The sequence below is a fragment of the Janibacter limosus genome (genome assembly GCF_004295485.1).
Taxonomy (GTDB): domain Bacteria; phylum Actinomycetota; class Actinomycetes; order Actinomycetales; family Dermatophilaceae; genus Janibacter; species Janibacter limosus_A.
In genome coordinates this window covers 2218136-2275806 of sequence record NZ_CP036164.1, presented here as the reverse complement: position 1 = coordinate 2275806, position 57671 = coordinate 2218136, and the positions used below count along the sequence as shown (strand labels likewise).

General features: G+C 68.7%; 46 protein-coding genes and 1 tRNA gene (2 of these 47 running past the window's edge). 26 read left to right on the top strand and 21 right to left on the bottom strand.

Annotated elements, in window-relative coordinates:
* Positions 1 to 2375: the 5' portion of a glycosyltransferase gene (locus EXU32_RS10820; RefSeq protein WP_130629914.1), read on the bottom strand. 2131 nt of this gene lie to the left of the window's left edge; the window shows 2375 of its 4506 coding nt (coding positions 1-2375); it begins with the start codon at positions 2373 to 2375; the stop codon falls past the left edge of the window.
* Positions 2376 to 2501: 126 nt separating this feature from the next.
* Between EXU32_RS10820 and EXU32_RS10815 the strand changes: the two genes are divergently transcribed.
* Positions 2502 to 4256: a glycosyltransferase 61 family protein gene (locus tag EXU32_RS10815; RefSeq protein WP_130629913.1), complete on the top strand. Its 1755-nt coding sequence runs from the start codon at positions 2502 to 2504 to the stop codon at positions 4254 to 4256.
* A 102-nt stretch (positions 4257 to 4358) separates the two neighbouring features.
* On the opposite strand, the gene EXU32_RS17690 is transcribed toward EXU32_RS10815, so the two are convergent.
* From EXU32_RS17690 to EXU32_RS10785, 7 genes are all read right to left on the bottom strand, one after another.
* Positions 4359 to 4817, bottom strand: coding sequence for a DUF6395 domain-containing protein (locus EXU32_RS17690; protein ID WP_431603066.1), 459 nt, complete (start codon positions 4815 to 4817; stop codon positions 4359 to 4361).
* A gap of 786 nt (positions 4818 to 5603) precedes the next feature.
* On the bottom strand, positions 5604 to 6836 hold the full coding sequence (locus EXU32_RS10810) for a hypothetical protein (RefSeq protein WP_130629912.1): 1233 nt from the start codon (positions 6834 to 6836) through the stop codon (positions 5604 to 5606).
* A 3-nt stretch (positions 6837 to 6839) separates the two neighbouring features.
* Positions 6840 to 7436, bottom strand: coding sequence for a hypothetical protein (locus tag EXU32_RS10805; protein WP_130629911.1), 597 nt, complete (start codon positions 7434 to 7436; stop codon positions 6840 to 6842).
* An 8-nt stretch (positions 7437 to 7444) separates the two neighbouring features.
* Positions 7445 to 9499 (bottom strand): glycosyltransferase family 2 protein, encoded by a 2055-nt coding sequence (locus EXU32_RS10800; protein ID WP_130629910.1) that lies wholly within the window; start codon positions 9497 to 9499, stop codon positions 7445 to 7447.
* Positions 9492 to 9905, bottom strand: coding sequence for a hypothetical protein (locus EXU32_RS10795; RefSeq protein ID WP_130629909.1), 414 nt, complete (start codon positions 9903 to 9905; stop codon positions 9492 to 9494). Before EXU32_RS10795 ends, EXU32_RS10800 begins: the two co-directional genes overlap by 8 nt.
* 125 nt (positions 9906 to 10030) lie before the next feature.
* Positions 10031 to 11869, bottom strand: a complete 1839-nt coding sequence (locus EXU32_RS10790) for a hypothetical protein (protein WP_130629908.1) — start codon at positions 11867 to 11869, stop codon at positions 10031 to 10033.
* Complete coding sequence (locus EXU32_RS10785; protein WP_130629907.1) at positions 11866 to 13719, bottom strand: glycosyltransferase family protein; 1854 nt, start codon at positions 13717 to 13719, stop codon at positions 11866 to 11868. The genes EXU32_RS10790 and EXU32_RS10785 overlap by 4 nt, the downstream gene beginning before the upstream one ends.
* A gap of 102 nt (positions 13720 to 13821) precedes the next feature.
* Between EXU32_RS10785 and EXU32_RS17170 the strand changes: the two genes are divergently transcribed.
* Positions 13822 to 14988 (top strand): SGNH/GDSL hydrolase family protein, encoded by a 1167-nt coding sequence (locus EXU32_RS17170; protein ID WP_165399648.1) that lies wholly within the window; start codon positions 13822 to 13824, stop codon positions 14986 to 14988.
* On the opposite strand, the gene EXU32_RS10775 is transcribed toward EXU32_RS17170, so the two are convergent.
* From EXU32_RS10775 to EXU32_RS17165, 3 genes are all read right to left on the bottom strand, one after another.
* Positions 14951 to 15919: a glycosyl transferase gene (locus EXU32_RS10775; protein ID WP_130629906.1), complete on the bottom strand. Its 969-nt coding sequence runs from the start codon at positions 15917 to 15919 to the stop codon at positions 14951 to 14953. The genes EXU32_RS17170 and EXU32_RS10775 overlap by 38 nt on opposite strands.
* Positions 15916 to 17757 carry a nucleoside-diphosphate sugar epimerase/dehydratase gene (locus EXU32_RS10770; protein WP_242612760.1) on the bottom strand — a complete coding sequence of 614 codons (1842 nt, stop codon included), beginning with the start codon at positions 17755 to 17757 and terminating at the stop codon, positions 15916 to 15918. Before EXU32_RS10770 ends, EXU32_RS10775 begins: the two co-directional genes overlap by 4 nt.
* A 109-nt stretch (positions 17758 to 17866) precedes the next feature.
* Entirely contained in the window at positions 17867 to 20809 is a 2943-nt protein-coding gene (locus EXU32_RS17165) for a hypothetical protein (RefSeq protein ID WP_165399647.1), read from the bottom strand.
* Between the two features lie 115 nt (positions 20810 to 20924).
* Between EXU32_RS17165 and EXU32_RS10760 the strand changes: the two genes are divergently transcribed.
* Positions 20925 to 21512, top strand: a complete 588-nt coding sequence (locus EXU32_RS10760) for a low molecular weight phosphatase family protein (protein WP_165399646.1) — start codon at positions 20925 to 20927, stop codon at positions 21510 to 21512.
* 79 nt (positions 21513 to 21591) lie between these two features.
* On the opposite strand, the gene rfbA is transcribed toward EXU32_RS10760, so the two are convergent.
* Complete coding sequence (gene rfbA, locus EXU32_RS10755) at positions 21592 to 22461, bottom strand: glucose-1-phosphate thymidylyltransferase RfbA (RefSeq protein ID WP_130629904.1); 870 nt, start codon at positions 22459 to 22461, stop codon at positions 21592 to 21594.
* 35 nt (positions 22462 to 22496) lie between these two features.
* On the opposite strand from rfbA, the gene EXU32_RS10750 reads away from it, so the two are divergent.
* The gene (locus EXU32_RS10750) at positions 22497 to 24020 is read left to right on the top strand and encodes a sugar nucleotide-binding protein (RefSeq protein WP_130629903.1); all 1524 of its coding nucleotides are present in this window, start codon (positions 22497 to 22499) and stop codon (positions 24018 to 24020) included.
* Between the two features lies 1 nt (position 24021).
* Positions 24022 to 25023 carry a dTDP-glucose 4,6-dehydratase gene (rfbB, locus tag EXU32_RS10745; RefSeq protein WP_130629902.1) on the top strand — a complete coding sequence of 334 codons (1002 nt, stop codon included), beginning with the start codon at positions 24022 to 24024 and terminating at the stop codon, positions 25021 to 25023.
* 60 nt (positions 25024 to 25083) lie between these two features.
* Here rfbB and EXU32_RS10740 read toward each other — a convergent pair whose 3' ends face one another.
* Entirely contained in the window at positions 25084 to 26307 is a 1224-nt protein-coding gene (locus EXU32_RS10740; protein ID WP_130629901.1) for an ATP-binding protein, read from the bottom strand.
* A 1008-nt stretch (positions 26308 to 27315) separates the two neighbouring features.
* On the opposite strand from EXU32_RS10740, the gene EXU32_RS10735 reads away from it, so the two are divergent.
* Positions 27316 to 27501: a hypothetical protein gene (locus EXU32_RS10735; RefSeq protein ID WP_130629900.1), complete on the top strand. Its 186-nt coding sequence runs from the start codon at positions 27316 to 27318 to the stop codon at positions 27499 to 27501.
* 170 nt (positions 27502 to 27671) lie between these two features.
* Here the strand turns inward: EXU32_RS10735 and EXU32_RS10730 are convergent, their stop codons facing one another.
* The 5 genes from EXU32_RS10730 to EXU32_RS10710 form a co-directional block, all read right to left on the bottom strand.
* Positions 27672 to 28331: a GDSL-type esterase/lipase family protein gene (locus EXU32_RS10730; protein WP_242612759.1), complete on the bottom strand. Its 660-nt coding sequence runs from the start codon at positions 28329 to 28331 to the stop codon at positions 27672 to 27674.
* Between the two features lie 46 nt (positions 28332 to 28377).
* Positions 28378 to 28563, bottom strand: coding sequence for a DUF6104 family protein (locus EXU32_RS10725; protein ID WP_130629899.1), 186 nt, complete (start codon positions 28561 to 28563; stop codon positions 28378 to 28380).
* On the bottom strand, positions 28563 to 32363 hold the full coding sequence (locus EXU32_RS10720) for a multifunctional oxoglutarate decarboxylase/oxoglutarate dehydrogenase thiamine pyrophosphate-binding subunit/dihydrolipoyllysine-residue succinyltransferase subunit (protein ID WP_242612758.1): 3801 nt from the start codon (positions 32361 to 32363) through the stop codon (positions 28563 to 28565). The genes EXU32_RS10725 and EXU32_RS10720 overlap by 1 nt, the downstream gene beginning before the upstream one ends.
* A 205-nt stretch (positions 32364 to 32568) precedes the next feature.
* Positions 32569 to 33390 carry a hypothetical protein gene (locus tag EXU32_RS10715; RefSeq protein ID WP_130629897.1) on the bottom strand — a complete coding sequence of 274 codons (822 nt, stop codon included), beginning with the start codon at positions 33388 to 33390 and terminating at the stop codon, positions 32569 to 32571.
* Positions 33391 to 33392: 2 nt separating this feature from the next.
* The gene (locus tag EXU32_RS10710; protein WP_130629896.1) at positions 33393 to 34367 is read right to left on the bottom strand and encodes an ABC transporter ATP-binding protein; all 975 of its coding nucleotides are present in this window, start codon (positions 34365 to 34367) and stop codon (positions 33393 to 33395) included.
* Positions 34368 to 34843: 476 nt separating this feature from the next.
* Between EXU32_RS10710 and EXU32_RS10705 the strand changes: the two genes are divergently transcribed.
* From EXU32_RS10705 to EXU32_RS10695, 3 genes are all read left to right on the top strand, one after another.
* Entirely contained in the window at positions 34844 to 35128 is a 285-nt protein-coding gene (locus EXU32_RS10705; protein WP_130629895.1) for a GIY-YIG nuclease family protein, read from the top strand.
* A gap of 216 nt (positions 35129 to 35344) precedes the next feature.
* A complete protein-coding gene (locus EXU32_RS10700; RefSeq protein ID WP_242612757.1) occupies positions 35345 to 36724 on the top strand; it encodes a hemolysin family protein in 1380 nt (459 codons plus the stop codon).
* Positions 36721 to 37752, top strand: a complete 1032-nt coding sequence (locus EXU32_RS10695) for a hemolysin family protein (RefSeq protein ID WP_130629894.1) — start codon at positions 36721 to 36723, stop codon at positions 37750 to 37752. Before EXU32_RS10700 ends, EXU32_RS10695 begins: the two co-directional genes overlap by 4 nt.
* A 51-nt stretch (positions 37753 to 37803) precedes the next feature.
* On the opposite strand, the gene EXU32_RS10690 is transcribed toward EXU32_RS10695, so the two are convergent.
* Positions 37804 to 38259 (bottom strand): hypothetical protein, encoded by a 456-nt coding sequence (locus EXU32_RS10690; protein ID WP_130629893.1) that lies wholly within the window; start codon positions 38257 to 38259, stop codon positions 37804 to 37806.
* 250 nt (positions 38260 to 38509) lie between these two features.
* Here EXU32_RS10690 and EXU32_RS17685 point away from each other — a divergent pair, with 250 nt between their 5' ends.
* The 6 genes from EXU32_RS17685 to EXU32_RS10660 all read left to right on the top strand — a co-directional run bounded on the left by EXU32_RS17685 (position 38510) and on the right by EXU32_RS10660 (position 42964).
* Entirely contained in the window at positions 38510 to 38617 is a 108-nt protein-coding gene (locus tag EXU32_RS17685) for a hypothetical protein (RefSeq protein ID WP_207233777.1), read from the top strand.
* Positions 38618 to 38930: 313 nt separating this feature from the next.
* On the top strand, positions 38931 to 40067 hold the full coding sequence (locus EXU32_RS10680; protein WP_130629891.1) for a helix-turn-helix domain-containing protein: 1137 nt from the start codon (positions 38931 to 38933) through the stop codon (positions 40065 to 40067).
* An 82-nt stretch (positions 40068 to 40149) separates the two neighbouring features.
* Positions 40150 to 41703, top strand: a complete 1554-nt coding sequence (locus EXU32_RS10675) for a sodium-dependent transporter (RefSeq protein ID WP_130629890.1) — start codon at positions 40150 to 40152, stop codon at positions 41701 to 41703.
* Positions 41700 to 41843, top strand: coding sequence for a methionine/alanine import family NSS transporter small subunit (locus EXU32_RS10670; RefSeq protein ID WP_130629889.1), 144 nt, complete (start codon positions 41700 to 41702; stop codon positions 41841 to 41843). Before EXU32_RS10675 ends, EXU32_RS10670 begins: the two co-directional genes overlap by 4 nt.
* A gap of 184 nt (positions 41844 to 42027) precedes the next feature.
* The gene (locus tag EXU32_RS10665; RefSeq protein ID WP_130629888.1) at positions 42028 to 42498 is read left to right on the top strand and encodes a DUF2231 domain-containing protein; all 471 of its coding nucleotides are present in this window, start codon (positions 42028 to 42030) and stop codon (positions 42496 to 42498) included.
* A gap of 238 nt (positions 42499 to 42736) precedes the next feature.
* Positions 42737 to 42964, top strand: coding sequence for a hypothetical protein (locus EXU32_RS10660; protein WP_130629887.1), 228 nt, complete (start codon positions 42737 to 42739; stop codon positions 42962 to 42964).
* Between the two features lie 105 nt (positions 42965 to 43069).
* Here the strand turns inward: EXU32_RS10660 and EXU32_RS10655 are convergent.
* Positions 43070 to 43142: transfer RNA gene (locus EXU32_RS10655), tRNA-Arg, on the bottom strand.
* A 94-nt stretch (positions 43143 to 43236) separates the two neighbouring features.
* On the opposite strand from EXU32_RS10655, the gene argS reads away from it, so the two are divergent.
* The 6 genes from argS (at position 43237) to rho (ending at position 52176) form a co-directional block, all read left to right on the top strand.
* The gene (gene argS, locus EXU32_RS10650) at positions 43237 to 44880 is read left to right on the top strand and encodes an arginine--tRNA ligase (RefSeq protein ID WP_130629886.1); all 1644 of its coding nucleotides are present in this window, start codon (positions 43237 to 43239) and stop codon (positions 44878 to 44880) included.
* Positions 44881 to 44900: 20 nt separating this feature from the next.
* Positions 44901 to 46364, top strand: a complete 1464-nt coding sequence (gene lysA, locus EXU32_RS10645; protein ID WP_130631157.1) for a diaminopimelate decarboxylase — start codon at positions 44901 to 44903, stop codon at positions 46362 to 46364.
* Positions 46361 to 47689, top strand: coding sequence for a homoserine dehydrogenase (locus EXU32_RS10640; protein ID WP_130629885.1), 1329 nt, complete (start codon positions 46361 to 46363; stop codon positions 47687 to 47689). Before lysA ends, EXU32_RS10640 begins: the two co-directional genes overlap by 4 nt.
* Before the next feature lies 1 nt (position 47690).
* Positions 47691 to 48791, top strand: coding sequence for a threonine synthase (gene thrC, locus EXU32_RS10635; protein ID WP_130629884.1), 1101 nt, complete (start codon positions 47691 to 47693; stop codon positions 48789 to 48791).
* 2 nt (positions 48792 to 48793) lie between these two features.
* Positions 48794 to 49732 (top strand): homoserine kinase, encoded by a 939-nt coding sequence (gene thrB / locus EXU32_RS10630; protein WP_130629883.1) that lies wholly within the window; start codon positions 48794 to 48796, stop codon positions 49730 to 49732.
* 353 nt (positions 49733 to 50085) lie between these two features.
* A complete protein-coding gene (gene rho, locus EXU32_RS10625) occupies positions 50086 to 52176 on the top strand; it encodes a transcription termination factor Rho (protein WP_130629882.1) in 2091 nt (696 codons plus the stop codon).
* 248 nt (positions 52177 to 52424) lie between these two features.
* Here rho and EXU32_RS10620 read toward each other — a convergent pair whose 3' ends face one another.
* Positions 52425 to 52994: a GNAT family N-acetyltransferase gene (locus tag EXU32_RS10620; protein ID WP_130629881.1), complete on the bottom strand. Its 570-nt coding sequence runs from the start codon at positions 52992 to 52994 to the stop codon at positions 52425 to 52427.
* Between the two features lie 195 nt (positions 52995 to 53189).
* Between EXU32_RS10620 and rpmE the strand changes: the two genes are divergently transcribed.
* The 5 genes from rpmE to glyA all read left to right on the top strand — a co-directional run.
* Positions 53190 to 53405, top strand: coding sequence for a 50S ribosomal protein L31 (gene rpmE / locus EXU32_RS10615; protein ID WP_130629880.1), 216 nt, complete (start codon positions 53190 to 53192; stop codon positions 53403 to 53405).
* A gap of 123 nt (positions 53406 to 53528) precedes the next feature.
* Entirely contained in the window at positions 53529 to 54614 is a 1086-nt protein-coding gene (prfA, locus tag EXU32_RS10610; protein WP_130629879.1) for a peptide chain release factor 1, read from the top strand.
* The gene (gene prmC / locus EXU32_RS10605; protein WP_130629878.1) at positions 54611 to 55486 is read left to right on the top strand and encodes a peptide chain release factor N(5)-glutamine methyltransferase; all 876 of its coding nucleotides are present in this window, start codon (positions 54611 to 54613) and stop codon (positions 55484 to 55486) included. Before prfA ends, prmC begins: the two co-directional genes overlap by 4 nt.
* 301 nt (positions 55487 to 55787) lie before the next feature.
* Positions 55788 to 56606 (top strand): L-threonylcarbamoyladenylate synthase, encoded by an 819-nt coding sequence (locus EXU32_RS10600; RefSeq protein WP_130629877.1) that lies wholly within the window; start codon positions 55788 to 55790, stop codon positions 56604 to 56606.
* Positions 56603 to 57671 carry the 5' portion of a serine hydroxymethyltransferase gene (gene glyA / locus EXU32_RS10595; protein ID WP_130629876.1) on the top strand. It continues 209 nt past the right edge of the window, so only the first 1069 of its 1278 coding nucleotides appear in the window; its start codon is at positions 56603 to 56605; the stop codon falls past the right edge of the window. Before EXU32_RS10600 ends, glyA begins: the two co-directional genes overlap by 4 nt.

Here is a 57671-nt window from a genome sequence, read left to right as displayed (position 1 = left end):
GCGAGGTAGCGCGGCACGCAGTTGGCATCGGTGGTGAAGACGTGGTCGCACAGCGAGGCGGTCGCGATGAATCGCTCGATGTGGACCGGGTCCTCCTTGTTCCAGAAGACCGAGGGGATGCCGAGCTCGCGGGCCCGCGCGAGCAGCGCGACGATGTCGGCGTGCTCGTCGTCGTCATACCGACCGACTCCACGCAGCCACTGGCCGTCGTTGCCCTTCCACGCAGACTCGACGAAGACGAGGTCGAGCCCGTCGAGCTGGTCGCGCCACCCCTGGCGGTCCAGTGGCACGAGGTCGAAGGTGGGGCGCAGCGTCTCGGTGGTGAACTCGTCGGCGATGATCCCGACCCGCAGGGACCGCAGGTCACGGTCGGTGGTGGCGTCGTGGGCAGCGACTACCGCGGTCGCGCGGGCGTGAGCGTCGCGGAAGGCCTCGGCGACGTGCAGCCAGGTGCGCTCGTCGAGGGTCCACAGCCGGCTGCGGCGGCCGAGGTCGGCGCGGGCGTCCTCGTCGGCCAGGAGCGGCCGGAGGGCGTCGGCCAGGGCGCGGGCGTCGTCCGCCGGCACGATGACGGCGCGCTCGCCCTCGGTCCCCGCGAGGGTGCGGTGCGGCGAGACGTCGGAGAGGACGACGGCCTTGGCGCAGGAGAAGGCCTCGAGGGGCTTGAGCGGCGAGACCATCTCGGTGACGGGCAGCGAGCGGCGGGGGCACGGCATGACGTCGAAGAGGCTGATCATCCGCTGCATCTCGCTCGCCGGGACGCGCCCGACGAAGCGCACGGTGTCACCGAGGTCGAGCTCGTCGGCCTGCTTCTTCAGCGCGGGCTCCGCGGCGCCGGAGCCGGCGAGGACGAGCTGGGTGTCGACCCCTTCGTCACGCAGGAGGGCGACGGCGTCGACGAGCAGGTCGAGACCCTCGTAGCCGACCATCGAGCCGGCGAAGCCGATGACGGGCACGTCGGTGCGCACGCGGTGCTGCCGGGCGTATGCCTCGTCCTTGGGCAGCGGGACGAAGACGCCGGGGTCGACGGCATTGGGCGCCAGGGTGATCTTGTCGGCGGGGACGCCCCGACGGATCAGCTCCTGCCGGGTCTCCTCGGTGATGGCGAGGACGGCGTCGGCCTCGGTCGCTACGAGCGTCTCGAAGTCGGCCTGCTGCTGGTAGCGCTCGGTCTGCTCCCAGTCCTGCTTGCCGGAGGCCTCGGTGACCTCCCACAGCCCCCGCACCTCGTAGACGAAGGGAACACCCACGCGCCGCGCGGCGATGAGCGCAGCGAGACCGGTGACGTGGTTGGAGGCGGACTGGATGAGCGAAGGGCGGCGCAGCCGGGCCTCCCGCACGAAGGCGTCGGCGCAGGCGAGGATGTAGTGGTCGATCGGCGTGGAGCCGAGGCGCGGTCCGGGCAGGTGGGTGTAGTCGACACCGTCGAGCGTGCTCACCTGACGGTGGGCCTTGGGCGCCTTCTTGTCGACCTGGCTGTCCCAGGGATAGCCGACGCGGGCGACGACCGAGACGTCGACGCCCGCGTCGCCGAGGCCGGCTGCGACACCGCGGGTGCGGGTCGAGTAGCCGTTGGTGTTGTAGGCGGGCGTCGAGTGGACGCAGTAGAGCAGGCGGCTGGGCTCCGGCACGTAGGCGGCCCCGCTCGAGCGCGGGGGGACGGGGATGCCCTCGAGACTCACCCGGTGAGCGGCCACGGCGCGGTCGACGAAGATGCGCTGCTTGGCATCGAGGCTCGCGACGAGCTCGGGGTGCTCGGAGGCGATGCGGTGTGCCTCGGTGATGGACCCGAGGCCGAACCATGCGCGGTTGAGCGCGTGGACCAGGTTGCCGGTGGAGGGGCGTTCCGCGAGCTCGGCGAGCAGCTCGTCGTACGACTTCTTCGAGGCTGGGGCGGGCGTGGCGGGCTGCGCGGGGGACTGCTCGGGTGAAGGTGTGGCCGCGGCGGGCCGGGTCGGCGCCAGGGACGAAGGGGTGGTCTCTGCCGTCGCCGCGGGAGCCGGCTTGGTGCCGGGCTTGAAGACCCGACCGGGGGAGGTGAGCGCCTTGCCGACCTTCATGGAGCGGGAGGTGCGGACCCTCTGGAGGTCTTCCTTGAGCCGCTTGTTCTCGGCCCGATAGGCGTTTAGGGCAGCGTTGGCGCTTGCCAATTCGCTCTTGAGGGCCTCCGCCCGTGCGACGGCGCCCGAACGCTTGGTCTCGACAGCCTCCACCTTGGATTGCGTCGCCTCGAGCTTGGACCTGAGGCCTTTGCCCTTCGCAGCGCGGCGCCGTAGGTCCTGAAGCTCGGCCAGAACCGCCTCTGGGTTGGCTGCGATCTCCTCGAGCAACTGACGGGACAGGGCCGCGTCGTCGGACTTCTCGTCGTCATGCACCGTGCACTGTCTCCTTGATCGCAGCGGTCGAGGCACACGGTAGTATGGAAACCTCCGACCGGCAGACGCGGCGGCCCTTCTCCAGTAGGTTGTCGGCGAGCCTTGCTAACAGAACTCGGAGTACTGATGCGCTACACCACCTCAGCGCCACCCGTCCAAGCCCCAGGGGACCTCGACGCGATTGGGTTGAGGGCAGGGACGGACAAGTCGTCCAAGTATCACGGGTATCTCACTGTCTATGAGCAGCACGTGGCGCACCTCCGGAACGAGGACATGACTGTCCTCGAGGTTGGCGTCCACAAGGGCGCATCAACGCGCATGTGGGAGGAGTACTTTCCGAACGCACAGATTGTCGGGGTAGACATCAGCCCAGCATGCAAGGAGCTCGAAGGTGGCCGGATCCGTGTCGAACTAGGTGACCAAGGGGACCTTGATTTCATTGGTTCGCTCGCTGACAGATATTCCCCCCGTATAATAATTGAGGATGGTTCACACAGGTGGGGTCACCAGATCACCAGTTTCGAAATCTTGTACCCCGTTGTTGAACCAGGGGGGGTGTATGTGGTCGAGGATATCCACACAAGTTTCGGGTCCTACATTGACACTTACTCGGGAGGGCATCCTGAATCGGCCTTTGACTATGTGGCTCAAATTGCGAGGGGCTTCGTCGCTGGTGTAGTGGCAGACCCCCCGCGCTCAGAGTTCGAGGCCTACTGCCGTGAGACGTTCGAGTCCGTGACTCTTATTGGCCATGCTGTGATCATCCGAAAGAAGCCGACCGCAGGTCAGACGTGGCGGCGTGCTTCGCTGGACAGGATCGTCCGGGGTGCGTCCTCGGTGCGAACCACGCCGTACGACCGGATAGGAGGCGAACTGTACGGGGCAAATGGCAACGTTGTAGCCTCATTTGACCGAATCATTCACCAGTCTCCAGTTGACCTCGGCACCGTGTCGAGCGGCGTGCTCGAAAACGCCACTACGCTGGGGGCAGCCGTCTTGACCTCCTCGGGTGAAATTCTCGAGGAGTCCATCAACTGCATTGCTAATGTGCCAAAATATCAGGGGATGGATCGGCAAGCAGGAGCCACGAGATGGGTGGCCCGACGCAAGTTCGATCCCTCAGAAGGGCCCAAGCGTGCTGGTCGAACACCGGTCTTTCTCAAGAGCGCCTGGGACAGCAATTACGGACATTGGCTCGTCGACGCATTCGCCAAATTGAGCCTCCTCCCAGTCTTGAATCTGCGCGATAAGCCCCTTTTGATCGTTTCGGAGCAGCGTGGACCCATGAAGGCCGTCGTTTCCGATTGTCTCGAGCTTGCGGGCTTTGGGAGCGACGACGTTGCGTGGGTAGGTGAGGGCCCTTGGGAGTTCGATTCCTTGGGTGTTCTGGGTAGCCTGTCATGGCATCCAACATCGAAGGCGCCCGAAGCAATCCAGTACCTAGAGCATGTAACGCGAACGGTGGAACCAGCGGGCTCTGAACGGATCTACGTCAGCAGGAATGCATATGGTCGTCGGCGCCTGCTGGACGAAGATCGAATCGTGTCTAGTCTGAGCGCCCGAGGGTTTGAATTCGTGAACCCTGAAAAGATGACCTTTCTGGAGCAGGTAGCCACCTTTAAAGCGGCTCGAGTGGTGGTTGGCAACATGGGCGCAGCGCTCTCGAACCTGGCCTTCAGTAAGTCAGGGGTCCAAGTCGCAGCACTGGCTACAGAAGCCATGCCCCATGACTTTTTCTACGACATTGTGTGCCACAAGCGCGGGTCGTACTTAGGGGTTCAAGGAGAATCGGGCGACGCTCAGCGGGACATGTCCTCCGACTTCTCAATTGGGGACGTCGGCAAGGCGCGGCTCCTGGAATGGGTGGACGAGCGGATCTAGCGCACGTGCCTGGCGCCAAGCCAGCGACCGTGGGCACGGCCCACCATGCCCAGTATCGTGCCTCGGGACGCAAACGATCGAGGCTGGTGAAGCCTGTCTGGTTTATGTGCGGTCCCAAGCTTGCATGTGGTCCACGTCAAGTTCCTGCATCCATCCGAGTCGCTCCGCAATTCGCTGCCGGGACAATTCGCGCCATTGCGGAGGGATCGCACTGTCGACAGCCGGTGAGTACGCTCGTCCCATCCACTCGGTCCGTTCCAGGCTGGCTCTGGGGAGTTTCGTGGCCAGACGTGACAGCCCACCTGGCCAGTCTTCCCGAGGGAGTCGCGCGATCACCCACTCGTACTGAGCTTGCATGTAGAAAGGGGGGTCCGCAGCAAACGGACCCCAGCCTGGAGCATCGTCAGGAATGGAGCGGGCCCCCGTGGCGTCACCGGTGATCACAGCCCGAATCAAATCCTTCCGAATGCACTTGCTGCAACGGTGGCAAGCGTCTTCGACGCTGCCAGCAACGCATGACCGAGCGAAGTTCTTAAGATCGGACTTGAGGGTCAGCTCCATGGTTCCAATCTCAGAGATGCCAACCAGTGGCCTCATGACAGGCATGCCGACGAGTCGGGGCAGTGGATCGATTCCCGATTCAGTCGGAGGCGGACCCGTCCATCGACGACCCATGTCCATGTATCTGGTTTCGAGCGTGCCGCCCAAAACAAGAGCGCCCGCGTCCAAGTGCTCACTGAGCAACAGCGGGCCCACGGCAAATCCAAACCAATGTGGGAGCGATGGGTATGGGTCGACGATGTGCTCGAAGTCGGTCCGGGTTATATAAACGTCGCGACCGCGGTCACCGGCAGCAGTTACCAGCGATTCAATCGCGTCCGCTCTGTAGGTGCCAGGGTCCGGAACGGCAGGGTGGCTCACCCTCCGGTGGTGAACGTGCGGGAACTCTGGAAACAGTGCAGAGGCTGCTGTCGAGTCGAATCCGGCGCTGTACGAAAGGACCGGAACGCTGCCTTGGCTGCGTGGTTTGAGGTACTTGTGCACTGGACCAACTTCGATCCTGAACAGTCGGAACACCTCGTCCTGGAATTCTTGCGAGACGCCTCGAGTCACCTGAAGCGAGGAGCCGATCCACGGCCGTACGATGGTGAGGACGGCTAGAGCCTCCGCGTCCGGGTGCGGAGCTTTGACGGGGGCTACCGGAAGTTCGACGTGAATCTGTTGAGCTTTGAAGCCGATGTCAGTGCCGCTTTGCCCAGGGCCCCGATGGCGGTCGTCGGCTTCGAGGCCGAACCTCAGAGTCCAACACTGGACGTCGAAGTGGGAGTGGGTGAGCATTCTTGGAGTCTAGCGGGAACTTGAGATTGCTTGGCCACTTGTGACGGGGCGAGGGACCTCCGAGGACCGCGACCGGATGGCGCGCCCCAAGCAACGTGCGATGGATCCCACGTCTCCGACTCTCGCCTCATACTCGTACGCGCGCTTCTCCAGTTCGCTGCCTGGAGCCACAACCACCATTACTTCTGCGCCCGTTCCGAGATAGTCGCTGATTTTGGACGGCAGGAACGGATTTGCGACGGGGAAATCTCCGCCCTGGGTGTCGAACACGAGCAGATAGTCGTACTTGGCGGCCACAGACATGAATCGCGTGTAGGGCAGTGCTCGTTTAGCGTGGACAATGTCGCCCAGCTTCATGCGTTTGATGACGCCTTCGCTCTGGGTGACATTCGGGGTGAATAGGTCAACACTCAAGCGGTCTTGGTCGCTGGGCGGCAGGATGCGAATAGCTTCCAACAGCGCGCCTAGGCCGCGATTGGGATAGAGGCTTCCGAAATATCCGAAGTGGACGCGTCCATTGTCCTCTGGCCCCGGCCCGTCGGCCAGATTCGCCCACGAAGACGGTGGGGTCGGGTGCGCACTTACAACGCTCTTCTGGAAGACCACGTCTGCCATTCGTCCATCTGGCAGGTCCCCCAGCATCAACTCCCGTTGTTGGTCGTTCGTAAAGATGATCTCGTCCGCGAGCGCGAACGGGAGGAACTGCACAAGCTGGAGAGTCTCGGGCCGATCGCCCAAGAGGCGTTGGTATCGTGCGGGCAGTGCGCGAACGAGACTTCTTGTCATCTTGTTGTGCGGCAACGTCGGACTGTGCCGGGTCTTGCCGTCTACGTGCCATAACAGCGGGTCCGAGAATTCCGCTTGCCACGTCGTCTTGGGTGACCTAACCCGAATCGCTCCGGCCAGCAAGTGCGAATGTGGCCACATGGTTCGCGAGTACATTCTGTCGTACCTGCTCAAGGGGCCCTTGGCGATCAGTCTGGCGAGGCCCTGATCGATGAAGGACTCCAAGGAGGACCAAGTCAAGAACTGGACGGGTCCGCGCAGGATGTGGCGCTCCTGAACGAACGGCGCAACCAACTGCCAAAGCGTTTCATCGCGCGGTCGGACTTTGGACAAGTCCTGCATCACGACGTGAACGTCCTCACCCGCATCAACAATCCGCTTAGCTGCCGTGACCGCAGAAGCGTCTGAGAACGGTGGGAAATTGTAGGTGATAACCAATCGTGGCTCAGCGGTCATCGTTCACGCTCCCGCGAGGCCAAGTCCGACGGAATCCAGAAGAAGCGATACCTCGGGCGGCAGAGCATGCGCGCGATCGGTGACGAGGATGCGTCCCTGCAGATCGGCAGCCAAGAGAGCGCCCAGGCCGAGAAGTTGGATTTGATGTGCGTTTTCCAATGCAGGTGGCCGAAGGAGGTAGAGGGAGCTGGGGATTGCCGTGCGATCTGGCGCCGATGCGAAGGACTCCTGACGAGCCAGTGAAGTGAGGCTGAGCAGATGCTCCTTCATTCGCGAAGGTGATTCCGTCTCAGGCGTCGTGATGCGGATGCGGCGAGCGCCTGGGAGGATTGGCCAATCTCCCCCACGAACTGGACTCGGCAAGGTGGTTCGTGCGCCGAAAAACTGAGTAATCCGGTTGGCGACGAGTGGTGATATTGCCTCGGGGAAAACTATCGTCCCGGCAATCCAGGGGTGGAACAGCATCGCAAGTGCGACCGCTGTCCGGTCCGGCGTCATCGACTTCACTGGGGCGCCCACGTCGAAGCGTTGAATTGGCGGCACGCCGTCGAATTCCTCGCCCGTGCAGTGAAACACTGTTCGCACGCGGTCGACAGCCATTGTGAACTTCATCGAGCATCTACCTTAGTCAACTGGGAAAGCGAAATGACTGCTGGGCGGCATCGAAGTTCGACGCTTGCACCAGCTGGGGCTATGGCACGTACTCGGTTCAAGGCTGAAATTCCGTCACTCTTGTTCTCCAGGGCGGCCATGACAAGGCGGTGATGTGAGAATTCGTCGATCACGTCGCGTCGAAGAACGCAGGTCAGGCCCGACATGCGTTCCAACCCGTGGAACACTCCTGCGATCCCTGAGTCGTTCGCGAAACTGACGACTATCCAAGTGGCCGCAGTGGGGTCGCTCGTGTAGATCCTGCTGCATTCGTCCATGACGACATCGATTTCTGTTGAATCGTCGACGGTTGCCATCGAGGTGCGGCTACGAGCAGTAGCTTCTCCCAGAACGGTCGATTCGCGGGTTGACCGCATCAGCGATACGTCGGCGAATGACAGGCCCGAATGCCTGACGATCGAGAACAACTCGGTGCCTTCACCGTCTGTCACTAGCGTAGATCTCATCAGCCCGCTTGAGAGTTTCGAGGTTGCCTCGACGGCCAAATCGTGCGCAGAGGGCGTGACGAGGATAAAGTCGTACTGCTCATCGTAGGTTTCGGCCGCAAGTTTGGTGGCAGGCTCGAGGTGGCCCGCGATTTGGAAATTGTCGAGCCAAGATTTGTCGCTGCCGCCCCACTCCAATCGTCGGCGGGAGTCTGCGCTCTTGGCGAGGTCCTGCTGGAGTTCGATCTCGGCTGGAGCCGTGAACACGCTGCCCAGCGCTTCTTCTGCGGTTATGAAAACACCGCCCCGTAGGATTGCGTACAAGAGATCCTCGGGGGACCCTGACTGTGCGCCCGAAAGCCCGTCGAGAGCGTTCTGACGTGGGATGAGGACAGAACTCCATGGATTAGGGAAGGTGTTCAGGATCGAGGCCGCGACGGGGGAGAAAACTCCGCTGGACGATCTGGTTACCATTGCCGTGGAGTCTGCGATTGCGCGGCCAGAGGTTGATGTGAGGTTTACGAGTCGCTCGAGGCGATTGCTGACGTGGAGCTGACGTCGGGCGTGCAAAGTGATGAAGGTTCCGCGTGAGTGCTTGATAGCAGCTACCCAGCCGTCATCCAGCCGAGGAGCCACTGCAACTCGGGGATCGTTGAAGAACCTCTGCCAGGACGAATCGCCCCCGACCAGAACGATCTCGATGTCAGTCAATGTCTGGCCCAGCAACGTGGAGATCTCGACGGCGCCGTCGGATGGATCCGTGTACTCCTCGCAGTTGACCATGACGCTCACCACCGGGGGCGCTTCAGGGTGACGGTGAGTCCACCGGACCACGTTGCGTACGGTGGTGTTGTCGTTCGTGTGGAGCTCTCTGTTCCGCTTTATGGCGGCCGTGGCTGCAGGGTCTTGCGCGGCGGCGGCACTGGTCGAAGGGTGCCACACGTGGTACATGCGAACCGACGGCTCGTCGAGCCAGTGGATGGTGGCCCCAGATCTGCGGAGTCTCTTGAGGTAGTCGATGTCTTCGCCACCGTACGTGTGCATGCGCTCGTCGTAGCCACGCAACTTCAGGTACGTGTCGCGGTGGGTTGCGACCAACCCTCCGCACCCCCATCGAGGGCGCACCGTGGCAACGGTCGCAAGGTCCTGCCAATCCGGATCCAACAAATCTTGTTCCGTGACGCTGTATGGGAGATCTCGTGACTGCAGAATAATGGCCTCGGACGGGGCTTCGGACAGACGCTCGACGACTCTTGCCAGTGCGTGCGGGGTGAAGATCATGTCAGCGTCGGTGTTCATGAACACCCGCCCTGTGGCATGGGCGAATCCAGCGTTCTGGGCCCTGCCGCTTGACCACGTCCCGTCCGTCTCAGTGCGGATCACGGTCGCACCGGCCGCTTCGGCGGCTGCGCGGACTGCCTCGGCGTTTTCGCTACCGTAATCAGAGACGATGACTTCGTGAGGGTGACCAGAAAGCGAGGCGTGGATTGACGAGACGCATCTGGCCAGCCGGTCTGTACCCCAGTCCTTGAACCCGATTACAACAGAAGCGTCCAGGTCAGTCATCGATTTCCTCCGCGAGGTATGCCGCTACGGTTGTTTCCGTTGGCGCGTCGTCGTCCATCGGGAGGAAGATCAACGGTCCAACGGTAGTGACATCTAGCTGTGGTGAATTGAACGGCCTCACTTCGACCTCGATCTCCGAGACGTAAACGTCCGACTCTTGCGGAGGGAGCAGAATCTCCTGGCCGGGCGGGGAAGCTGGCAAGTAGGCGAAGTTCGCGTCGAAGCGTTCGCTGTAGAACCATCCCTCGCGACGCAAGGAGTGAATGGGTTCACCGTCAGGGTCGCGGGGGTGAACGACGACCACCGCGCTCTTACTGTGTGGTACGTCGTCTCCGAAGGTCAGGGCCATTTGCCAGCGGCGTACTGGCACGTCAGGGTCGACTCTGAACCTCATGCGCTTGGTCATCTGCTACTACTCCTAGAAGGGACGTCTGGCCACGTTATCGGCTGGAATGTGACTAGAGGGGCCAGGCCCAGACCCTGGGTTCGCTCCAAAGGGCAGCCGGGGCAGGATGGCGATCGAATGGGTGCTCACAGCCGCGACTCGTCTCCGAACCACATGAGCATCGTGCTCGCCCAGTACAGGTGGCGCACCCTACTGCGGTTCCACGTGCCCGTGCGGGCCAGGTCTTGCAGGTACGACACGTTGACGACCTCGGCGTAGGTGCTCAGGTCGGTCTGCTCGATCACGCGCCGCAGGACGGCCTGGGTCGACTCGAGGTTGACCGACTGCCAGAAGATGATGTCGAGCGCCTTTGCCCGCTTCAGCACGATCTCGCGGCGCTCTGCCGACATCGGTGCAGGAGCGGGTCCGCTGGTGGGACGCGCGGGCTTCACCGACCAGGTCACCTGGCCCTCGGGGAAGGGCAGGCCAAGCCGCGGTCGTCGCTGTCGCCGGTACTCGATCGAGGAGCGGTCCTTGTCGAAGGGGTAGCGCGAGAGGTCGTGGCCGAAGGACTCGAGCAGGTCGTACCCGAGGACGTTGGCCCGCCGTGCCATCCCGGGCAGCTCGCACGCGGCCTGCAGGGCGCTGACGGAGTACAGCGGGTTGACCCGCGCCCCCACACGGCTCCAGCTGAGCGAGGTGGCGCCCATGTGGTAGCGGTTGCGCACGTCGGAGTAGTAGACGTCGCCGACGAAGTCGGCGGGCACGCCTGACTCGTGGATGCTGGTGAGCACGTCGGTGAGCCGCCCGGCGAGCAGGTCGAAGGCGCGTGGGCTGAGGATGCCCTGGTCGGGAGCCGAGCCAACCATCGCGGTCATCAGAGCGCGCCCGTCCGCCCACGGAGCCGGACCCTGCCCGGTGATGGCGTGCGTGTAGAAGGAGCGGAAGAGCTCGCCGTAGCCACCGCCGGCCGCGATGACGTCGAGGGGGTCCTCGGTGCCGGTCGGCCCGACGTTGGACATGCCCGCCGTGTACCCGAGCAGGGCGAGCTGCTGGTCGCTGAAGCTGCCCACGTGTTGCGGGACCAGGCCAGCCGACGCGGAGCGCACCAGACCCAGCGTGCGGGCCAGCCCGTCGGCGACCTCACGGTCGCGGGACTCCGGCGGTCCGCTGCAGAAGAACTCGAAGCGGTCCTGCACACCGGCCTCGAGGATCGCGCCGAGCACCATGCGCGAGTCGAAGCCGCCGGTGAGGTGAGCGATGCGCTCTTCGGTCGGAGCCGCGGCGATGACGGCGATCGAGTCGAGGACGTCGGCCCGCACCGTGGCCAGGCCCTCGTAGTAGCTGCGCGGCTCGTCGAGGGAAGGCGCCACGTCGTAACGGACCTCACGCAGCCCGCCCGACGTGATGTCGAGGTGGGTGAAGGTCGGGACCCGGCGCCCACCCACATGGCTCGTCTCGTAGAGACCGCCGCTCCCGAAGACGGTGCGCTCGACCTGGTACATCAGGTCCTTCTCCGGCCGCAGGCCGAGGTCGTCGAGCATGCCGATCAGGGCGGCGTAGTCGGAGGAGAGGACCTGCACCCCGCCGACCTCGTGGACGAAGACGGTGGCCCCGCCCAGGGCGTCGGGCAGCACGACGAGCCGCTCGGTCGGGGCGTGCCACACGTACGCGCAGGAGGCCTGGCGGGCGTGCCGACCCCACCAGTGGGCGAAGGGAGCAGGCTCACGACCACCCCACACCTGCAGCAGTTCAGCGCCGGAGCGCAGCAGCCGGCCGTCGGCGATCGTGACGCCGTCGAGCGAGACCGTCCCGTCGGCACCTTCCGCCGTCTGCGGCCCGCGGGACCAACGTGCGTGGACGCCAGAGCTCAGGGCCGTGAGTGCTGCGGGCCGGGGGAGCCCGTCGAGGGAACCCACGACGATGACCGTCCCGGGGGCGATCCCGCCGCTGCCGCCTGCAGCATCCTGCGGGGCCACGGTCATCGAGACCCACCTCCGTCCGTCGTGCCGAACCCTTGGACATCTGCGTTCGCCAGCATCTCCGCATCGCTCGCATCCCACGTGTGCTCACCGGCTCCGCGGCGCACCTGGACGAACTCGAAGCGGTCGGCGGAGTAGATCCGACCACCGGTCTCGACGACGCGTCGCAGCAGCCCGGTGTCCTCGCCGATCTGGGCGTCGGGGAAGCGATGCTCGAGCGCGACCGAGCGCGGCATGACCATCGTCGGTCCGGCGACGAAGTCGGTGAACCGGTGCTCGCGCTCGGGGAAGCGCACGAGGTGCGCCGACTGGCTCTCGAGGTACATCTGGTGCGCCTGCTTGCCGACGACGTCCGCCCCCGAGTACTCGAGGGCCTGCAGGCTGTCGAAGAGGTAGTACTCGCCGTAGAGGTCGTCGTCGTCCATCTTGGCCACCACGTCGCCGCTGGCCGCATCGACGAGCCGGTTGAGGCAGGTGCCGAGGAGGACGTCTTGGTCGGCGTGCAGCACGACGAGGTCCTCGATGCCGTGCTTGGCGGCGAGCTCCCGCACCCGAGCCTCATCGTCGAAGCCGTGCATGAGCAGCGCGAGCTGGACCGTGACGTCACGCTGCCGTGCCACCTGGGTGATGACGTGCTCGAGCTGGTGCGGCCGGTTGGTCGAGACGAGGGCCGTCACCGTGCGCGGCTGCCGCACGTGCTGCTCGAGGCCGACCCGACGCAGGACGTCGTCGACCCTCGCGGCATACGTGTGCTCGCGCCAGATCCGGCGCTGGGCGAGGTGGACCGTGCGGTCGCGCAGCAGCGGGCTGCGCACGAGCGCCCGCAGCATCCACTCCGCCTCCTGCGGCTCGGACACCCGGATCACCTCGTCGTCGGGGAAGAAGGCATCGAGCGCCGGGCTCGGGGTCGAGACCACTGGCGTGCCGCACGCGGAGATCTCGAAGACGCGACGGGCGCACATGCTCGGGCTACCGACGATTGAGTTGACGTTGAGGAAGACCTTGAAGACCCGGTAGGCGGTGAGGGTCTGGCGGTAGCTCAACGAGCCGACGACGTGCTCGTCCAGGGGGGCCGGGAACTGATAGTTGGGGTCCCCGCCCTGGAAGCGCGAGAAGATCTCCAGCCCCCGCTCCATCCGCGGCGAGACCCGGGCGGCGGCACCGAGGAGCAGATCCATCTGCTCTCTCCGCTCGGGGTACTTGTGGGCGAAGTACATGCCGGCGAAGGCGATGTCGCGCTCGGCGTGGCCCTGCTGCGGTCGGATCGGGTTGTGGATCCGCTCCTGCGCGGCGAAGGCCATGACGCCCACGCGGTCATGACCGAGCCGCTCCCGGTACCGCGGCACCATCTCGACGTCGGTGGTCAGCACATGGTCGAAGAGGGCGGCGGTGTCGACGAAGTCGTCGAAGTGGACCGGGTCCTCCTTGCACCAGAAGACGGTGGGCACCCGGGCCGCCCGGCAGTGCTCCACGAGAGCCACCAGCGCGGGGGAGGGGGCCGAGGGGCCGGTGAGCTGGTATCGCCACGTGCCACTGTTGCCGTGCCACGCCGACTCGACGAAGAGCAGGTCGATCCCCTCGGCGACCTGCGACTCCCACGCCGCCGGGGTCACCTCGACCTGGGTCCACTCGGGCGCGAGGGCCAGCCGGCTGAAGTCGTCGAGGACGACCCCCACGCGCAGGTCCGGCCGGCGCACGGGGCGGTCCGGCAGGGGCCACTCCGGCAGGGCCTCATCGCGGCGGACGACGACGCCGCCCTGACCGAGGCGCTGGCGGCGCCGCCAGGTGCGCACCTGCGAGAGGCCGCCCCGTCGCAGGTGCCAGAGCGCGGTCCGCGCAGTGGACATCGACATTTCGACCCAGCCTCCCCCGATGGAACACACGTGCGTGCACAACCTAGTGCGCGTCGCCCGGGTCGACGACCCAGGGTGCCCGGTGAGTCATACTGGTGCCTTGTGAGACGCGAACGCCTGTCGGGGGTCATGATCGGTCTGGTCGTGGTCCTCATCAACTTCGCCCTGGTGGTGGGCCTGGTCGCCTGGCTGCAGGGCGGCCCTGACCTGACCTCTCTCGACGACTCCTCGTCCACCTCCGCCGAGCCGAGCAACAGCTCGTCGTCGACCTCCGACAAGCCGGAGTTCGCGCAACCGCGGACCGTCCTCAAGGACGACAAGGACCCCTTCGTCACCGTCCTCGGTGGGGACGAAGGCGTCGGCGAAGGGGGCTGGGTCCAGAGCATGGCGTCCCAGGCCGCACAGCGGCACCGGCGGGTGAACTACAGCGCACTCGACCCGCAGGACCCGACGAAGTATGAATCCTCCTCCGGCGACGGCGAGGGCAAGCGTCTGGGGATCCGCAACGGGTCGGTCAAGGGCAGCTCGCCGTCGTATGCGACCAACCGTCTGCGCTTCCTCCTGCCGCGCAACACCGACGTCGTCGTCATCAGCTACCACCCGACCTCGACCAAGGGGCTCGACCGCGATCTCAACGACCTGCTGAAGAAGGTGAAGGGCCAGGCGCGCAAGGCGACCGTGACCCTCGTGCTCGGCCCCAACGCCGCCGACGGCTCGGGGCGGACGGTGCGCAAGCGCCAGCGCGACTGGGCCGAGCGCAACGGCGTCCCGACGATCGACGTGCACCACGCCTTCTCCAAGGCGAGCGGCCAGGAGCTGCGCTCGGAGTGGGAGGACACCCACCTGACCGCTCAGGGCTCCGACCTCTGGGCCCGCACGGTCCTCGCCAGGCTCATCGGCGCGGGTCAGGCCGCGCCCAGCTTGACCTCCACGACCGAGGCGGTGCCCCCGGTCGAGCCCACGACGGAGACGACCACCGAGCCGGTGCCCACCGACACCCTGACCGAGACCGAGACCACGCCCGTCGAGCCCGAGGCGCCCGTCGAGCCCGAGGCGCCCGTCGAGCCCGAGGCGCCCGTCGAGCCCGAGGCGCCCGTCGAGCCGACCTACGTGCCGCCTGCACCGACGTCGACCTACAACCCGCCGCCCCAGCCCACCGAGTCGCCCTCGGACGACACGTCGACCACCTCGGAGGGTGACTCCGGGACGGCGGACCCGACGACCGACCAGCTCAGCTCGTCGCCGTCGGTCGGCGACTCCTCGAGTTGACCCGAGCCCGCCGCCGACGCGCCCAGGTGACGATCTCCGGGCCGGCCGCCCACGCGCCCCCGACGCCGACGGCGACGACCGTCGCCGCAGGCAGCGGCAGCCGACGCGCAGCCCGCCCGAGAGCGGCGACGAGCAGGGCGTGGGCGCCTGCCACCTGCACGTGCGACCACCCGTGGTCGTGCACGAGTCGCTGGTAGGCGTGCTCCCGGTGCGCGGCCATGAGGTCGCGTCCGGCGAGGGCGCGGCGGGCGAGGGTGACCCCTGCGTCGAGGAGGTACGGCGCCAGCGGCAGGGCCAGGCGCACGGCGACCCGGGGTTCGGCGCGGGTGATCGAGGTCCCGACGAGCGAGCCCAGCAGATAGCTGCCGGAGTCGCCGAGGAAGAGACGCGCACGGGGCAGGTTCCACGGGAGGAAGCCCAGCCCGGCACCGGCGACCGCCTGGCCGGAGGGCGAGTCGGGTTCGACCCGCGCGGCGTGGGCACCCCAGGCCAGGGCGGTGAGGCCCGAGATCCCGTTGATGCCGTCCATGAAGTTCACGACGTTGACCGCAGCGGGGACGACCACCGCGCCACGCGCGATTCCAGCCGCTCCCGTTGACCCTGCGAGGGCACCGGCCGCGAGCTGAGCCGAGAGCCGGGCCACGGCCGGTAGGCCGCGCCGGTCGTCGGCGAGACCAACGAGAGTGAGGGCCGCGACGCCCACGAGCTCGCGGCCGGGGGCCGGGTGCGGGTGGGCGGCGACCGCCGTGGCGACGCCGAGCGCGCAGGCCACCCCGCCGCCCCGAGGGATCGGCGCAGCGTGGGACGAGCGGTCGTTGGGCACGTCGAGCATGTCGATGGCGACGAGCCCGGCCCGCACGAAGGGGGCGGCGGCGGCGGTGACGGCAGCGGCGCCCAGAGCGGGCAGGAGGGAGTGAGAGCCGTCGCTCACGACAGGTGCGGCAGCGCGTCGTCCCTGACCGCCGGGGTCGGTGCGACACCGACGTGCTCGAGCATGAGGACGAGGGCCTCGTCGTCCGGGGGACCCTGGTGGTGCTCGAGTGCCTCGGGCCGGATGCCCGGGACGGGCACGTGCGAGACGCGGGGGTGACCCGAGCCGAGGATCGTCTCTCCGTCGCCGTAGAGCTCTTCGCGCAGCTTTTCGCCCGGGCGCAGGCCCGTGTAGACGATGTCGACATGTTGGCGTCCCGACAGCGAGATGAGCGTGTTGGCCACCTCGTTGATCCGCACCGGCTGGCCCATGTCGAGGACCATGACGTCGCCGTGCTGACCGACCGCCGCGGCCTGCAGCACGAGCTGGCAGGCCTCCTCGACGAGCATGAAGAACCGCTCCGCTTGCGGGTGCGTCACCGTGACCGGCCCGCCCCGCTCGATCTGATCGGTGAAGACCCCGATGACCGAGCCGCGTGAGCCGAGCACGTTGCCGAATCGCACACTGACGAAGGTGCCCCGGCCCTGCCGGGCGAATCCCGCGGTGAGCCGCTCGGTGAGGCGCTTGCTGTACCCGAGGACGCACGTGGGGTTTGCGGCCTTGTCCGTCGAGACGTTGACGAAGGTCGACACACCCGAGCGCTGCGCCGCGCGCAGCACGTTGAGCGTCCCGAGGACATTGGTCTTCCACGCCTCGGCGGGGCTCTTCTCGAGGATCGAGAGGTGCTTGAGGGCCGCGGCGTGGAAGACGACCTGCGGGGCGTGGGCGTCGAAGACCTCGCGCAGCCGGGCGGCGTCACGGATGTCGGCGAGGACGATGTCGTCGCCCTCGAAGAGCCCGCGACCGGTGAGGCTGAGCTGGGTCGCCTGGAGCGCGGTCTCGTCGCGATCGAGCAGGACGAGGTGCGCGGGGGAGTACTTGGCGATCTGCCAGCACAGCTCGGACCCGATGGAGCCGCCGGCGCCGGTGACGAGCACGCGTCGACCGGTGACGCACCGGGCGATCGCCGTCGCGTCGAGCTGGACCGGCTGGCGGCCCAGCAGGTCGCTGAGGTCGATGGTGCGCAGGTTCTCCGTGGCAGGGCGGCCCATGAGCTCGGACGCCGGCGGGAGCACGAGCAGCTCGAGGCCGGCCTGGGCGGCCCGGTTGCGCAGGTCGATGAAGAGCTCGGGGGTGGCGCTCGGGACGGCGATGGCGAGGGTCGTCGCGTCCTCGCGGTCGGCGACGGCACCGAGGTGCTCGCGGCGGCCGCGCACCCGGATGCCGTCGATGCGCAGCCGGCGCTTGCGGGGGTCGTCGTCGAGGATCGCCACGGGGTGCATCTGGCTGTCGGGGTCCCGCAGCATCGCGCGGACGATCTGGCGGCCCCCTTCGCCGGCGCCGAAGACGACGACCCGCTTCGCGTCGACGTGCGGGCCCGTGCCCGAGCGCATGGCGCGGATGACGAATCGTGCGCCGAACATCCCGACGAGGGCGATGGCCGCGGCGGTGACCGGCACCGAGCGCGGGACGAAGATCGGGTCGGAGGCGAAGTTCAGCACCATGACGACCGCACCGACGATCGCCACGAGCTTGGTCACCGAGTAGACCTCCTCGAAGGACCCCGGCTCGTGCCGGACGAGGTAGGGCCCGATGAGGATGCCGAGGACGAGGTGGATCACCGCGACGCCGCCCACGGCCATGGCGAGCCGGTCCTTGTCGACGAGGGTGACGTCGAGGTCGTAGCGCAGGATCGTGGCGGCGACGAGGGCGACCGCCCAGATGATGAGGTCGACGATGGCCCACGCGGCCAGAGGGCCGCGGCGACTGGCACGCAGGGGGGCGCGAGATGCACTCACGTGGCGACCTTTCGCTCGGCGGGCGGACTCATCCGCAGGCCATCATGGCAGGCTCTATCGTCACGTGGGTCACTCTGGACGTCATGTGGGATCACTCGTCACTCCCGGCTCACCGGATGTCGACGGCGAGGACGTGGTCGCTCGCCCCCACGACGAGCCGGTCGTCGGCCCGCACGATGCCCCTCGCGGTGACGCCCTCGGAGACCGGTGTCGCCGTGCGCAGGTTGATCGGGTCGACCGCGTAGAGCCGGCCGTTGGTCCGCAGGAAGAGGTACCCCCGGTGGGTCACGAGGTCGGTGCTGCGGAAGGTCGGGCTGTCCCCGACGGGTGTGGGGTCGACGGTGATCGAGCGCAGGGTGTGCCCGTCGGTCGGGTCGAGCTCGTAGAGGGTCCCGCCGTCGGCCGCCCAGATCGTGCCCCGCGGGCCGACGGTGACGGTGAGTGACTGGGCCCCCTCGGCCGGGGCGACCGACCACGTGACCCGGCCCGACACCGGGTCGTAGCCGAAGACCCGCGCGCTCGGGGTCGTCGGGGTCGCGCCGAGACCGCCCCACCGGGACGTGCCGCCGTAGACGACCCCGTCTCGGGCGGTGAGCGAGACGACCGACTGGTCGCGCACGACGCCGCGGGTGAACCGCGTCATCCGGCCGCCCTGGATCGTGCCGATGCCGCCGCCGAGGACGCCGTACTTCGGCACGGTGCCGAAGAAGACGCGGTCTCCGTCAGTGGCCCATGCCGTCGGACGATCCTGGTCGTGGCTCTTCCCGAGCGCTGCCACCTCGACGAGGTCGCCGCCGCCCTCTGATGGGTCGAGCCGCCAGATGTGGGCCGATGTGTACGTCCCGAGGTAGTTCACGCCCCCGAGGGTCGTGCCGCCCTCGACCTCGCCGAAGGTGGGTGGCGCACCCGTGGTCAGGCCAGGGCGCAGTGCGCCACTGCGGGCGTCGACCATGGCCACCTGGGGCCCGGCATAGCCGCCCACCAGGGCGGTGCCGTTGCTCCCTTCGGCTAGCGCCTTGGTCGGCAGCGCCTCGGGACGGAGACGAAGGGAGAAGGTGTCCTCCCGACCGCTCTCGAGGTCGTGGGCGACCACGTCTCCCGTCGTCGGGTCGACGACGAGCAGCCACTCGGAGGCCCTTCCCCTGATGGTCGCCCGCACGACGTGGCGCTGTCCGATCGCTGGCGTCGCCGCCGGGCCGGTGGTCGAGCGTCCGGTGCGGGAGTCGATGCTCACGAGGTGGCGCGAGACGACGTAGTGGAACCGACCCCGGCTGTCGAGGGGCGTGGGCAGCTGGTCCGCGGCATTGACCGGGACGTCCCAGGTGCGCCGCTCGAGGTCGTACAGGCGGCGCTCCGTGGGCCGGTGGGAGCCGTCGGCGTTGGTGCCCGCAGGCACCTTGACCGCGAGGTAGCGTCCGAGGAGCTCGAGCTCGCTGAGGACGCCCTGCGTGGCCCGGCCGGGCAGGGCGATCACCGTGCGGTCGTCGGGGTCGTCGATCGCGACCCGGACGATCGCCGGCTGGCTCGTGCCGACCCCGACGTAGACGTAGCGATCGTCGACGGCGATGCTGCGCGCGTACTCCTGCTCGTGTCGCACCCGTCCGAGGTTCGTGATCTCGCCGGAGTCGGGGTCGACCCGCCAGAGCTCACCGCCCGGGTAGCTGCCGCCCCAGATCGTGCCGTCGGGTGCCACGGCCAGGTCGAAGACGGTGCGAGCCCCGCCGGTCACCTGCCCGAGGTCCTCGGCGGAGTCCGCCCCGGGGGTCCACCGGTAGAGGTGGCCACCGTCGCCGCCGGCGTAGAGCCGGCCGTCGCGGCCCACGACGACGGTCTGGCCGGTCGTCATGCCCGCCAGCTCGACCCGGTCCTCGAGCGCGCCCGTCTCGAGGTCGAGGACCTGCAGCCGGGTGGGCACCCCGGTGACGAGCGTCGCGACCTTGACCCGGCCGTCCTTGACGAAGGGAGCGCTCGTGCGCGTGCGTGCCGAGGCCCGCAGCGGGGTTCCCAGGTCGGTCGTCGAGAAGTCCAGGGGTTCGGCCGCCGGGGTCGGGGCCAGGGAGAACGCATCCCACGACGCGGTGCCGGTCCCGGCCACGGAGGTGCGCGGACGCACCGCGGCGAAGTGGGCGTCGTGCGGCGCGACGACGTCGGCGGCGGTCACGAGGCTCCAGCGCCCGGCGGCGCGCGCGCCCGACATGGTCCGGGTCCCCACCTCGCGACCCTCGGCGTCGTACCAGAGCACGTCGACGGCGGTCGTGCCGCTCACCGGGTGCACCCACCCGCGGAAGGTGTACGTCACGCCCGGGTCGACCCGCGTGCGCTCGCTCGTCGCGCTCGTCGCCCCCTTCGGCGTGGCGTCGGTGAGCAAGAGCGACCAGCGGCCGAGGCGGGCCCGGTCGGACGAGCGCATGGCGCTCGCCCCTCCGGATCCGGTCGTCTGCCACGAGCGGAGGGAGCCGTCGTCACCGGGTGACTGCTCGAGGCTCGCGTCGGGGATCGCCGAGTCCGTGACCCGCACGTCGTCCCACCACGTGCGGCCCGGCGCGTCGGAGCCCGAGGCGATCTGCAGCTCGCCGTAGCGCGCGCCCTCGGGGGCGGTGAGGTCCAGCGAGACGCGCTGCCACATCTCGACGGCGCCTGAGGTCGTGCGCGTCTCAAAGCCGAGGGTGTGGCCGGAGGCGTCGATCCACCGCACCCGCAGCTGCTGGTCGGTGCCGGTCTGGAAGGCACGTGCGCTCACGTAGTGGTTGCGGCCGGCGGAGGTGGCGAAGAGGGACCAGGTCGCCTGGGCGCGACCCGTGCCCGACGCGTCGTCGAGGAGGAGGGAGTGGTCGCCAGAGGACGCCTCGTCCGTGGATCGGCGGACGGAGCCCTGGGGTGGCTGCTCGAAGGTCCAGCCGTGGCTCTCGGGCGTGCCCGCCTCGAAGTCGTCGTACGCCGACGCGCCCAGGTGCCGGACCGGTGGGTCGTCGTGGAGGTGGACCAGAGCCAGCCCGGCGACGACGACCACCACGAGGATGCCGGTGAGCGCCACACGGGCGGTATTCCTCATCTCTGGTGCTCCGAGCGCTGGTGGGTTGGCCACGGTGGATCTTAGTTGCCGCGGACGTGGACCGATCGCGGTGCCCGCCCGCCCAACGACGTCGGCTCGCGGGAGGATGGAGGGCATGAGTGTGCGTCTCCTCGTCGTCTGCACGGGCAACATCTGCCGGTCCCCCTTCGCCCAGCTCGTGCTGCAGGAAGGGCTGGGCTCGGTGCGCCCAGGGGTCTTCGAGGTGTCGAGCGCGGGGACGGCCGCACTCGTGGGGGAGCCGGTGGCCGAAGGTAGCGCCCGCATTCTGCGGGGGAGGGGCATCGACGCCGCGGGCTTCGCCGCGCGTCGCGTGTCCAGAGACGTTGTGTCGGACGTCGACCTCGTCCTGACGATGGAGACAGCCCACCGCGGGGCGGTGCTGTCCCACGTACCGAGTTACCTCCAGCGCACGTACACACTCACCGAGGCGGCTCGCGTGCTCACGGCAGCCGGCGAGCGCGAGTCGTGGAGCGAGCGGCTGGCCGGCCTGACCACTGCGGAGGAGCGGTGGGCCGCGCTCCCTTCGCACTTGGCGCAGGAGCGGGGCCGCACGCGCGTCATCGAGGGCGCCGACGACATCGCCGACCCCTACCGCCGACCGCAGGAGGCCTTCGACCGGATGGCGGCCGAGGTGGACGCGGCGGTGGAGCAGATCGTGGCCTTCGAGCGGCAGTTCGATTAGCGAGACGCTTGCCCTTCGAGACGCTTGCCCTTCGAGACGCTTGCTGCGCAAGCTCCTCAGGGACCACTGCGCAAGCTCCTCAGGGACCGGGGTGGAGCAGGTCGAGGAGGTACTGGCCGTAGCCGCTCTTGACGAGGGGCTCGGCGCGCTCGCGCAGACCGTCGGCGTCGATGAAGCCCATGCGCCAGGCGACCTCCTCGGGGCAACCGATCTTCAGGCCCTGGCGGTTTTCGAGGGTGCGCACGTAGTTGCTCGCGTCGTTGAGCGCGGCAAAGGTGCCGGTGTCGAGCCAGGCCGTGCCGCGGGGGAGCACCTCGACGTGGAGGCGACCCTCGTCGAGATAGGTGCGGTTCAGGTCGGTGATCTCCAATTCACCTCGGGCTGAGGGGCGAACCTGCTTGGCGCGATCAACCACGGTCGAGTCGTAGAAGTACAGCCCCGGGACCGCAAACCGGCTCTTGGGTTCCCGTGGCTTTTCCTCGAGGGACAAGACGCGACCCTGCGTATCGAACTCGACGATCCCGTAGGCCCTCGGGTCGGCAACCTGGTAGCCGAAGACGGCTGCTCCGTCGATGTCGCAGAACCGCCGCAGCTGCGTGCCCAAGCTGGGACCGTAGAAGATGTTGTCGCCCAGCACGAGGCCAGCGGGGCCATCGGCGAGGTGGTGCTCGCCGATGAGGAAGGCCTGAGCGAGACCATCTGGGCTCGGCTGCTGCGCGAACGAAATCGATACGCCGAACTGCGATCCGTCACCCAAGAGACTTTCGAATTGAGGCGCGTCATGGGGCGTGGTGATGATCAGGATGTCGCGGATGCCGGCCAGCATGAGAGTACTGAGCGGATAGTAGATCATTGGCTTGTCATAGACGGGCACCAACTGCTTCGAGATGCCCAAGGTGATCGGATGCAGCCGGGAACCTGTGCCCCCGGCGAGAATGATGCCTCGCATGCAGGTCACCCTATGGGACTCGTTAGCCTGAGCCCATGGATCTGTCCGTCGAGCAAACGCCCATCCCTGGCCTACTGGTGGTGCGCCGACCGGTCCACCACGACACGCGCGGTTGGTTCACTGAGGCGTGGCAGCGAGAGAAGATGACCGCGCTCGGGTTGCCGGACTTCGGCCCGGTCCAGCACAACGTCTCCCACAACGCGATGCGCGGCTCCACTCGCGGGATCCACGGTGAGCCGTGGGACAAGTTCGTCACCGTGCTCCACGGCTCGGTCTTCGGGGCCTGGGTGGACCTGCGCGAGGGCGAGAGCTTCGGCGCGACCTATTCGATCGAGATCGACGAGAGCGTCGCCGTCTTCGTCCCGCGAGGCGTCGGCAACTCCTACCAGGCACTCGCCGACGAGACGATCTACTCTTACCTCGTCAACGAGCACTGGCGCCCTGACCTCGTCTATCCCGCGCTCGCTCTCGATGACCCGACGGTCGCCATCGACTGGCCGATCCCGTTGCCGCAGAGCGAGATCAGCGACAAGGACAAGGCGAACCCGACGCTCGCGGAGGTCACCCCCTTCGCTCCCAGACCGCCGCTCGTGCTTGGGGGGAGCGGCCAAGTGGGCCGCGCGCTGCGCAGCCTCCTGCCAGACGCCATCGCGCCGACGCGTGACGAGCTCGACCTCACCGACCGGGCTGCCGTCGAGGCCTACGACTTCAGCGCGCACGACCTCGTGATCAATGCCGCCGCGATGACCGCAGTGGATGCCGCGGAGACGCCCGACGGGAGCCGTCTGGCGTGGCGACTCAACGCCGAGCTGCCCGCGCAGCTCGCCCGGCGAGCGGCGACCGGACGCTTCACGCTCGTGCAGTACTCCTCTGACTACGTCTTCGACGGTCAGGTCGAGGAGCACGACGAAGGTGAGCCACTCGCCCCCCGCGGGGAGTACGGCCGCACCAAGGCAGCCGGTGACCTGGCGGTGGGGGTAGCGCCGCGGCACTACCTGCTTCGCACCTCGTGGGTGGTGGGCGACGGGGGAAACTTCGTCGCGACGATGGTGCGGTTGGCCGACGGTGGGGTGTCCCCGTCGGTGGTCGACGACCAGTGGGGGCGGTTGGCCTTCGCCGACGAGATCGCCGCGGCGACGCTGCACCTGGTCGAGCAAGGTGCTCCCTTCGGCACGTACAACGTCACCCAGTCGGGGGAGCCGATGACCTGGGCAGAGATCGCCCGGGAGGTCTTCGCGTTGCGAGGCCGCTCGCGGGACGACGTGACGGCGGTGACGACGGATGAGTACGCGGTGGGCAAGGAGATGGCGCCGCGGCCGACGCACTCGACGCTCTCGCTCGCCAAGCTGACCGCGACGGGGTTCGAGCCGACGGATCAGGTCGAGGCTTTGCGGGAGTATGTGGCGACCCTTCGAGACGGCCGCGAGCGGCCTCCTCAGGGATCGGGGACTCGAGAGGGTGGCGAGCGGCCTCCTCAGGGACCGGTGACTCGAGACGGCCGCGAGCGGCCTCCTCAGGGATCGCGCCCTCCCCAGGTATCGACGACGGAGGGGGACTGACATGCGCGTGCTCGTCACCGGGGGAGCCGGGTTCATCGGGAGCAACTTCGTGCACCAGACCCTGGCGACGCGGCCCGACGTGGAGGTGACCGTGCTCGACGCGCTGACCTATGCGGGGTCGAGGTCCTCGCTCGAGGGCGTGCTCGGCGACGTGCGCTTCGTCGAGGGACTCGTCCAGGACGGTGCGCTCGTCGACTCGCTGGTTGCGGACGCAGACGTCGTCGTCCACTTCGCCGCGGAGTCGCACAACGACAACTCGCTCACGTCGCCGGGCCCCTTCGTGCAGACCAACGTCGTCGGCACCTACGAGCTGCTCGAGGCGGTGCGACGCCACGGCGTGCGCTACCACCACATCTCCACCGATGAGGTCTACGGCGACCTCGCGCTCGACTCGCCCGAGCGCTTCACCGAGGAGACGCCCTACAACCCCTCGAGCCCCTACTCGTCGACCAAGGGGGCCAGCGACCTGCTCGTGCGGGCGTGGGTGCGTTCCTTCGGCATCGAGGCGACGATCTCCAACTGCTCCAACAACTACGGCCCGCGCCAGCACGTCGAGAAGTTCATCCCCCGTCAGGTCACCGAGGTCATCGACGGACGTCGACCGAGGCTCTACGGCGACGGGCTCAACGTGCGTGACTGGATCCACGTCGACGACCACAACAGCGCCGTGTGGGCGATCATCGACCGCGGGCAGATGGGGGAGACCTACCTCATCGGTGCTGACGGTGAGGTCGACAACCGCGGAGTAGTGTCGCAGGTGCTCGAGCTGATGGACCGGCCGGGTGACGACTTCGACCATGTGACCGACCGGCCGGGTCACGACCGCCGCTATGCCATCGACTGGACCCGGCTGCGCGACGAGCTGGGCTGGCAGCCGCAGTACCGCGACTTCCGCTCCGGACTCGCCGCGACGATCGAGTGGTACCGGGACAACGAGGCCTGGTGGCGGCCGCAGAAGGCTGCTGCAGAGGCGCGGTACGCCGCGACGGAGCAGGTGCTGTAGGGCCCCTCGCTCCGCGCACGCTGATTGCTTTGGGGGCGCGGTATTCGGTCCGCTGTCCCCTCAGTCCGGGTTCTTCCGACGTGGACGTCTCTTGAGGGGTGGCACCACGAGCTCGGGGATGGCGCGCAGGATGAAGCGGTCAAAGTGAGGGACCGTGAAAGCTGCGTAGCCGTGCTCGGGCGTATAGAGCAGTCCCATGTTGATGAGTTCTGCTCGTGTAGGTCCGAGGTTCTCGGAACTTCGTTCTGGTCCCATGGCTTCAGCCACGACGGATGCCTTTTGAGGTTCGGGGCCCAGCTGCGCCATCGCGCGCAGGTATGCGCGCTGTAGTTCGGTCGCGCGGTCGAGTCGCACGCGGAAGAACGACTCGTCGAGCTTGGTCTCATACCCTGGGACTGCCGCACGGACATCGTCCTCGTGGATCGTTGGTCCTTCTGCCACAGTCCACACCGCATAGCCAAGTTCTTGGAGGAAATAGGGGTAGCCGCCCGTCAGCTCCACGGCTGTGGTCAGGGCGGCTTCGTGATATTCGATGCCCTCGTCCATAGCGGGTCGAGCCAACGCTTCACGTGCGTCACCGGAAGCCAGCATCCCGATCGCGGGGAATTTGAAGAGGCGCTCGGCGTACGACTTTGCGTCGCCAGCCAACTCAGCGATCTGCGGTAGGCCAGCGCCAACCATGGTGATCGGCAACTTGCGTTGGACCATCTTGTGCAGTGCCTCGATGACGGCCTCGAGTTGTTCCTTGTTGAGGAACTGAACCTCGTCGAAGAGGAGCACGACCCCGCGATCTCGTTCAGATGCTGCCTCGCCTACAGCGAGGAGGACGTCGGTCAGGTCGAGGGCCAGGTCTGCGTGATCTGCGAATCCCTCAGCAGCTTCGACATCGAGGCCAGCAGACCACGTGCCAGCGGAGTCGACACTGACGGTGAAGGACTTCAAGACCGCGGCTGCATGCCGGAAGCGGTCTGTCCACTTCGCCTTGGGCGACAACTGGAAGAGAGCGGTACGGAGGCGGCTGCTGATGTCTCGCCTGAAGTCGGCCTCGTCGTTCTTGCTGACTTCGAGCTCGACCACGACCCAGTCACGGGCCAAGGCCTTGGTGCGGAACTGTCCGAGCAGCACTGTCTTGCCGACTCCCCTCAGGCCCGTGATGATCATCGACTGCTCCGTTCGGCCCGCCTCGATCCTTGCGAGGAGCAGGTCGAAGGACTCGAGCTGATCATCTCGGCCGACGACTGCTTGGGGTTCAGCACCTGCGTTGGGCGTGTACGGATTGGTCACGGCCTACATGCAAACGGACTTTACATGCCTTAGAAGGCTTTATCTAGATTGCATAAAGCGATCTAAGGCACGTAAGTCGATGGACCTCATCACCTGGGCCTGCTTGACGGGGCACGATGCGCGCGATCCATACCGATTCGAGGAACCCGGACTACCGATTCGGTCGCTGACGCCTCGTCCGGAGGTACCTCGAATCACCAGAGCTGGGTAGTCCGCACGTCCGTCAACCTGGTGGTGGTTGTCCACCGGTAGCGGAGGAGGCATGGGCAAGCGGCCTCCCGTGACCAAGGTGCTGCCATGACCAGAAAGGCAACCAAAGAGACACCTCTCGCTCGCCACCACCGGGTCGTGCGCGGTTGCTGAGGACACGGACTTCGTCGTGAACCACGCGCTCTTGCGCGCCATGGGCATCAGCCGTCAGCAGGCTGCGCGTCAAGTGGCTGCAGGTCGGTGGGAACGACACGGCACGCAGTCCTTCGCCGTGCGGAGCGGTCCGTTGGGTCCGACGGCGCGATGCTGGCGGGCGGTGTGGGAGGTCGGACACCAGATTGCCCTGGTGGAGGGGTCAGCGCCCTCCAGTTCGCCGGCCTCAGGGGGTGGACTGATGATCTCGTCCACGTCTCGGTCCTCCACCGCACGATGCGAATCGGCGCGACGGTGTCCGCGTGCACAAGGTCATCCGCCGCGTCGACGGGGAGGCTGGTCGCGCCAGCATCCCGCGCACCACACCTGCAGTCGCCGCCATCCGGGCGGCGCACTGAGCGGTGAGCGACAAGGCTGCCGCGACGATCATGGCGATGGCCGTGCAGCAGCGACTCGTCACGGGGGAGCAGCTGCTCGAGGCCAGCGGCGGGTGCGCGGACGGACACGCCGTGCCTTCCTCCGTCAAGTTCGTGGCCGACACCGGTGGGCCACGCTCGCTGAGCGAGCTGGACTTCGCTCAAGCGTGTCGAGCGTGGCCTGCCGACACCGACGCGACAGGCGGTTCGGCAGGGGCGAGACGGTCGGGTGTACCTCGACGTCTACTTCGAGGAGTACGGGCTGGTCGTCGAGATCGACGGCGCCGGTCACCTGTGGGGACTCTCAGGGGCGGCGGACGCCCTTCGCGCCAACCAGGTCGTCATCGACGGTGACCGGGTGCTGCGGATCAACGTCATCGGCTGGCGCCTCGACCAGGAGGCATTCATGGACTAGGTGGGCAACGCCCTTTGCTCTGACCGGGCGCTGGACAACATCTCTCGGCACCACGCACGCGCGAGTGGAGGTATCAGCGGTCGAGGTAGTGGGGACCGGATAGACGGACCCATTACCTCGAATGGGCGTCAGGGGCGGCAGCGTCATGGCGGCAGCGGTCGCGAAACGCCTCAGCCCATCCACTCGCCCCAGCCGTGGTGCAGCACCAGCCAGGCGATCAGGCCGTAGCCGGCCTGGCCGGGGTGCGCACCGTCGAGTGAGGCAGCGATGTCGGACTCCCACTGGTCGTGTCCGACGAGGGGGGCGAAGGTGTCGACGAAGGTCACGCCACGCCGGTCGCAGACGTCACGCTGGGCCTCCACGACCTGGCTCAGCGCGTCGTTGGTGTCGGCGTCGGCGGCCGGGGGCGGCCCGACGACGAAGACCGCGACGCCCTGGCTGGAGGCCTCGTCGAGGATGTTGGCCAGGTTGAGCCGCAGCCGGGCGATCGAGGTGCCGGCCTGCACGTCGGCGTGACCGAGCTGCACGACGAGCCGTCGCTCGGACACGCCGTGGAATCGGCGCGCGCCCTCGGTCTGCCAACGCTCGGCCACCCCACCGGCGGTCTCACCCCGCACCCCGAGGTTGTAGTGAGCGACGAGGGCGCCGGGCACCTCGGTGCGGGCCATGACCCGACCGGTCCAGCCCAACGCCTTCTCGTCACCGACACCGGCGACGAAGCTGTCGCCGATGAAGACCAGCGCGATCTCCCTTCGCCCGTCCTCCGTGCCGAAGGTCGCGCTGGGGGTGAACTCGTTGCCGGCTGCGTCCGTCATCGGGTGGGCGCTCACGTCGGGGTGCTCCTGAGGGGATCTGGGGTGCGGGTACGGGCCGACGTTACTCGTCGTCGAGCTCATCGTCGTCGAGGCGTGCCAGCCACGACGCGAGTCGCTCGATCGGCGTCTCGAACTCAGGGTTGATGTCGACGAAGGTGCGGAGCTGGTCACTCACCCACTCGAGAGTGACCTGCTCCTCACCACGTCGATCCGCGAGCTCCTCGATGCCGCGATCGGTGAAGTACATCAGCGATCGAAGGCGCGGCTGATCAGGTCAGCCTGCTCCTGGGCGTGCTTCTTGGCCGTACCAGCCGCGGGCGAGGCGCTCGGCGGGCGGGTGACCGCCTGCAGGGCGCGGGTCTCGCCGTGAGCCGCGAGGTCCGCCGGCAGGTTCATGGCCAGGAAGGGCCACGCACCTTGGTTCTCCGGCTCCTCCTGCGTGAAGACGATGTCCGCGTTGGGGTACTTCGCCAGCTCCGTCGCGAGAGCCTCACCCGGGAGGGGGTAGAAGCGCTCGAGGTGCAGGACCGCGGTCTGCTCGTCGCCGCGCTTCTTGCGCTCGGCCTCGAGGTCCCACGTGACCTTGCCGGCGGCGATGAGGACGCGCGTGACGTCCTCTCCCTTCGGGTTGGTCATGTCCGGCAGGACCGCGCGGAAGCTGCCCTGCGTGAAGTCCTCGGGCATGCTGCTCGCGGCCTTCAGGCGCAGCATCGACTTCGGGGTGAAGACGATGAGCGGACGACGCGGACGGTGGTAGGCCTGACGACGCAGCAGGTGGAAGTAGCTGGCCGGCGTCGACGGGTAGGCCACCGTCATGTTTTCCTGCGCGCACATCGCGAGGAACCGCTCGATGCGGGCGGAGGAGTGGTCCGGTCCCTGACCCTCGTAGCCGTGCGGCAGGAGCAGGACGACCGAGGAGTTCTGGCCCCACTTCTGCTCCGAGGAGGAGATGAACTCGTCGATGATCGTGGCCGCGCCGTTGGCGAAGTCACCGAACTGGGCCTCCCAGAGCACGAGCGCGTCGGGGCGCTCGACCGAGTAGCCGTACTCGAAGCCCATCGCGGCGTACTCCGACAGCAGCGAGTCGTAGACCCAGAAGCGGGCCTGGCCACCACCGAGGTAGTTCAGCGGCGTCCACTCCTCACCGTTGCTCTTGTCGATGAGCACCGCGTGACGCTGCACGAAGGTGCCGCGACGCGAGTCCTGACCGGTCAGACGCACCGGGGTGCCGTCCATCAGGAGGGAGCCGACGGCGAGCATCTCGCCGGTGCCCCAGTCGATGCCACCGTCGTGCACCGAGGCGGCACGCTTCTGCATCGCCTGCTGCAGCTTGGGGTGGATCGTGAACTCGGCCGGCGGGGAGTCGAACATGTCGCCGATGTGCTTCAGGTCCGTCTCGGAGATCGCCGTCTCGGTGGCCGAGCGGGCGGGCTTGTCGCTCGTCTGCGCCGACGGCCGCTCGAGACCGGCGTTGTCCGGGGCGTCGCCCGACCCGGCCTGGTCGGTGGGCGCCTCGGGGCTCTTCTTCAGGGCCTCCTTGGTCTCGACGAAGACCCGCTCGAGCTGGGCCTGATAGTCGCGCAGGGCGGCGTCGGCCTCCTCGGTGGTGATGTCCTTGCGGCCGATGAGGCTCTCCGTGTAGAGCTTGCGGACCGAGCGCTTGGACTCGATGAGCTTGTACATCAGCGGCTGGGTCATCGACGGGTCGTCGCCCTCGTTGTGACCACGACGGCGGTAGCAGACGACGTCGATGACGACGTCCTTGTGGAACTTCTGCCGGAACTCGAAGGCGAGCTCGGCGACCCGCACGCAGGCCTCCGGGTCGTCACCGTTGACGTGGAAGATCGGCGCCTGGATCATCCGCGCGACATCCGTGGAGTACACGGACGAGCGGCTGAAGTTGGGCGAGGTGGTGAAGCCGATCTGGTTGTTGACGACCACGTGGATCGTGCCACCGGTGCGGTAGCCGCGCAGCTGGCTCTGCTGCAGCGTCTCCGCGACGACACCCTGGCCGGCGAAGGCCGCGTCACCGTGCATGAGGATCGGCAGGACGGGGAAGTCCTCGCCGCCGTGGTTGAGCCGGTCCTGCTTGGCGCGCACGATGCCCTCGAGCACCGGGTTGACCGCCTCGAGGTGGCTCGGGTTGGCCGCGAGGTAGACCTTGGTGGTCTCGCCGGACTCGGCGGTGAACTCGCCCTCGGTCCCCAGGTGGTACTTGACGTCACCGGAGCCCTGCACCGACTTGGGGTCGACCTGGCCCTCGAACTCGCGGAAGATCTGCCCGTAGGACTTGCCCGCGATGTTGGCCAGCACGTTGAGCCGGCCGCGGTGCGGCATGCCGATGCAGACCTCCTCGAGGCCCTCCTCCGCGGAGCGGGAGAGGATCCGGTCGAGCACGGCGATGACCGACTCGCCGCCCTCGAGGGAGAAGCGCTTCTGCCCGACGAACTTGGTCTGCAGGAAGGTCTCGAAGGCCTCGGCGGCGTTGAGGCGGCGCAGGATGCGCAGCTGCTCGTCGCTCGTGGTCTTGGCGTAGCCGACCTCGACCCGGTCCTGCATCCACTTGCGCTGCTCGGGGTCCTGGATGTGCATGTACTCGACGCCGGTGGTGCGGCAGTACGAGTCACGCAGGATGCCCAGGATCTTGCGCAGCTTGAGGAAGGGCTCGCCGCCGAAGCCGCCGGTGGCGAAGTGACGCTCGAGGTCCCACAGGGTCAGGCCGTGGGTCGTGATGTCGAGGTCGGAGTGGTGGCGCTGCTTGTACTCCAGCGGGTTGATGTCGGCCATCAGGTGGCCGCGGACCCGGTAGGAGTGGATGAGCTCCTGCACGCGCGCGACCTTGTTGATGTCGTCGTCGTGCGAGGTGGAGATGTCCTGGACCCAGCGCACCGGCTCGTAGGGGATGCGCAGGCTGGCGAAGATCTCGTCGTAGAAGCCGTCGGCACCCAGCAGGTACTGGTGGATGACGCGCAGGAACTCGCCCGACTGCGCACCCTGGATGATGCGGTGGTCGTAGGTCGAGGTGAGCGTCAGCAGCTTGGAGACCGCGTTGCGGTTGAGCGTCTCGGTGCTCGCGCCCTGCCACTCGGCGGGGTAGTCGAGGGCGCCGACACCGATGATGGCGCCCTGGCCCTTCATCAGTCGCGGGATCGAGTGGACCGTGCCGATGCCGCCGGGGTTGGTCAGCGACATCGTGGTGCCCTGGAAGTCCTCGACGGTCAGCTTGCCGTCGCGAGCCTTGCCGACGACCTTTTCGTAGGCCTTCCAGAACTCCTTGAAGTTCATCGTCTCGGCCGGCTTGATGGCCGGGACCATCAGCTGACGCGTGCCGTCGTCCTTCTGCAGGTCGATGGCGATGCCCAGGCCGATGTGCGCGGGCTGGACGACGACGGGCTTGCCCTTCTCGTTCGTCGTGTAGCCGACGTTCATCTCGGGCATCTGGCGCAGCGCCTTGATGAGCGCGTACCCGATGAGGTGGGTGAAGGAGATCTTGCCACCGCGGCTGCGCTTGAGGTGGTTGTTGATGACGATGCGGTTGTCGATGAGCAGCTTGGCCGGGATGGCGCGCACGCTCGTCGCGACGGGGACCTCCAGCGAGGCCTCCATGTTGGTCACGACCCGGGCAGCAGCGCCGCGAAGGGGGGTGAGCACGTCCTGCGGCTCCTCCGCCTCGTCGCTGGCCTCGGCCTTGGCGGGAGCCGCCTTGGCGGGAGCGGCCTTGGGCTCAGGCTTCTTCGCCGCGGGGGCGGGGGCGGCCTTGGGCTCGGCCTTCGCGGGCTCGGCCTTCGCGGCCGGCGCGGTGGCCGTCTTGGGCTCGCTCTTGGCGGGCTCGCTCTTGGCCGGCTCGTTCTTCGCTGCAGCGGCGGGCTGCTGGGAGGCGGGGGAGCCCCCCTTCGCGCTCGTGCCGTTACTGGCGCCACTCTGACCCGGCGTGTAGTTCTCGAAGAACTCCCACCACGCCTTGTCGACGCTGTCGCGGTCGTTCTTGAACTGCTCGTACAGCTCATCGACCAGCCACTCGTTGGGGCCGAAGTCGTTCAGGGACACGGGGCCATCCTGGGGGTCAGGCACGGCGCATACGCCTCTTTCGTCACAGTCGAGGATCTGGGCCCGAAGTCACCGCGGACCCACCGGGGCAAGCCTAACGTGACCAACACCATTAGCCGACTCCCGGTCCCGCCCGACACGGCGGGACCGCCCCCCTTCGATCGGAGGACGGTCCCGGACGCTCACTGCGGGTCGAGGCGACCGCTCAGCTGATGTCCTTGCGGTTGGACAGGATCGAGCCGGCGACGGTCAGCAGCGCGGCGTACCCGACGAGGATGAGCGCGCAGAGCCACCAGGCGAAGTAGGGACTCTCGCTGGCACTCAGGCCACCCGTCGGGTCGCCCGTGACGAGCATGCCCGTCGTGAGGTTGCCGGGGATGAACTTGCCGGCGGTCGTCCACCCCAGGAGCCCGAAGGCGATGTTGAGGATGAGCTGACCGAGGAAGCCGAAGGCGACCGCGATGAGCACTGCCGCGATCTGGTTGCGCACGAGCATGCCGAAGCCGAAGCCGATGAGCGCCCAGACGACGGTCGCGACGATCGAGGTGCCGAAGGACGCGAGCACGTCACCGTTGGTGAGCAGCAGCGGCTGGTCCTTGAAGACCGTGAGGACCAGCGCGCCACCAGCCACGGAGGCGATGACGTGCACGACACCCAGGACGGCGGCGACGGCGACCACCGAGAGCGTCTTGGCGACGGCGACGATCCACCGGCGCGGGGTGGCGAGGTAGGTCGCCGTCGCGGTCTTGTGCCGGTACTCGGTCGTGATGAGCAGGACACCCAGCGCCAGCGGGAAGAGCGCCGTCATGCTGCCGAAGTTGCCCAGCAGGCCGGCGGTGTAGACGACCTGTCCCGTGGCTCCCGTCATCTCGGAGAAGGCAGCAGGCTCGCCCTCGGGCCCGGTGAGGCCCACGAGGGCAGCCGCACCCATGGAGAGCAGGAAGGCGAACATCGCCATGCCGAGGCCCATGCCCCACCACAGCTTGGTCGTGAAGATCTTGCGGATCTCGGAGGTGATTGCACCCATCATCAGAGGTTCGCCCCTTCGTGGCCGTCGACCGCGTCGGTCATGACCGGCGCGGGCTGGTTCTCGGCGTCACCGAGGTTGCGGTTGGTGCCCTCGGTGAGGGAGAAGAAGAGCTGCTCGAGGTCTGCGGCCAGCGGTCGCAGCTCGTGGATCGGGACACCGGCACGAAGGGCGACGTCACCGATCAGTCGCAGGTCCTCGGTCTGGGCGACGACCCCGCCGTCCTCCCGGACGACGGCCTCGACGTCGGCGACGCGCAGGGCCCCGATCAGGGACTCGGTGTCGGTGGTGCGCACGATGGAGGTGGCGGCGCCGCGCAGGTCGCCGACCGTGCCCTCCTTGATCAGCTTGCCGTTGGCGATGATGACGACGTCGTCGACGGTCTGCTCGACCTCCTGCAGCATGTGGCTGGAGATCAGGACGGTCCGACCCTCGTCCGCGAGGTGGCGCAGGAAGCCGCGCAACCAGCGGATGCCCTCGGGGTCCAGGCCGTTGGCCGGCTCGTCGAGGACGAGGAGCCGCGGGTCGCCGATGAGCGCGGCCGCGAGGCCCAGGCGCTGGCGCATGCCCATGCTGTAGCCGCCGGCGTTCTTGCGGGCGGCCGCCGGGATGCCGGTCAGCTCGAGCAACTCGTCGACGCGGCTGTCGGGCGCGCCGATCGTGGCTGCGAGCACCCGCAGGTGGTCTCGCCCGGAGCGACCGGGGTGGAAGTTGGTGGCCTCGAGGGCGGAGCCGACCACGGTCAGCGGCCGGTCGAGCTCGCGGTAGGTCTGGCCGTCGATCGTCGCCGTGCCCGCACTCTGCCGGACCAGGCCGAGCAGCATGCGCAGGCTCGTGGTCTTGCCGGCGCCGTTGGGGCCGAGGAAGCCGGTGATCCGGCCCGGCTCGACGTTGAAGCTGAGGTCGTCGACGGCCGTGAAGCCCCCGAACCTCTTGGTGAGGTTGCGTACTTCGACGCGCGCTCCCGTTGTGGGCATGGTGGTCCCCTTCATCTGTTGATGTCGCCACAATCCTCGCAGCCCACACCCGCGCACACATCATCCCGTCGGATGAAGAGCGGCTCCACCCTGAGGGGGAGACGGGCGCGGCCCTTCGCCCCGGTCCCTGAGGAGGCCGCCCCCTTCGTTCCGGTCCCTGAGGAGGCCGCCCGCGGCCGTCTCGAAGGGCCGCCCCCCTTCGCCCCGGTCCCTGAGGAGGCCGCCCCCTTCGTTCCGGTCCCTGAGGAGGCCGCCCGCGGCCGTCTCGAAGGGCCGTCCCCTTCGTCCCGGTCCCTGAGGAGGCCGCCCGCGGCCGTCTCGAAGGGCCGTCCCCTTCGTCCCGGTCCCTGAGGAGGCCGCGCCACTTCGCCCCGGTCCCTGAGGAGCTTGCTCTGCAAGCGTCTCGAAGGGCCGCCACACCCCCCGACTGTGGAAAAGCTCGACCCGACCACCGCCGACACTGCTGGGATCGACCCATGGCCCACGTCTACATGCTCAGGTGCGCCGACGGCACCTACTACGTCGGCAGTACGCGCAACCTCGCCTCACGGATGCGACAGCACGGTGCAGGCGGAGGGTCGGCCTACACGAGCAAGCGGATGCCGGTCGAACTGGTGTGGTGTGCGGAGACGGAGAGGGTCACGCAGGCCTATGCCTTCGAAAGGCAACTCCACGGGTGGTCGCGCGCGAAGAAGGAGGCTCTCATCCGGGGGGACTTCGACGCGATCCAGCTCTTGGCCAGTCGCCGGTGGAAGGGGTGAGGTGTGTCGAAGGGCAGGGATCGTGGGGGATTGGGGCGCATCCCTTCGAGACGGTTGCTGCGCAACCTCCTCAGGGATCGGTGGGGGAGGCGCTTGCTGCGCAACCACCGGGTCCTGAGGAGGCGCGCCAGCGCCGTCTCGAAGGGCAGGGATCGGTGGGGGGAGGCGGCCCTCCTCAGGGATCGTGGGGGACTTCCCCGTAGAATCTCGCTCACCATGACCATCGGTCTCCTCGTCCTCGCCCTCGTCCTCACGCTGGGTACCGCCCTCTTCGTGGCCGCAGAGTTCTCTCTCGTGGCCCTCGACCGGCCGACCGTGCAGCGGGCCGTCGATGGCGGTGACGCCGGCGCAAAGCCGGTGCTCGCCTCCCTTCGCTCGCTGTCCACGCTGCTGTCCGCCTGCCAGATCGGCATCACGGTCACGACCCTGGCGCTGGGGTACATCGCCGGGCCCGCGGTGGGGGAGCTGATCACGCCGGGCCTCGAGGCGGCGGGCCTGCCCACGACCGCAGCCGCGTCGACCGGCAGCGCCCTCGCGCTGATCATCGCGACGGTCTTCTCGATGATCCTCGGCGAGATGGTGCCCAAGACCCTCGCGGTCTCGGTGCCGCTGCGCACGGCCAAGATCGTCGCCACGCCGATGCGCGTCATCGGTGTCCTCTTCAAGCCGCTGATCTTCATCCTCAACGGGTCGGCCAACTGGGCACTGCACCGCATGGGCGTCGAGCCGCAGGAAGAGCTCTCCGCAGCCCGCAGCCCCGCCGAGCTGGCCTCGCTGGTGCGCAGCTCCGTGGAGGCCGGCACGCTCGACTCCGGTACCGGCCGGCTGGTCGCGCGCTCGCTCGGCTTCGGCGAGCAGACCGCCGTCGACGTCATGACGCCGCGCAACCGGGCCAGCGCCATCGATCGGACCGCATCCGCCGAGGACCTCGTCGCGCTCGCGCGCCGCACCGGCCACTCCCGCTTCCCCGTCACCGGTGAGGACTGGGACGACATCGACGGCGTCGTCCACGTCAAGAAGGCCATCGCCGTCCCGCACGAGCGCCGCGAGTCGGTGCCCGTGTCCGCGCTGATGATCGACCCGGTCGTCGTGCCCGAGACCCTGCGCCTGGACCCGCTGCTCATCCAGCTGCGCGACTCCGGCCTGCAGATGGGGATCGTCGTCGACGAGTACGGCGGTACCGCAGGCGTGGTCACGCTCGAGGACCTCGTCGAGGAGATCGTCGGAGAGGTCAACGACGAGCACGACCTGGCCCAGACCACCGGTCGCGAGGTGAGCGACGGCGTGTGGACGGTGCCGGGCCTGTGGCGCCCCGACGAGGTGCGCGACCGCATCGGCGCACCCGTACCCGAGGGCTCGTCCTACGAGACCGTCGGTGGCTGGATCATGGCCGAGCTCGGCCGAGTCCCCGAGGTCGGGGACGTCGTCCAGATCGACGGCTGGGAGATCACCGTGGCCGACATGGACACCCGTCGCGTGGATCGGCTCCGCTTCGTCGAGCACGCGCACAGCGATGACGAAGGCGATGTCCTTGGGTCCCACGTTCCGCGTGGGCGGCGCGACGAAGGAGCCACGAAGGGGGGTGAGTCGGCATGAGCACCGTCCTCATCACCGTCGTGCTGCTGCTGGCCAATGCCTTCTTCGTCGGCGCCGAGTTCGCGGCGATGTCCGCCCGGCGCTCGCAGCTCGAGCCGCTCGCCGACGCAGGTGACAAGCGGGCCGCCATCGCCGTCGATGCCCTGCAGCACACCGGGGTCCTGCTCGCCACCTGTCAGCTCGGCATCACGATCTGCTCGGTGCTCCTCGGTGCGATCTCGGAGTCGGCCCTGCACCACGTGCTGTACCCGATCGCGGTGCGCGTGGGTGTGCCCGACGCCTTCACCGACGCGACCTCGCTCGGCCTGGCGATCCTCATCGTCGTGTACCTGCACGTCGTCGTCGGCGAGATGATCCCCAAGAACCTCGCGATCGCCGGGCCCGAGCGCGCTGCGATCCTGCTCGTGCCCCCGCTCATGTGGGTGATGAAGGTGGCCAAGCCGATCATCTACGCGATGGACTGGGTCTCCAAGGCCTTCGTGCGGGCCATGGGCATCGAGCCCAAGGACGAGGTCGGCTCGGCCTTCACCGCCGAAGAGGTCCACCAGATCGTCCACGAGTCGCACCGCGAGGGCCTCGTCGAGTCCGAGAAGTACGGGCTCGTCGGCGCCGCCCTGGAGTTCTCGGACAAGGACGCCGCCGATGTGGGTGTGCCGGTCGAGGACCTGGTCACCGTGCCCCGGGACGCGACCCCGGACGACATCGAGCGGCTCGTCGCCAAGCACGGCTTCTCGCGGTACCCGACGGTCGACGACTCCGGCGAGCTCGCGGGGTACATCCACCTCAAGGACGTGCTCTACGCCGACGACACCGAGCGCAGCGAGCCGGTCCCGCGCAAGCGCCTGCGCCGCATGGCGACCGTGCTGCCCGACGACGAGGTCGAGGACGTGCTGGCCACCATGCAGCGCACCGGCACCCACCTCGCCCGCGTCGTCGACCCCGACGGGTCCGTGCGTGGCGTCGTCTTCCTCGAGGACGTCATCGAGGAGCTCGTCGGCGAGGTGACGGACTCCACCCAGCGGGGGTGATCCTTCGCCCGGGTGCCGGTCAGGTGGTCACCTGACCGGCGGAGGAGCGGATCATTCGCCGCTGACGAAGATGGTCGCGGTCCGGGCCGTCCCATCGCCGATCGTGTAGCTGACGTTGACGTTGACGGTGTCGGGAGCGGGTGAGGACGCGGTCTGGAACACGTACTCCCACACGCCGGGACGCAGCGGGACGGGCCCGACGTCCAGGACTGTGCTGGGGATGCCGTCTTCGAGCGAGACGGAGGTCACCCGCGGGGCCGGGGCGTCGGCGGGGGAGACCGTCAGCACCAGGCGGTAGCCCTCCTTGGGCCAGCCGCTGGGGACCGCGACGGCGCCTTGGATCTTCTGGGCGAAGCTCAAGGGCTGCACAACGATCGGCTGCTGCTCGCGATTTCCGGGGGAGTCGGCCTCAGACGCGGACAGGCTCGAGGCAGACGCAGCGATGTCCACCGCGGGAATGGCCCACGCGGGGCCCTTGGCGAGGTGGCGGCGAGAGACGTTGGTCACCGAGGACTCCTGGAATGGGCAGCAAATGATCGCACTTGATGAGCTCGCTGATGTTCGTCGGATGGAGGGGACGCCTTTCATTGCCTGGGGCGACAGCTCATTGCCTGGGGCGACAGCCATCTTTCGACGCCACATGACGTCGAAACGGTGATCGCAGCCGGGGCCGGATGATTGGACGGTAGCAGCGCTGATCCCCTGTCGGGCGGCCAGGACGCCGTGGCGGAGAGGGGCAGCATTGCACCCGCAGACCGTGAGCGGTCGCCTGCACCGGCTGCGTGACCTGCTGGCCGACGACCTCGAGGACCCGACCACGCGCTCGGAGCTGCTCGTGCTGCTCACGGCCGAAGGCGTCGCCTGACCGCGGTCGGCTCGGTCGCGCACGCACGAAGGCACCGGCGCCGCGATGTGTCCCCTGACTGCGCGACACCGATGCCGGTCCGTGGGCCGCCCGGGTCCGTCCCGCCTCGCAGCGGTGCCCGGCAGGCACGGGGCAAGCATCGACGAGTGCGCCCGGCCGCGTCGCCTGCTCGCAGGCACAACGGCCGCGCCACCGTTGTCACGCGGTGACAGTTCCTCGTGGGTCCGCCTGCGTTGATAATCAGCACCCGACGGGGAGGGTCCCCGGAGGGCGACACGACGGTATGGGGGAGCGCGCCACGATGGACCAGGGGATGACGCGGGCGGCTGACCGGCTGCGAGAGGTACGCGAGGAGCTGCTCGACGAGCTCGTGCCGATCCTCATCGAGCAGGCAGGGGAGGCCTGCGGCGTCCACCCGCTGCCGGCGCGGCACCACTGGCCCACGGATGTCCGGGAGACCGTGGGCGTCATGCTCGACGCGGTGGTCGCCGACGACGTGGAGTCGGTGTGCGACCCCGCCGGCGTCTTCGTCGCAGTCGGCGCCGAGAGTGCTCGGGGCTCGCTGCCCCTCGACGACCTCGAGGCCGCCATCAGGGTGGCCAACCGCCTGACCCACAAGCACGTCCACCGCGCGCTCGTCTCCGGCCCGCGGGTCGACCCCGACGGCGTGGTGGAGATCCTCGACCGCCTGGCGGAGGGGGGCGAGCTCGTCGTCCGAGCGGCCCGGCTCGGGTACGCGGGAGGCGCGCAGCAGCCCGAGACCGACGAGGAGTCGCACACGCGGCGCCTGGGTGGGGCCCTGCTGCACGGCGACGGCAGCGCCGTGGCCCTCGCCCGCGCGTGCGGCTGGGACGACGACGCGGTCATCGCCGCGATCATCACCACGCCGCAGGCCGCTGCCACCATCCGTCGTGAGTCGGAGTGCGTCCTCGCCCACTACCCCCGCGCCCGCGACGTCGTCCTGCTCCACCCGATCGCCGAGGACAAGCTGGCCACCACCCTTCGCCCCCTCCTCGCGGGTCATCGGTGCGCCGTCGGGCCAGCGGTCCACATGCTCGACTCGGTCCGGTCGCTCGACCTCGCTCACCGCGCGCAGCTCATCGCGGGGGACGAGGAGCTGACCTTCGCCGATGACCGCATGCTCGAGATCGCTTGCAGCGCAGACCGGGTCGTCATCCAGTCGTTGCGGCGCACCTACCTCGACGATCTCGACGACGTGCCCGAGGACCAGCGCACGATCTTGCTGGAGACCCTCCTGGAGTGGCTGCGGCAGTGGGGCCACCGGCCCAGCGTCGCGGAGGCGCTCGGTGTCCACCCGCAGACCGTGAGCCATCGGATCAACCGGCTCAAGGACCTGCTGTCCGACGAGCTCGAGGACCCGGTGGTGCGCGCCGAGCTGCTGGTGGTGCTCACGGCCATGTCGGTGCGACGGGCGTGGCAGGTCCCCTGAGGGGAGATCGGCGTGGCGCACGCCACATATGTCTCGGATGCAGGAGCATGCTGGGGTTCAGACGTCGATCAGGAGCGTGAGCATGTCCAGCACCGAGACCACGAAGGTCAAGCCCCGAGAGGGCTTCTCCTCGCGCAAGGTCTTCATCTTCGCCGCGATCGGATCAGCCGTCGGGCTGGGCAACATCTGGCGATTCCCCTACGTGGCCTACGAAGGGGGTGGAGGCGCCTTCATCATCCCGTACCTGATCGCGCTCGTCTTCTTCGGCGTCCCGATGCTCTACCTCGACTACGCGATCGGTCACCGATTCCGCGGGTCGGCCCCGCTCTCCCTTCGCCGGCTGCACCGTGGTGCCGAGTGGCTCGGCTGGTGGCAGGTGCTCATCTGCATCGTCATCGCCGTCTACTACGCGGCGATCCTCGCGTGGGCGAGCAAGTACGCGGCCCTCTCCTTCACCAAGGGGTGGGGAAGCGACCCGGAGAAGTACTTCTTCGGTGAGTACCTGAAGGCCGCGGACACTCCCGGGCCGACCTTCGACTTCGTCCCCGGCATCCTCATCACGATGATCCTCGTCTGGGCCGTGACGATCGGTGTCCTGGCCATGGGCATCCAGACCGGCATCGGCCGCACGGCCGTCGTCTTCATCCCCGTGCTGGTCATCGCCTTCGTCGTCCTGGTCATCCAGTCGCTGACCCTCGAGGGCGCGGGGGCGGGGCTCAACGCCTTCTTCACCCCCGACTGGGGTGCGCTCGCCGACTCGGGGGTGTGGATCTCCGCAGTCGGTCAGATCTTCTTCAGCCTGTCCGTCGGCTTCGGCATCATGATCACCTACGCGGGCTATGTCTCGCGCAAGACCGACATGACCGGCTCGGGTGCGGTCGTCGCCTTCTCCAACTCCGGCTTCGAGCTGCTCGCCGGCATCGGGGTCTTCGCGGCGCTGGGCTTCATGGCGCAGGCCGCCGGCAGCGAGGTCGGTGAGGTGCTCGGCAGTGGAGGCATCGGTCTGGCCTTCATCGCCTTCCCCGCGATCATCAACGAGGCTCCGGGCGGTGTCGTCATCGGTGTGCTCTTCTTCGTCTCGCTCGTGCTGGCGGGCATCACCTCGCTCATCTCGATCGTCGAGGTCGTCATCGGGGCCGTCCGCGACAAGGTGGGCATCTCCCGGACCGCGGCGACCTTCGTGGTCGGGGTCCCGATGGCCGTGGTGAGCATCCTGATGTTCTCCACCACCGGTGGCCTGTACGTCCTCGACACGATGGACGCCTTCGTCAACTCCTTCGGCATCATCGCCGTCGCAGCCGTGCTGATGCTGGCCATTACCTACGCCTTCCGCAAGCTGCCGATCCTGCGCCAGCACCTCGACGCGATCGGCTCGATCAAGCTCAAGGGCTGGTGGCCCGCGCTCATCGCCGTCGTCATCCCGATCCTGCTCCTCGTCATGCTCTACCAGGCGCTCACCGACAAGCTCGACGCGCCGTACGAGGACTACCCGGCCCAGCTGCTCAACGTCTTCGGCTGGGGCATGGTCGTGGCGCTGCCCCTCATCGCCATCGCGATCTCGCTGCTTCCGTGGCGCGGTGGGGTCTCCCTCGAGGACGAACCCGAGGCGCTCGTCGACGGAGGTGAGCAGGCATGACCACGACGGCCATCATCATGATGATCATCGCGATGCTCACCATCTGGGGCGGGCTGGTCGCGGCGATCATCAACCTCAACAAGCGCGGTGACGCGTCCGCCGAGGAGATCCGCGACGTCGAGATCCACCGGGACCTGTAGACGGACCCGGGCGAAGGGGGGTGCGCCGGCCGACGAGGCCGGCTCGCCCCCCTTCGTCATGTCCGTGCTCCCTCCCTGCCCCCCCCACCACGGAGGGTGGTGCGTGGCTCGGGGGGACTGGCCCCCTTCCCCCGGGTGGCGATGGACAGGTTGTGTGCAGGTCGGCAGGCCTAGCCTCACCGGCATGAACTTCAATGGACTCCCGTTGCACCCGCTCGTCGTCCACCTCGTCGTCGTGCTCGCACCGGCTGCGGCACTCCTGGCCATCACCTACGGCTTGGCGCCGAGGTGGCGGTGGTGGTCCCGGCTGCCCCTGCTCGTCGCCAGTGTCGTGGGCGCGCTCGCCACCTATGTCGCTGCTGCCTCGGGCGACAGCCTCAAGGAGGCGCTCGGCGAACGCAGCCAGCTGATCGAGGTGCACGAGATGTGGGCCGGGCGCCTCCAGGCGTCCATGTGGGTGTTGGCCCTGCTCTCGCTGGTCGCGTGGTGGGTCCTGCCGGTCATCACCCCGCTCGAGGGCCGCTCCGACCGAGCTGCCCGGTACGGCGCACTCGTCACACCCCTTCGGGTTGTCCTGCCGATCGTGGGCCTGATCGTGATCTTCCTCGTCTTCAAGACCGGTGACGCCGGCGCTCGGGCGGTCTGGGCGGGCTGATCCGGCGGGAGGGGGCGGCGCAGGGAACGACGAAGGGCCGCCAGCAGGTGCTGACGGCCCCTCGAAAAACGTGCCCCCGGCAGTGTGCGAGTTCACGACATCGTTGACAGGTTGGGGCGCGAGATCCGCGAGTGATCGTTGACTGGTGAGTCGCGACATCGTTGACGAAATCGTGGTGGTGATCGTTGACTGGTGAGTCGCGACATCGTTGACACTCCAAGTCTGTCGCCGAACCCGAGTGGCGCTTCCGACCGACAAGATCGCCGCCACCGGCACCGTGTCACTGCGCTACGCCGGCAAGTTACGCCACCTGGGCATCGGCCGCGCCCACGCCGCACAGCCCGTCCTGATGCTCATCCACGACACCCACGTCATCACCAGCCACGCCGCCACCGGCGAAGTCCTGGCCGAACACCACATCGACCCCGACCGCGACTACGAACCCCCGACCCGACCCCCGTCGTGATCCTTGACCCCATGAGTCGCGACATCCACGACAACCCACGCGAACCTACAAAAAAAGTCCTGAGCCGCGACACCGTGTAAACGATGTCGCGACTCAGGACAAACGTGCCCCCGGCAGGATTCGAACCTGCGGCCCCTGGTACCGGAAACCAGTGCTCTATCCCCTGAGCTACGGAGGCGGGATGTGCCCGGTGAGATTAGCACCGGCGTGGCCCGTCCCGAGAATCGACCGCCGCGACGGGCATGGCGCCCGCGCACCTAGACTGGGCGACCGTGACCCCCGAAGAGCTTTCTGCAGCGATCCGTGCCGCCCTGACCGCCGCCGTCGAGGCCGGCGAGCTGAGCGTCGAGGTGCCCACCGAGCTCAGGGTCGAGCGACCCAAGCAGAAGGGCCACGGGGACTGGACGAGCAATGTCTCCATGCAGCTGGCCAAGCCCGCGGGGATGAAGCCGCGCGACGTCGCCGCGGTCGTCGCCGAGCGCCTGGGCGCCCACGAGGGCATCGCCGAGATCGAGATCGCCGGGCCGGGGTTCCTCAACATCACGCTCGACACCGCGTCTGCCGGTGCGCTGGCGCGGGCGATCGTCGAGGCGGGTGCCGGGTACGGCCGCAACGACGCGATGGCCGGCCACGTCGTCAACCTCGAGTTCATCTCCGCCAACCCCACGGGGCCGCTGCACATCGGCCACACCCGCTGGGCGGCGCTGGGTGACTCGATGCGCCGCCTGCTCACCGCCTCCGGTGCCGAGGTCACGGCCGAGTACTACATCAACGACGCCGGCGCCCAGATGGACAACTTCGGCGCCTCCGTCCTGGCCCGCGCCAAGGGCGAGCCCACCCCCGAGGGTGGCTACCCCGGTCCCTACATCGACGACCTCGCGCAGACCGCGCTCGCCGCACGCCCCGACCTGCTCGAGCTGCCCGACGCCGAGGCGCTGGGCACCGCGCGCGAGATCGGTTACGAGGCCCAGCTGGCCGACATCCGCTCCACGCTCGAGGACTTCGGCGTGTACTTCGACGTCTGGTTCTCGGAGAAGACCCTGCACGAAGGGGGTGCCGTCGAGTCCGCGATCGCCCGCCTGCGCGAGCAGGGCCACGTCGACGACCGTGACGGAGCCGTGTGGCTGCGCACCACCGACTTCGGCGACGACAAGGACCGCGTCCTCATCCGCACCGACGGGGTGCCGACCTACTTCGCCGCCGACGCCGCGTACTACCTGAGCAAGAAGGACCGCGGCTTCCCGGAGAAGATCTACCTCCTCGGCGCGGACCACCACGGCTACGTCTCCCGGCTCAAGGCGATCGCGGCCTGCGCGGGCGACGACCCCGAGGTCAACATCGAGATCCGCATCGGCCAGCTGGTCAACCTGGGCGGCGCCAAGCTGTCCAAGCGTGCGGGCAACATCATCGAGCTGCGGGACCTCGTCTCGTGGATCGGCACCGACGCCGTGCGCTACTCGCTGGCTCGCTACCCGGCGGACTCGCCCCTCAGCCTCGATGGTGAGGAGCTGCGCAAGCAGACCAACGACAACCCGGTCTTCTACGTGCAGTACGCCCACGCGCGCACCGCCAACGTCGCGCGGTTGGCCGGTGAGGACGGCGTCCTCCGGGAGGACGGCTTCGACCCGGCACTCCTGTCCGACCCGACCGAGGCGCAGCTGCTGGCCGCCCTCGGTGACTTCCCGCGGGTCGTCGCGCACGCTGCCGAGCTGCGCGAGCCGCACCGCGTCGCCCGCTACCTCGAGGACCTCGCCGGCCACTTCCACAAGTGGTACGACACCTGCCGCGTGCGCCCGCACTCCGACGAGGAGACGACGGACGTGCACCGCACCCGCCTGTGGCTCAACGACGCCACCCGTCAGGTGCTGGCCAACGGCCTCGACCTGCTCGGCGTCTCCGCGCCCGAGCGGATGTGAGCTGACCCATGGCGATCAACATGAGGGCCCACGAGGCCGGCATCCTGCACGCCGAGGGCTACGGCGCCGCGCCCCAGTGGCTGCCCTTCCCGCAGGACGTGATGGAACTGCTGCCGCAGCTGTGGCCGAGCAATGTCGTCCGTGACCCCTCGGGCGTCCTGAGCATCGCCGGCGTGCCGGTGACCGACATCGCCCGCGACTTCGGCACGGCCGCCTATGTCGTCGACGAGGACGACTTCCGTTCTCGCGCAAGGGCCTTCCGCGACGACTTCACCGCTCCCTTCGCCGCGGTGGCCGGCGCCGACGTCTACTACGCCGGCAAGGCCTTCCTGTGCACCGCGGTCGCCCGCTGGGTCATGGAGGAGGGGCTCAACCTCGACACCTGCAGCGGTGGCGAGCTCGCCGTGGCGCAGCGCGTCGGCTTCCCCGCGGAGCGGGTCGCGTTGCACGGCAACAACAAGTCGGTCGCCGAGCTGCGCCAGGCCCTCGAGTACGGCATCGGTCGCATCGTCGTCGACTCCTTCGACGAGATCGACCGGGTCGCCGCGGTGGCCAGCGAGCTCGGCGTCACCGCGCCGGTCATGGTCCGCGTCACGGTCGGCGTCGAGGCGCACACCCACGAGTTCATCGCGACCGCGCACGAGGACCAGAAGTTCGGCTTCTCCCTCGCCGGTGGCCAGGCCCGCGCGGCGATCGACGCCATCGTGGCGAAGGGGGAGTCCCTGCGCCTCCTCGGCCTGCACAGCCACATCGGCAGCCAGATCTTCGACACCTCCGGCTTCGAGATCGCGGCCCGCCGGCTCGTCGGGCTGCACACCGAGGTCGCCGACGAGCACGGCATCGCCATGCCGGAGATGGACCTCGGTGGTGGCTACGGAATCGCCTACACCTCCGAGCACGAGCCGCTCACCCCCGGCCAACTCGGTACGCAGATGGCCGAGCTCGTCGACCGTGAGCTCAAGGAGTTCCGCGACGGGCACCCGCAGGCGGTCCTGCCGCGCATCTCCATCGAGCCCGGCCGGGCGATCGCCGGCCCGAGCGCCTTCACCCTCTACGAGATCGGCACGGTCAAGGACGTCGAGGTCAGCCACGGCGTCCTGCGCTCCTACGTCAGCGTCGACGGCGGGATGAGCGACAACGTGCGCACCGCCCTCTACGGCGCCGACTACTCGTGCACGCTCGCCGGGCGCCGCTCCGACGCCGAGCCGCGCCTGGTGCGCGTCGTCGGTCGGCACTGCGAGAGTGGTGACATCGTCGTCATGGACGAGTACCTGCCCGGCGACATCGTCCCCGGTGACCTCATCGCCGTGCCCGGTACCGGCGCCTACTGCCGCAGCCTGTCCAACCAGTACAACCACACCCCACGCCCGCCGGTCCTGGCGGTCCGCGACGGGGCAACGCGGGTCATCGTCCGTCGCGAGACGATCGACGACCTGCTCGCCCTCGACGTGGACGAGCCCAGCTTGTCCCAGGAGGTCCGATGACCACCGCTCCAGCCCAGCAGACCCCCCTTCGCGTCGCCCTGCTCGGTGGAGGTGTGGTCGGTGGCAGCGTCGCCCGGCTGCTCACCTCGCAGGCCGACGACCTGGCCCAGCGCATCGGCCGACCCCTCGAGATCGTCGGCGTGGCCGTGCGGCGTGAGGGCCGCGACCGCTCCGACCTGGGGCTCGACCCGTCGGTCTTCACCACCGACGCGGAGGACCTGGTCACCCGCGCCGACATCGTCGTCGAGGTCATCGGCGGCATCGAGCCGGCCCGCAGCCTGATCCTGCGGGCGATGGAGCACGGCGCCTCGGTGGTCACGGCCAACAAGGCGCTGCTCGCCGAGGACGGTCCGACCCTCTACGAGGCGGCCGCCGAGCACGGCGTCGACCTCTACTACGAGGCCGCGGTCGCCGGCGCGATCCCGATCCTGCGCCCGATCCGCGACTCGCTGGCCGGTGACTCGATCCGTCGCGTGACCGGGATCGTCAACGGCACGACCAACTTCGTCCTCGACGCGATGGACACCACCGGCGCCGGCTTCGCCGAGACCGTCGAGCGCGCCCAGGCGCTGGGCTATGCCGAGGCCGACCCGACCGCTGACGTCGAGGGCTTCGACGCCGCCGCCAAGGCCGCCATCCTGTCGTCGCTGGCCTTCCACTCGCGCGTCTCCAGCGCCGACGTGCACCGCGAGGGCATCACCGAGGTGAGTGCCCGCGACATCGCCGCCGCGCAGGAGATGGACTGCACGGTCAAGCTGCTCGCGATCTGCGAGCGGGTCGTGGGGGCCGACGGGCGCGAGGGCATCTCCGCCCGCGTGCACCCGGCGCTCATCCCGCTCAGCCACCCGCTGGCATCCGTGCGCGGCGCCTACAACGCGGTCTTCGTCGAGGCCGAGGGCGCCGGAGACCTGATGTTCTACGGCCAGGGCGCCGGTGGCGACCCGACCGCCAGCGCGGTCCTGGGTGACCTCGTCGCCGTGGCTCGTGCCCGGGTCACCGGCGGCCGTGGGCCGGGGGAGAGCGCCTATGCCGACCTGCCGGTCCTGCCGATGGGGCAGGCGATCACGCGCTACCACGTGAGTCTCGACGTCGCCGACCGCTCGGGTGTCCTCGCGTCGGTCGCCACGGTCTTCGCCAACCACGACGTGTCGATCGAGACCGTCCGCCAGCAGGTCGTCACCGACGACGACGGCGGCTCGCGCGCGATGCTCATCATCGTCACCCACGCGGCCACCGATGCCGCACTCTCCGCGACGGTCAACGAGCTCGCCGAGCTCGACACCGTCAACGAGGTCACCTCCGTCATGCGTGTTGAAGGGAACTGACATGGTCCACCAGTGGCGCGGCGTCATCACCGAGTACGCCGACCGGCTCCCGATGCTCGCGGGCGCACCGACGATCACCCTGCGCGAAGGGGGGACCCCCCTCATCCCCGCCGAGCACCTCAGCGAGCTCGTGGGCGCCCAGGTGCACGTGAAGTACGAGGGGCTCAACCCCACCGGCTCCTTCAAGGACCGTGGCATGACCGCCGCGATGACGATGGCCGCGGGCAAGGGCGCCAAGGCCGTCATCTGCGCGTCGACGGGCAACACCTCCGCGTCAGCCGCGGCATACGCGACCAAGGCCGGCATGACCTGTGCCGTCCTGGTGCCCGCGGGCAAGATCGCCATGGGCAAGCTCTCCCAGGCGATCGCGCACGGCGCGACCCTGCTGCAGGTCGACGGCAACTTCGACCACTGCCTCGACGTCGCCCGCAAGCTGGCCGAGGCCTACCCGGTCGAGCTGGTCAACTCGGTCAACCCGGCCCGCATCGAGGGGCAGAAGACCGCGTCCTTCGAGATCGTCGACGCCCTCGGCGACGCGCCGGACATCCACTGCCTGCCCGTCGGCAACGCCGGCAACATCACCGCCTACTGGCGCGGCTACCAGGAGTACGCGACCGAGACCGAGGGCGTGTCCGGCACGCTCGCCGCGGTGTCGACCCGGACCCCGCAGATGTGGGGCTTCCAGGCGGCCGGCTCCGCGCCGATCGTCCTTGGCCACCCCGTCGACGAGCCCGACACCATCGCCACCGCGATCCGCATCGGCAACCCCGCCTCGTGGCAGCAGGCCGAGCAGGCCCGTGACGACTCCGGTGGCCGCATCGAGGCCGTCACCGACGAGGAGATCCTCGACGCACACCGGATCCTCTCCTCGCGGGAGGGCATCTTCGTCGAGCCGGCGTCCGCCGCCTCGGTCGCCGGTCTGCTCAAGGCCGCGGCTGCCGGTCAGGTGCCCAAGGACGCGACGATCGTCTGCACGGTGACCGGCCACGGCCTGAAGGACCCGCAGTGGGCCCTGAAGAACGCCGACGGCAGCGACATCGCCCCGGTGAGCGTGCCCGCGGAGGCCTACGCGATCGCCAGCGAGCTCGGTCTGCAGGGCTGAGCGTGACCATCCCCGTCGGGACGACGGTCACCCTGCGGGTGCCCGCGTCCAGTGCCAACCTCGGTCCCGGGTTCGACTGTGTCGGACTGGCGCTCGGCGTCTGGGACGAGTGCACGGTCACCGTCACGCAGGAGCCGGGACTCGTCGTCGACGTCGCGGGCTCGGGCGCCGACTCGGTCCCGCGCGACGAGAGCCACCTGGTGGTGCGCACGATGGTGACGACCTGGGAGCGGCTCGGGGTGGCCGCCCCGGCGGGCCTGCACCTGAGCGCGACCAACGCGGTGCCCCATGGTCGCGGCATGGGCTCCTCGGCGACCGCGATCGTGGGCGGCGTCGCCGCGGCCCACGCGCTCGCCGTGCGCGGGGGCGTCCTCGCGGCCGAGGAGCTGGACCTCACGGCGATCAACTCGATCGCCAGCGCCCTCGAGGGGCACCCCGACAACGCGTCCGCCAGCGTCTTCGGTGGTGCGACGCTCTCGGTGACCGAGGCGGACCAGCCGCTGCCGCGGACCCGGACCGTCCCCCTTCGCCTCCACCGGCAGGTCGAGGCCGTCGTCCTCGTCCCGGAGACGACGCTGAGCACGCACACGGCCCGCTCGGTCCTGCCGGAGGTCGTGCCGCTGGCCACCGCTGCGGCCAACTCCGCGCGGACCGGGCTGCTCGTCCACGCGCTCACGAGCGAGCCGGAGCTGCTGCTCATGGCGACCACCGACCTGCTGCACCAGGAGGCGCGTCGGCCGAGCTATCCGCACAGCATGGAGCTCGTCGACGCACTGCGCGCCGAGGGGATGGCCGCGACGATCTCCGGCGCCGGCCCGTCGGTCCTCGTGCTCACCACCGGTGACCGGGTCGAGCAGATCCGCCGGATCGCGGACGCGACCTCCACCGACTGGCAGGTGCTCATCCCCGGCGTCCCCGAGCGCGGCGTCCACCTCGTCTGACCGCTCGTCTGCACGACCTCTCCTTCCGCACGACCTCAAGGAGATGCGGTCTGGGTGACCGTTGGTCCGCACGACCTTAAGGAGATGCGAAGGGGGAGAGGTGCATCTTGTCGCCGGGCGTGGCTGATGTGCCGTGTGGCCGGGCTGCAGTGATACATTGAAGACGCTTCAGTGAGCCCGGTGCATCGACCAACCAGTCGAGTGGCACGTACGGGCAGGAGCTTCCCCCACGTGAGCGTCTCGCTCGTCACGGGTGCGACGCACGGTCGTGGGGTACATCACCAGAATTCCCGCTCTTGACGGGACTCATCAGGCTTGCCCATCGACAAGCCCTACGAGGGAAAGGGTCCTTCGTGACCGACACCACCACTGGCGACACCGCTGCCGCAGCCGCGGACCAGCCCCGCCGATCCGGCGCACTCAGCGCCATGCGCCTCGCCCAGCTCCAGCAGCTCGCTTCGAGCATGGGGATCACCGGCACCGCCAAGATGCGCAAGAGCGACCTCGTCAGCGCCATCCGGGCGAAGCAGTCGGGCTCCTCTGCGCCCGCCGGCTCCTCGGCTCCCGCCCAGGCTCCGCAGGCCACGACGGAGCGCAAGGCCCCGGCCGACACGACTGTCGACAAGCCCGCGCAGTCCGCTGCCGCCGACCAGAGCGCGGCCCCGGTTGCCGACAAGGGCGCGGCCCGGGTTGCCGACAAGGCCGCTGACAAGAACGCCGAGACCTCCGCGCGCACCGAGGGCGATGCCCAGTCCGGTGGCCGCGAGCAGCCGCGTCGCGAGCGCGGCGAGGACCGCGGCGGCGAGCGCAACCGCAACCAGGGCGGCAACGACCGCACCCAGGGTGGTCGCACCGACGACTCCCAGGGCGGCAACGACCGCACCCAGGGCGGCAACCGCAACCAGGGCGGTCGCACCGACGACACCCAGGGCGGCAACCGCAGCCAGGGTGGTCGCAACAACGACCGCAACCAGGGCGGCAACGACCGCACCCAGGGTGGTCGCACCGACGACAACCAGGGTGGCGGCAACCGCAACCAGGGCGGCAACGACCGCACCCAGGGTGGTCGCACCGACGACTCCCAGGGCGGCAACCGCAACCAGGGCGCGGGCAACCGCAACCAGGGCGGCAACGACCAGTACGGCGACGACGAGCGGGGCGGCCGCCGCAGCCGCAACCGCAATCGCAACCGCAACCGTGACAAGCGTCGTGGTGGCGGTCAGCAGTTCGACGACAACGAGCCGCAGATCCACGAGGACGACGTGCTCGTCCCCGTGGCCGGCATCCTCGACGTCCTCGACAACTACGCCTTCGTGCGCACCTCCGGCTACCTGCCCGGGTCGACCGACGTCTACGTGCCGCTCGGCATGGTCAAGCGCAACGGCCTGCGCAAGGGTGACGCCGTCACCGGCCAGGTCAAGGCCGCTCGCGAGGGCGAGGAGTCGCAGCAGCACACCGTCAACAGCAAGGGTCAGCGCGGCAAGTTCAACGGCCTGGCCAAGCTGGAGACGGTCAACGGCATGACGGCCGAGGACGCCAAGAAGCGTCAGGAGTTCGGCAAGCTGACGCCGCTCTACCCGCAGGAGCGGCTGCGCCTCGAGACCGAGTCCAACATCCTCACCACCCGGATGATCGACCTCGTCGCCCCGATCGGCAAGGGCCAGCGCGGCCTCATCGTCGCCCCGGCCAAGGCCGGCAAGACGATGGTCATGCAGTCCCTCGCCAACGCGATCACGACGAACAACCCTGAGTGCCACCTCATGGTCGTCCTCGTCGACGAGCGTCCCGAGGAGGTCACCGACATGCAGCGCGCGGTCAAGGGTGAGGTCATCGCCTCCACCTTCGACCGTCCGGCCGAGGACCACACCACGGTCGCCGAGCTGGCCATCGAGCGTGCCAAGCGTCTCGTCGAGATGGGCCACGACGTCGTCGTGCTGCTCGACTCGATCACCAAGCTCGGCCGCGCCTACAACCTCGCCGCGCCGGCGAGCGGTCGCATCCTCTCCGGTGGTGTCGACTCCGCTGCGCTGTACCCGCCGAAGAAGTTCTTCGGTGCGGCGCGCAACATCGAGAACGGTGGCTCGCTCACCATCCTCGCCACCGCGCTCGTCGAGACCGGCTCGCGCATGGACGAGGTGATCTTCGAGGAGTTCAAGGGCACCGGCAACATGGAGCTCAAGCTCGACCGTGGCCTGGCCAACCGTCGGATCTTCCCGGCGGTCGACGTCAACGCCTCCGGCACCCGTCGCGAGGAGATCCTCCTCGCGCCCGAGGAGCTGCGGATCATGTGGAAGCTGCGTCGCGTCCTCGCCGCGCTCGACACCCAGCAGGGTGTGGAGCTGCTCCTGGACCGGCTGCGCAAGACCAAGACGAACTACGAGTTCCTCTCGCAGGTCGCAGCGACCAGCTCGATCAAGCTCGGCGACGAGGACGAGAGCGCCTGACGGTTCTCGCCCCAGTCGCGACGAAGGGGGTCGACCCGCACCACGTTGCGGGTCGACCCCCTTCGTCATGTCCGTCCAAGGCCGAGCCCGCTCACCCCAAGGCCGAGGCAGGTCACGTCATGCACGAAATCCTGGATCTAGCTGCATGACGTGACCTGCCTCGGGTGTCGGTGGGCCCTCGGGTGTCGGTGGGCCCTCGGTTGTCCGCCCCGGGGTGTCACCTGCCCCGGCCGAAGGGGGAGCAGTCCTCAGTCCTCGTCGGGCTCGGCCGGGCGCTCCAGACGCAGCCGCATCTCGGGGAAGGTCGAGGCGACGAAGCCGAATTGGTCGTAGATGTCGCGTCCGGCCTCGGTGGCGTTGAGGGTGACGACCTCGACGTCGGTCTCCTCCTCGAACCACCCGAGCAGCGCCTCCAGGACCGCGTGGGTGAAGCCGAGCCGGCGGTGCCGGGGGAAGGTCGCGATGTTGGTGACGAGCCCGCCACCCCTGGTGCGGGTCGGTGAGGGCATCAGGTCGAGCACCTGCCCGATGGCGCACGAGACGACCGTGCCGTTGGCCTCTGCGACGACGACGTGCACGCGCTCGTCCGTGAGGTGCTGCTGCAGCCAGCGCGAGGCGTCCTGCTGCCAGTCGATGTCGGAGATCGCCTCTGCGGAGGTCCCCATGGCCTCGAACATCAGCGCCCGCAGGGCGATGATCGTCGCGATGTCACCGGGGACCGCCGGGCGGATCACCGAGCCCTCGACGGGCCCGGGGGCCGGCTCCCTTCCTCGATCGCGGGGAGTGCGGCGAGGCAGGCGGCGGGGACGTGGTGCCATGACCCCATCCTGCCGCACGACGACGCCCGGACGACGACGGGAACAAGGACCCCTGGTCGTGTGTTTGGACCCTTGTGTCACGTCTGGCACAATTCACAGGCGGTCCGGTTCACGGCACGCGGCACAGAGCCCGCAGTTGTCGGCCCAGCGAGGGCGCAACGCCGACCCGGACGACTCAGACTCAAGGAGTACCACGTGAAGAAGGACATCCACCCCACGTACGAGAGCACGGTCGTCACGTGCACCTGCGGCAGCACCTTCACCACCCGCAGCACCAAGCCGGACCACCAGATCAAGGCTGAGGTGTGCAGCCAGTGCCACCCCTTCTACACGGGCAAGCAGAAGATCATGGACACCGGTGGCCGCGTGGCCCGCTTCCAGAAGCGCTACGGCAAGGCCGAGGCCAAGTAGTTCCTCCGATGCGCCGGTCAGCCCCACGCGGGCTGACCGGCGCATCCGTGTTTCCACCCGCACGTCCACCCGCAGCTGCGCCCGCGGGCCACCACCCGCCCGCACCACGACCCGGAGGTCCCCGTGCTCGAGTCCGTCGAGAGCCTGCTCGCCGAGCACGCCCAGCTGGAGACCTCGCTCGCCGACCCGGCTGTCATCGGCGACCCGGACCGGCTGCGCCGGGTCAACCGCCGCTATGCGGAGCTGACCCCCGTCGTCACCGCCCAGCGCGAGCTCGACGAGGCGAGCGGGGATCTCGAGGCCGCCCGTGAGCTGGCCGCCGAGGACGCCGCCTTCGCCGAGGAGGTCGCGCAGCTGGAGCAGACCGTGAGCGACCTCGAGGACCGGATCCGTCGCCTGCTCATCCCCCGCGACCCCGACGACGACCTCGACGTGATCCTCGAGATCAAGGCGGGCGAAGGGGGCGAGGAGTCGGCCCTCTTCGCCGGTGACCTGCTGCGGATGTACCTGCGGCACGCCGAGAAGCGCGGCTGGAAGACCCGCCTGCTCGACGCCACCGAGTCCGACCTGGGCGGGTACAAGGACGTGCGGGTGGCCGTCTCGGCCAAGGGCGCCGTCGAGCCGGGCTCCGCGCCGTGGGCCCGCCTGAAGTACGAAGGGGGAGTCCACCGCGTCCAGCGTGTCCCCGTCACCGAGAGCCAGGGCCGCATCCACACCTCCGCTGCCGGCGTGTGGGTCATGCCTGACGTCGAGGACACCACGGAGGTCGTGCTCGACCCCAACGACCTGAAGATCGACGTCTACCGCTCCTCCGGCCCCGGCGGGCAGTCGGTCAACACGACCGACTCCGCGGTACGGATCACCCACCTGCCCACCGGCACGGTCGTCTCCTGCCAGAACGAGAAGTCCCAGCTGCAGAACAAGGAGTCGGCGATGCGCGTGCTGCGCGCCCGGCTGCACCATATGGCGATGGACGAGGCCGCCGCGGAGGCCAAGGAGGCCCGCTCGTCGCAGGTGCGCACGGTGGACCGCTCCGAGCGGATCCGCACCTACAACTTCCCGGAGAACCGGATCAGCGACCACCGCACCGGCTTCAAGGCCCACCACCTCGACTCCGTCCTCGACGGCGACATGGACGCCATCATCGACTCCGCGGTGCGCGCCGACGAGGAGGCGCGGCTCGCGGCCCTCGCAGGAGGAGGGGAGTGACCTCCCTTCGCTCGCAGGTCGATGCGGCCACCGCCACGCTGGACGAAGGGGGTGTCCCCACCCCTCGCATCGACGCTCTCCTCCTCGCCGCCCACGCGCTGGGTTGCGACCGCGGTGAGGTGGAGCGCCGGATGATCCTCGAGGCGGTGCCCGGCTCCGGCTTCGCGGAGCGCTTCACCGCCCTCGTCGAGGAGCGCGCCACCCGGGTGCCCTTGCAGCACCTGACCGGCACCGCTCCCTTCCGCCGGCTGGAGCTGCACGTCGGGCCGGGCGTCTTCGTCCCCCGGCCGGAGACCGAGCAGGCGGTCGACCACGTGCTCGCCGCCCTCGCCGGCATCGATGCGCCGCTCGTCGTCGACCTGTGCACCGGCTCCGGTGCGCTCGCGCTCGCCGTCGCGGACGAGGCGCCGACGGCCGAGGTGACCGCCGTCGAGCTCAGTGACCTCGCGCTCGCCTGGGCCGCGCGCAATGTCGAGTCGACGGGGGTGTCGGTGACCCTCGTGGCCGCCGACGCGACCGCGGACCCCGGGAGCGTGCCCGGGCTCGCCGACCTCGTCGGTCGGGTCGACGTCGTCGTGAGCAACCCGCCGTACGTCCCCGTCGGGATGGTGCCGCTCGAGCCCGAGGTCGCCGAGCACGACCCGGACCTGGCGCTCTACGGCGGCAGCGAGGACGGGCTGCGGATCCCGCTCGGGGTCGCCGCCACCGCAGCCAGGCTGCTGCGTCCCGGCGGCCTGCTCGTCATGGAGCACGCCGACAGCCAGGGCCAGAGCCTGCCGCGGGCGCTCGCCGGCACCGGCGCCTGGGTCGAGGTCGCCGACCATGCAGACCTGGCCGGACGTCCTCGGACGACCACCGCCCGTCGAGGGTGACCGCATGGGCGTGACCGCTCGGGGTGACCGCTCGGCGTGACCGCTCGGGGTGACCGCACACGACGAAGGGGGTCCGGCCGCGTGGCCGGACCCCCTTCGTGCTGGGTTCTTCAGAAGATGAAGATGAGCAGGGCGATGATCAGCAGCACGCCGACGATCGTCCAGATGAGACTGGATCCACGCATGTCTTCCTCCATGGGCCGGTGGGTGAGGGCAGGTCGCACAACCACCTACCCCGCCCGCGGTGTCCGCATGCGTGGCACGCGCGAGGAACTGCCGGTCGGCGGCATAGGGTGGGCGCATGAGTCCTGTCGTCGATGCGACCTCCAGCGACCGCGCGGAGAGTGTCGCCGCCACGGTCGACGCCGTCCGCCGGGGTGAGGTCGTCGTCATCCCCACCGACACCGTCTACGGCATCGGGGCCGACGCCTTCGACGCGTCCGCGGTCGCCGACGTCCTGGCCGCCAAGGGGAGGGGGCGCGAGATGCCGCCGCCCGTCCTCATCCCCGATGTGCGCACGATCGACGGTCTCGCCCGCGCCGTGCCCGACTGGGCCCGCCGGCTCGTCGACGAGCTGTGGCCCGGCCCGCTGACGCTCGTGCTGCTCGCCCAGCCCTCCCTCCACTGGGACCTGGGGGAGACCGCCGGCACCGTGGCGCTGCGCATGCCCGACGACGAGGTCGCCCTCGAGGTGCTGCGCGAGACCGGCCCGATGGCCGTCACGAGCGCCAACCGCACGGGTGAGCCCGCCGCGACCACGATCACGGACGCGGCCGTGCAGCTCGGCCCGGCCGTCAGCGTCTACCTCGACGGTGGTCCGCGCACCTCCCAGGAGCCGTCGACGATCATCGACTGCACGGGGGAGACCCCGGTCGTCCTGCGCGAGGGCGCCATCGCACGTGAGCGCCTCGAGGAGATCCTCGGGGCCGGCTTCGACGAGATCGCCGATGCTGACGAGACCACCGAAGCTGACGAGACCACCGATGGTGGCGAGACCACCGAAGCTGACGAGACCACCGATGCTGCCGACCCGCAGCAGTGGGAGGATCTCCCTTCGAGCAGTGACACCCCGGACGACCCGTCCACAGACCCCACCCCCGACACGGAGGCCCCGCGATGACCGACGACACCTTCTACGGCTCCGACTTCGGCGCCCTGAGCGCCTTCGACCCGGAGATCGCGGGTGTGCTCACCAGCGAGCTCGACCGCATCCGCGGCGGGCTGCAGCTCATCGCCAGCGAAAACATCTCCTCCCCGGAGGTCCTGACCTCGCTCGGGTCGACGCTGAGCAACAAGTACGCAGAGGGCTACCCGGGGCGTCGCTACTACGGGGGCTGCTCCGAGGTCGACAAGGCCGAGACCCTCGCGATCGAGCGGGCCAAGAGCCTCCTCGACGCCGAGCACGCCAATGTGCAGGCCCACTCCGGTGCCAGCGCCAACCAGGCCGTCTACGGCGCCTTCCTGCAGCCGGGTGAGAAGATCCTGGCGATGTCCCTGCCGCACGGCGGGCACCTGACCCACGGCACCAAGGTCTCCTTCTCCGGCAAGTGGTTCGACGCAGTCCACTACGGCGTCCACCCCGAGACCGAGGACGTCGACTACGACGAGATGGAGCGCCTGGCCAAGGAGCACCGGCCCAAGGTCATCTGCTCGGGCGGCTCGGCGATCCCGCGACTGATCGACTTCGAGCGGATCCGCGCGATCTGCGACGAGGTCGGCGCGATCATGTGGGTCGACGCCGCCCACTTCATCGGCCTGGTGGCCGGCAAGGCGATCCCGAGCCCCGTGCCCCACGCCGACGTCGTGACCTTCACCACCCACAAGGTGCTGCGTGGCCCCCGCTCGGGTGCCCTCGTGTGCAAGGAGGAGCACGCCAAGGCGCTCGACAAGGCGATCTTCCCGATGATGCAGGGCGGGCCGCAGATGCACACCATCGCGGCCAAGGCGGTCAACTTCAAGGAGTGCGCGACCCCCGAGTACCAGCAGTACGCCAAGGACGTCATCGCCAACTCGCAGGTCCTGGCCAAGGAGCTGCTCGCCCGCGGCATCCGCCCCACGACCGGTGGCACGGACACGCACCTGGCGCTGCTCGACCTGCAGGGCGTGGGCGTCACCGGTGTCGACGCCGAGGCGCGCTGCGACGCGGCCGGCATCACCCTCAACAAGAACGCCATCCCCAACGACC

Bases quoted from the DNA above. Each gene is read 5' to 3' on its own strand.
- EXU32_RS10680 (WP_130629891.1), top strand. From the start codon at position 38,931: ATGACGCGGGCGGCTGACCGGCTGCGAGAGGTACGCGAGGAGCTGCTC.
- EXU32_RS17690 (WP_431603066.1), bottom strand. From the start codon at position 4,817: ATGGAGCTGACCCTCAAGTCCGATCTTAAGAACTTCGCTCGGTCATGC.
- EXU32_RS10695 (WP_130629894.1), top strand. From the start codon at position 36,721: ATGAGCACCGTCCTCATCACCGTCGTGCTGCTGCTGGCCAATGCCTTC.
- EXU32_RS10700 (WP_242612757.1), top strand. From the start codon at position 35,345: ATGACCATCGGTCTCCTCGTCCTCGCCCTCGTCCTCACGCTGGGTACC.
- EXU32_RS10665 (WP_130629888.1), top strand. From the start codon at position 42,028: ATGAACTTCAATGGACTCCCGTTGCACCCGCTCGTCGTCCACCTCGTC.
- EXU32_RS10760 (WP_165399646.1), top strand. From the start codon at position 20,925: ATGAGTGTGCGTCTCCTCGTCGTCTGCACGGGCAACATCTGCCGGTCC.
- rfbB (WP_130629902.1), top strand. From the start codon at position 24,022: ATGCGCGTGCTCGTCACCGGGGGAGCCGGGTTCATCGGGAGCAACTTC.
- thrC (WP_130629884.1), top strand. From the start codon at position 47,691: ATGGTCCACCAGTGGCGCGGCGTCATCACCGAGTACGCCGACCGGCTC.
- EXU32_RS10600 (WP_130629877.1), top strand. From the start codon at position 55,788: ATGAGTCCTGTCGTCGATGCGACCTCCAGCGACCGCGCGGAGAGTGTC.
- EXU32_RS10705 (WP_130629895.1), top strand. From the start codon at position 34,844: ATGGCCCACGTCTACATGCTCAGGTGCGCCGACGGCACCTACTACGTC.
- EXU32_RS10750 (WP_130629903.1), top strand. From the start codon at position 22,497: ATGGATCTGTCCGTCGAGCAAACGCCCATCCCTGGCCTACTGGTGGTG.
- EXU32_RS10790 (WP_130629908.1), bottom strand. From the start codon at position 11,869: ATGACCGTGGCCCCGCAGGATGCTGCAGGCGGCAGCGGCGGGATCGCC.
- EXU32_RS10670 (WP_130629889.1), top strand. From the start codon at position 41,700: ATGACCACGACGGCCATCATCATGATGATCATCGCGATGCTCACCATC.
- EXU32_RS10810 (WP_130629912.1), bottom strand. From the start codon at position 6,836: ATGACCGCTGAGCCACGATTGGTTATCACCTACAATTTCCCACCGTTC.
- EXU32_RS10800 (WP_130629910.1), bottom strand. From the start codon at position 9,499: ATGACTGACCTGGACGCTTCTGTTGTAATCGGGTTCAAGGACTGGGGT.
- EXU32_RS10710 (WP_130629896.1), bottom strand. From the start codon at position 34,367: ATGCCCACAACGGGAGCGCGCGTCGAAGTACGCAACCTCACCAAGAGG.
- EXU32_RS10815 (WP_130629913.1), top strand. From the start codon at position 2,502: ATGCGCTACACCACCTCAGCGCCACCCGTCCAAGCCCCAGGGGACCTC.
- EXU32_RS10620 (WP_130629881.1), bottom strand. From the start codon at position 52,994: ATGGCACCACGTCCCCGCCGCCTGCCTCGCCGCACTCCCCGCGATCGA.
- EXU32_RS10805 (WP_130629911.1), bottom strand. From the start codon at position 7,436: ATGGCTGTCGACCGCGTGCGAACAGTGTTTCACTGCACGGGCGAGGAA.
- rfbA (WP_130629904.1), bottom strand. From the start codon at position 22,461: ATGCGAGGCATCATTCTCGCCGGGGGCACAGGTTCCCGGCTGCATCCG.
- EXU32_RS10715 (WP_130629897.1), bottom strand. From the start codon at position 33,390: ATGGGTGCAATCACCTCCGAGATCCGCAAGATCTTCACGACCAAGCTG.
- EXU32_RS10725 (WP_130629899.1), bottom strand. From the start codon at position 28,563: ATGTACTTCACCGATCGCGGCATCGAGGAGCTCGCGGATCGACGTGGT.
- EXU32_RS17165 (WP_165399647.1), bottom strand. From the start codon at position 20,809: ATGAGGAATACCGCCCGTGTGGCGCTCACCGGCATCCTCGTGGTGGTC.
- EXU32_RS10675 (WP_130629890.1), top strand. From the start codon at position 40,150: ATGTCCAGCACCGAGACCACGAAGGTCAAGCCCCGAGAGGGCTTCTCC.
- EXU32_RS10640 (WP_130629885.1), top strand. From the start codon at position 46,361: ATGACCACCGCTCCAGCCCAGCAGACCCCCCTTCGCGTCGCCCTGCTC.
- lysA (WP_130631157.1), top strand. From the start codon at position 44,901: ATGAGGGCCCACGAGGCCGGCATCCTGCACGCCGAGGGCTACGGCGCC.
- EXU32_RS10785 (WP_130629907.1), bottom strand. From the start codon at position 13,719: ATGTCGATGTCCACTGCGCGGACCGCGCTCTGGCACCTGCGACGGGGC.
- EXU32_RS10795 (WP_130629909.1), bottom strand. From the start codon at position 9,905: ATGACCAAGCGCATGAGGTTCAGAGTCGACCCTGACGTGCCAGTACGC.